Origin of the sequence: Pseudomonas sp. LRP2-20, assembly GCF_024349685.1 — a bacterium.
Classification (GTDB): Bacteria; Pseudomonadota; Gammaproteobacteria; order Pseudomonadales; family Pseudomonadaceae; genus Aquipseudomonas.
This window is the reverse complement of sequence record NZ_AP025944.1, coordinates 1,106,075-1,163,745: the sequence shown is the minus strand read 5'-3', so window position 1 is coordinate 1,163,745 and position 57,671 is coordinate 1,106,075. Positions and strand designations below refer to the sequence as shown.

Annotated in this window: 48 protein-coding genes (1 of these 48 cut by a window edge); 26 read left to right on the top strand and 22 right to left on the bottom strand. The window is 63.3% G+C overall.

What is annotated here, in order from left to right:
* Positions 1-5: 5 nt before the first annotated feature.
* From guaB to OCX61_RS05035, 3 genes are all read right to left on the bottom strand, one after another.
* Positions 6-1,475 (bottom strand): IMP dehydrogenase, encoded by a 1,470-nt coding sequence (gene guaB, locus OCX61_RS05045; RefSeq protein WP_016713074.1) that lies wholly within the window; start codon positions 1,473-1,475, stop codon positions 6-8.
* A gap of 86 nt (positions 1,476-1,561) precedes the next feature.
* Positions 1,562-2,119, bottom strand: coding sequence for a sugar ABC transporter ATPase (locus tag OCX61_RS05040; RefSeq protein ID WP_261942860.1), 558 nt, complete (start codon positions 2,117-2,119; stop codon positions 1,562-1,564).
* A 46-nt stretch (positions 2,120-2,165) separates the two neighbouring features.
* Positions 2,166-2,921 (bottom strand): sulfite exporter TauE/SafE family protein, encoded by a 756-nt coding sequence (locus OCX61_RS05035; protein WP_261942859.1) that lies wholly within the window; start codon positions 2,919-2,921, stop codon positions 2,166-2,168.
* A gap of 97 nt (positions 2,922-3,018) precedes the next feature.
* On the opposite strand from OCX61_RS05035, the gene OCX61_RS05030 reads away from it, so the two are divergent.
* From OCX61_RS05030 to leuA, 4 genes are all read left to right on the top strand, one after another.
* On the top strand, positions 3,019-3,897 hold the full coding sequence (locus OCX61_RS05030; protein WP_261942858.1) for a LysR family transcriptional regulator: 879 nt from the start codon (positions 3,019-3,021) through the stop codon (positions 3,895-3,897).
* Positions 3,898-3,999: 102 nt separating this feature from the next.
* Positions 4,000-5,379 (top strand): exodeoxyribonuclease VII large subunit, encoded by a 1,380-nt coding sequence (xseA, locus tag OCX61_RS05025; RefSeq protein ID WP_261942857.1) that lies wholly within the window; start codon positions 4,000-4,002, stop codon positions 5,377-5,379.
* Between the two features lie 3 nt (positions 5,380-5,382).
* Positions 5,383-6,210: a M23 family metallopeptidase gene (locus OCX61_RS05020; RefSeq protein ID WP_261942856.1), complete on the top strand. Its 828-nt coding sequence runs from the start codon at positions 5,383-5,385 to the stop codon at positions 6,208-6,210.
* Between the two features lie 415 nt (positions 6,211-6,625).
* Positions 6,626-8,299 carry a 2-isopropylmalate synthase gene (gene leuA, locus OCX61_RS05015; RefSeq protein WP_261942855.1) on the top strand — a complete coding sequence of 558 codons (1,674 nt, stop codon included), beginning with the start codon at positions 6,626-6,628 and terminating at the stop codon, positions 8,297-8,299.
* 238 nt (positions 8,300-8,537) lie between these two features.
* Here the strand turns inward: leuA and OCX61_RS05010 are convergent, their stop codons facing one another.
* Genes OCX61_RS05010 through zwf form a run of 3 tightly spaced genes read right to left on the bottom strand, consistent with a single transcriptional unit; the run spans position 8,538 to position 11,405 of the window.
* Positions 8,538-9,218 (bottom strand): bifunctional 4-hydroxy-2-oxoglutarate aldolase/2-dehydro-3-deoxy-phosphogluconate aldolase, encoded by a 681-nt coding sequence (locus tag OCX61_RS05010; protein ID WP_261942854.1) that lies wholly within the window; start codon positions 9,216-9,218, stop codon positions 8,538-8,540.
* Positions 9,219-9,235: 17 nt separating this feature from the next.
* Positions 9,236-9,949 (bottom strand): 6-phosphogluconolactonase, encoded by a 714-nt coding sequence (gene pgl, locus OCX61_RS05005; RefSeq protein ID WP_261942853.1) that lies wholly within the window; start codon positions 9,947-9,949, stop codon positions 9,236-9,238.
* On the bottom strand, positions 9,936-11,405 hold the full coding sequence (gene zwf, locus OCX61_RS05000; protein WP_261942852.1) for a glucose-6-phosphate dehydrogenase: 1,470 nt from the start codon (positions 11,403-11,405) through the stop codon (positions 9,936-9,938). The genes pgl and zwf overlap by 14 nt, the downstream gene beginning before the upstream one ends.
* 211 nt (positions 11,406-11,616) lie before the next feature.
* Here zwf and hexR point away from each other — a divergent pair, with 211 nt between their 5' ends.
* Complete coding sequence (hexR, locus tag OCX61_RS04995) at positions 11,617-12,480, top strand: DNA-binding transcriptional regulator HexR (protein WP_177326722.1); 864 nt, start codon at positions 11,617-11,619, stop codon at positions 12,478-12,480.
* On the opposite strand, the gene OCX61_RS04990 is transcribed toward hexR, so the two are convergent.
* The 11 genes from OCX61_RS04990 to edd form a co-directional block, all read right to left on the bottom strand.
* Positions 12,473-13,327, bottom strand: coding sequence for a D-hexose-6-phosphate mutarotase (locus OCX61_RS04990; RefSeq protein ID WP_261942851.1), 855 nt, complete (start codon positions 13,325-13,327; stop codon positions 12,473-12,475). The two genes, hexR and OCX61_RS04990, sit on opposite strands and share 8 nt — an antisense overlap.
* A 117-nt stretch (positions 13,328-13,444) precedes the next feature.
* Entirely contained in the window at positions 13,445-14,788 is a 1,344-nt protein-coding gene (locus tag OCX61_RS04985) for a carbohydrate porin (RefSeq protein ID WP_261942850.1), read from the bottom strand.
* A gap of 41 nt (positions 14,789-14,829) precedes the next feature.
* A complete protein-coding gene (locus tag OCX61_RS04980) occupies positions 14,830-15,984 on the bottom strand; it encodes an ABC transporter ATP-binding protein (RefSeq protein WP_261942849.1) in 1,155 nt (384 codons plus the stop codon).
* A 3-nt stretch (positions 15,985-15,987) separates the two neighbouring features.
* Positions 15,988-16,833, bottom strand: coding sequence for a carbohydrate ABC transporter permease (locus OCX61_RS04975; protein WP_261942848.1), 846 nt, complete (start codon positions 16,831-16,833; stop codon positions 15,988-15,990).
* Complete coding sequence (locus OCX61_RS04970) at positions 16,826-17,734, bottom strand: carbohydrate ABC transporter permease (protein WP_261942847.1); 909 nt, start codon at positions 17,732-17,734, stop codon at positions 16,826-16,828. The genes OCX61_RS04975 and OCX61_RS04970 overlap by 8 nt, the downstream gene beginning before the upstream one ends.
* A 141-nt stretch (positions 17,735-17,875) precedes the next feature.
* Positions 17,876-19,162, bottom strand: coding sequence for an ABC transporter substrate-binding protein (locus OCX61_RS04965; protein ID WP_261942846.1), 1,287 nt, complete (start codon positions 19,160-19,162; stop codon positions 17,876-17,878).
* A 104-nt stretch (positions 19,163-19,266) separates the two neighbouring features.
* Positions 19,267-20,517: a D-mannose isomerase gene (locus OCX61_RS04960; protein WP_261942845.1), complete on the bottom strand. Its 1,251-nt coding sequence runs from the start codon at positions 20,515-20,517 to the stop codon at positions 19,267-19,269.
* Positions 20,518-20,618: 101 nt separating this feature from the next.
* Positions 20,619-22,073, bottom strand: coding sequence for an ATP-binding protein (locus tag OCX61_RS04955; RefSeq protein WP_261942844.1), 1,455 nt, complete (start codon positions 22,071-22,073; stop codon positions 20,619-20,621).
* On the bottom strand, positions 22,054-22,779 hold the full coding sequence (gltR, locus tag OCX61_RS04950; protein WP_261942843.1) for a two-component system response regulator GltR: 726 nt from the start codon (positions 22,777-22,779) through the stop codon (positions 22,054-22,056). The genes OCX61_RS04955 and gltR overlap by 20 nt, the downstream gene beginning before the upstream one ends.
* A gap of 67 nt (positions 22,780-22,846) precedes the next feature.
* Positions 22,847-23,806 (bottom strand): glucokinase, encoded by a 960-nt coding sequence (locus OCX61_RS04945; protein ID WP_261942842.1) that lies wholly within the window; start codon positions 23,804-23,806, stop codon positions 22,847-22,849.
* Positions 23,803-25,629, bottom strand: a complete 1,827-nt coding sequence (gene edd, locus OCX61_RS04940; RefSeq protein WP_261942841.1) for a phosphogluconate dehydratase — start codon at positions 25,627-25,629, stop codon at positions 23,803-23,805. Before edd ends, OCX61_RS04945 begins: the two co-directional genes overlap by 4 nt.
* Before the next feature lie 265 nt (positions 25,630-25,894).
* On the opposite strand from edd, the gene gap reads away from it, so the two are divergent.
* The 6 genes from gap to OCX61_RS04910 all read left to right on the top strand — a co-directional run bounded on the left by gap (position 25,895) and on the right by OCX61_RS04910 (position 32,992).
* Positions 25,895-26,896, top strand: coding sequence for a type I glyceraldehyde-3-phosphate dehydrogenase (gene gap / locus OCX61_RS04935; protein WP_261942840.1), 1,002 nt, complete (start codon positions 25,895-25,897; stop codon positions 26,894-26,896).
* A 402-nt stretch (positions 26,897-27,298) separates the two neighbouring features.
* Positions 27,299-27,811 (top strand): RNA polymerase sigma factor, encoded by a 513-nt coding sequence (locus tag OCX61_RS04930; RefSeq protein ID WP_085673511.1) that lies wholly within the window; start codon positions 27,299-27,301, stop codon positions 27,809-27,811.
* 90 nt (positions 27,812-27,901) lie between these two features.
* Complete coding sequence (locus OCX61_RS04925; RefSeq protein ID WP_261942839.1) at positions 27,902-28,864, top strand: FecR family protein; 963 nt, start codon at positions 27,902-27,904, stop codon at positions 28,862-28,864.
* Positions 28,865-28,989: 125 nt separating this feature from the next.
* Positions 28,990-31,575, top strand: a complete 2,586-nt coding sequence (locus OCX61_RS04920) for a TonB-dependent receptor (RefSeq protein ID WP_261942838.1) — start codon at positions 28,990-28,992, stop codon at positions 31,573-31,575.
* A 355-nt stretch (positions 31,576-31,930) separates the two neighbouring features.
* Complete coding sequence (locus tag OCX61_RS04915) at positions 31,931-32,524, top strand: biliverdin-producing heme oxygenase (protein ID WP_261942837.1); 594 nt, start codon at positions 31,931-31,933, stop codon at positions 32,522-32,524.
* A gap of 54 nt (positions 32,525-32,578) precedes the next feature.
* Positions 32,579-32,992 (top strand): YbaN family protein, encoded by a 414-nt coding sequence (locus tag OCX61_RS04910; RefSeq protein WP_261942836.1) that lies wholly within the window; start codon positions 32,579-32,581, stop codon positions 32,990-32,992.
* Here the strand turns inward: OCX61_RS04910 and arcD (OCX61_RS04905) are convergent.
* Positions 32,972-34,399 carry an arginine-ornithine antiporter gene (gene arcD / locus OCX61_RS04905; RefSeq protein ID WP_261942835.1) on the bottom strand — a complete coding sequence of 476 codons (1,428 nt, stop codon included), beginning with the start codon at positions 34,397-34,399 and terminating at the stop codon, positions 32,972-32,974. The two genes, OCX61_RS04910 and arcD (OCX61_RS04905), sit on opposite strands and share 21 nt — an antisense overlap.
* 433 nt (positions 34,400-34,832) lie before the next feature.
* Here arcD (OCX61_RS04905) and arcD (OCX61_RS04900) point away from each other — a divergent pair, with 433 nt between their 5' ends.
* The 6 genes from arcD (OCX61_RS04900) to gcsR all read left to right on the top strand — a co-directional run bounded on the left by arcD (OCX61_RS04900) (position 34,833) and on the right by gcsR (position 41,825).
* Positions 34,833-36,260 carry an arginine-ornithine antiporter gene (arcD, locus tag OCX61_RS04900; protein WP_261942834.1) on the top strand — a complete coding sequence of 476 codons (1,428 nt, stop codon included), beginning with the start codon at positions 34,833-34,835 and terminating at the stop codon, positions 36,258-36,260.
* Positions 36,261-36,293: 33 nt separating this feature from the next.
* Complete coding sequence (gene arcA, locus OCX61_RS04895; protein ID WP_261942833.1) at positions 36,294-37,547, top strand: arginine deiminase; 1,254 nt, start codon at positions 36,294-36,296, stop codon at positions 37,545-37,547.
* A gap of 69 nt (positions 37,548-37,616) precedes the next feature.
* Complete coding sequence (locus tag OCX61_RS04890) at positions 37,617-38,627, top strand: ornithine carbamoyltransferase (protein WP_261942832.1); 1,011 nt, start codon at positions 37,617-37,619, stop codon at positions 38,625-38,627.
* Between the two features lie 176 nt (positions 38,628-38,803).
* Positions 38,804-39,733, top strand: coding sequence for a carbamate kinase (arcC, locus tag OCX61_RS04885; RefSeq protein WP_261942831.1), 930 nt, complete (start codon positions 38,804-38,806; stop codon positions 39,731-39,733).
* 54 nt (positions 39,734-39,787) lie between these two features.
* Positions 39,788-40,156, top strand: coding sequence for a DUF5064 family protein (locus tag OCX61_RS04880; RefSeq protein ID WP_261942830.1), 369 nt, complete (start codon positions 39,788-39,790; stop codon positions 40,154-40,156).
* 160 nt (positions 40,157-40,316) lie between these two features.
* Positions 40,317-41,825: a transcriptional regulator GcsR gene (gene gcsR, locus OCX61_RS04875; RefSeq protein ID WP_261942829.1), complete on the top strand. Its 1,509-nt coding sequence runs from the start codon at positions 40,317-40,319 to the stop codon at positions 41,823-41,825.
* A 108-nt stretch (positions 41,826-41,933) separates the two neighbouring features.
* Here the strand turns inward: gcsR and OCX61_RS04870 are convergent, their stop codons facing one another.
* Positions 41,934-42,200: a bacteriocin immunity protein gene (locus OCX61_RS04870; RefSeq protein ID WP_261942828.1), complete on the bottom strand. Its 267-nt coding sequence runs from the start codon at positions 42,198-42,200 to the stop codon at positions 41,934-41,936.
* Entirely contained in the window at positions 42,197-43,963 is a 1,767-nt protein-coding gene (locus tag OCX61_RS04865) for a pyocin-S2/colicin E7-DNase domain-containing protein (RefSeq protein WP_261942827.1), read from the bottom strand. Before OCX61_RS04865 ends, OCX61_RS04870 begins: the two co-directional genes overlap by 4 nt.
* Positions 43,964-44,766: 803 nt before the next feature.
* On the opposite strand from OCX61_RS04865, the gene gltS reads away from it, so the two are divergent.
* The 7 genes from gltS to OCX61_RS04830 all read left to right on the top strand — a co-directional run bounded on the left by gltS (position 44,767) and on the right by OCX61_RS04830 (position 53,327).
* The gene (gene gltS / locus OCX61_RS04860) at positions 44,767-45,972 is read left to right on the top strand and encodes a sodium/glutamate symporter (RefSeq protein ID WP_261944271.1); all 1,206 of its coding nucleotides are present in this window, start codon (positions 44,767-44,769) and stop codon (positions 45,970-45,972) included.
* Positions 45,973-46,249: 277 nt separating this feature from the next.
* Positions 46,250-46,633 (top strand): glycine cleavage system protein GcvH, encoded by a 384-nt coding sequence (gene gcvH, locus OCX61_RS04855; protein WP_261942826.1) that lies wholly within the window; start codon positions 46,250-46,252, stop codon positions 46,631-46,633.
* Positions 46,634-46,644: 11 nt separating this feature from the next.
* Positions 46,645-49,500 (top strand): aminomethyl-transferring glycine dehydrogenase, encoded by a 2,856-nt coding sequence (gene gcvP / locus OCX61_RS04850; protein WP_261942825.1) that lies wholly within the window; start codon positions 46,645-46,647, stop codon positions 49,498-49,500.
* 151 nt (positions 49,501-49,651) lie between these two features.
* Positions 49,652-51,028, top strand: a complete 1,377-nt coding sequence (locus tag OCX61_RS04845) for an L-serine ammonia-lyase (RefSeq protein WP_261942824.1) — start codon at positions 49,652-49,654, stop codon at positions 51,026-51,028.
* A gap of 26 nt (positions 51,029-51,054) precedes the next feature.
* On the top strand, positions 51,055-52,176 hold the full coding sequence (gene gcvT, locus OCX61_RS04840) for a glycine cleavage system aminomethyltransferase GcvT (protein ID WP_261942823.1): 1,122 nt from the start codon (positions 51,055-51,057) through the stop codon (positions 52,174-52,176).
* A 357-nt stretch (positions 52,177-52,533) separates the two neighbouring features.
* Positions 52,534-52,746: a cold-shock protein gene (locus OCX61_RS04835; RefSeq protein ID WP_003257941.1), complete on the top strand. Its 213-nt coding sequence runs from the start codon at positions 52,534-52,536 to the stop codon at positions 52,744-52,746.
* 92 nt (positions 52,747-52,838) lie between these two features.
* Positions 52,839-53,327, top strand: coding sequence for an RDD family protein (locus tag OCX61_RS04830; protein WP_261942822.1), 489 nt, complete (start codon positions 52,839-52,841; stop codon positions 53,325-53,327).
* Between the two features lie 143 nt (positions 53,328-53,470).
* Here OCX61_RS04830 and lptG read toward each other — a convergent pair whose 3' ends face one another.
* Entirely contained in the window at positions 53,471-54,532 is a 1,062-nt protein-coding gene (gene lptG / locus OCX61_RS04825) for an LPS export ABC transporter permease LptG (RefSeq protein ID WP_261942821.1), read from the bottom strand.
* Positions 54,525-55,640 carry an LPS export ABC transporter permease LptF gene (lptF, locus tag OCX61_RS04820; protein WP_261942820.1) on the bottom strand — a complete coding sequence of 372 codons (1,116 nt, stop codon included), beginning with the start codon at positions 55,638-55,640 and terminating at the stop codon, positions 54,525-54,527. The genes lptG and lptF overlap by 8 nt, the downstream gene beginning before the upstream one ends.
* A gap of 288 nt (positions 55,641-55,928) precedes the next feature.
* Between lptF and OCX61_RS04815 the strand changes: the two genes are divergently transcribed.
* Together OCX61_RS04815 and OCX61_RS04810 are read left to right on the top strand one after the other, a co-directional pair.
* Complete coding sequence (locus OCX61_RS04815) at positions 55,929-57,422, top strand: leucyl aminopeptidase (protein WP_261942819.1); 1,494 nt, start codon at positions 55,929-55,931, stop codon at positions 57,420-57,422.
* Positions 57,423-57,472: 50 nt separating this feature from the next.
* Positions 57,473-57,671, top strand: the 5' end (the start) of a protein-coding gene (locus OCX61_RS04810; protein ID WP_261942818.1) for a DNA polymerase III subunit chi. 230 nt of this gene lie beyond the right edge of the window; the window shows 199 of its 429 coding nt (coding positions 1-199); its start codon is at positions 57,473-57,475; its stop codon lies beyond the right edge, outside the window.

Sequence of the window (57,671 nt, the reverse complement as noted above, 5' to 3'; positions counted from 1 at the left end):
AAGCCTCAGCCTACGCGGTAGTTAGGGGCTTCTTTGGTGATCTGCACGTCATGCACGTGGGACTCGGCCATGCCGGCACCGGTGATGCGCACGAATTCCGGCTTGGTGCGCATCTCTTCGATGGTTGCGCTACCGGTGTAGCCCATGGACGAACGCAGGCCGCCCATCAGCTGGTGGATGATCGCGGCCAGGGCGCCCTTGTAAGGAACACGGCCTTCGATGCCTTCCGGTACCAGCTTCTCGGCGCCGGCCGAGGAGTCCTGGAAGTAGCGGTCGGACGAGCCTTGCGCCTGCGCCATGGCACCCAGCGAGCCCATGCCGCGGTAGGCCTTGTAGGAACGGCCCTGGAACAGCTCGACTTCGCCCGGTGCTTCTTCGGTACCGGCGAACATCGAACCCATCATCACGCAGGAAGCACCGGCAACGATGGCCTTGGACAGGTCACCGGAGAAGCGGATACCGCCGTCGGCGATCAGCGGCACGCCAGTGCCTTCCAGTGCAGCGGCGACGTTGGCGATGGCGCTGATCTGCGGTACGCCGACACCGGCTACGATACGGGTGGTGCAGATCGAGCCTGGGCCGATACCGACCTTGACGGCGTCAGCGCCGGCTTCAGCCAGAGCCTTGGCAGCAGCGCCGGTGGCGATGTTGCCGCCGATCACCTGCACTTGCGGGTAGGTTTCCTTGACCCAGCGAACGCGGTCGATAACACCTTTGGAGTGACCGTGGGCGGTGTCGACGACAACCACGTCAACGCCAGCGGCAACCAGGGCGGCAACGCGCTCGCCGGTGTCCTTGCCGGTGCCGACCGCAGCGCCGACGCGCAGGCGACCCTGGTCGTCCTTGCTGGCCAGCGGGTAGGCCTTGGCCTTTTCGATGTCCTTGACGGTCATCATGCCCTTGAGGTTGAACTTGTCGTCAACGATCAGGACCTTTTCCAGGCGGTGCTTGTGCAGCAGCTCGCGCACTTCGTTCTTGTCGGCGCCTTCACGGACGGTGACCAGACGCTCTTTCGGCGTCATCACGTCGCGGACCTTGGCATCCAGACGGGTTTCGAAGCGCACGTCACGGGAGGTGACGATGCCGACCAGGTCGCCGTTCGCCAGCACTGGAACGCCGGAGATGTTGTTCAGGCGGGTCAGGTCGAACAGGTCGCGCACAGTGGCGTCGGCGTCGATGGTGATCGGGTCCTTGACCACGCCAGCCTCGAACTTCTTGACCTTGCGCACTTCGCCGGCCTGCTGTTCGATGGTCATGTTCTTGTGGATGATGCCGATACCGCCTTCCTGGGCCATGGCGATGGCCAGGCGCGCTTCGGTCACGGTATCCATGGCAGCGGAAACCAGCGGAATGTTCAGCTCGATGCCACGAGTCAAACGGGTCTTGAGACTGACTTCATTGGGCAGTACCTCGGAGTAGCCAGGTACAAGGAGGATATCGTCGAAGGTCAGGGCTTCTTGGCTGATACGCAGCATCGCGGGGGCTCCCGGGCGGGAAAAATGGAAGCGCGCCATTATACTCATGCACGGCGCGCCGCTCAATGCAAAATAAGGGCCTTCGGTCAGCCTTGTGGCAGTTTTACCTGCACCACCGCCACTGGCTGGTCGAGCCAGTCGGCAAAGCTGTCGAGAAAGGCCTGGGTAAACCCGGCCTCGCCCCAGTTGTTGAAGATGAATCCAAGGTTGGAAAAGGCACATGGCTGCAAGTAAATGAAGCCATTGATGTCGTCTTCATGGCCGCACAGCGGGCAGGTGAAGTTGTCGCTCACCGCCGGCATCCACTCTTCCAGGCTCTCGAACAGCGGCTCGCCTACCTCGCGCCGGCACTCCGGGCAGCCGGCCTCCTCGAGAAAACCCTCGGTCGGCGTGTAGATGCAGCGCTTGAGCATCACTTCCAGGCCGTTGACCTGCTCGCCGAATGGCAGTTTCTCAGGGTGCAGGGCCACCTTGCGCGCGCCCTCGGCCAAGGCGTGGCCCATGCGGTTGCCGGTGCGCCCGCAGGTGGTCAGTTGTTCTTCGACGATCTTCTCGCGCACCAGCCAGCGCAGGATGGCCCGCGAACGGGCTTCATGCGAGGGGACGGTGGACAGCTTGGGGACGATGATGCTCTGGGTGTTCATGGGCGAAGCGGGCCTGCGGACTGCGGTAATCCTGTAATTCTACAGCTCAGCCGCTCAGGTAGCGACCGATCAGCGCCAGGCCGCTGGCCAGCACCAGCCAGGTGACCAGGCGCACGAAGGCTTCGCGCGACAGCTTCAGGGTCAGCCGGCGGCCAACCCAGAGGCCGATGAACATTACCGGCAGCAGGCAACCGGCGAGCAGCAACAGGCGGGTATCGGCATATACACCGGCAAGCAGGAACAGCGACAGGCGCACGATGGTGCTGCAGCTGATAAGGGCGCTCTGGGTCGCGCGAACCTGCTCTTTCACGTCGAGGCGTGCGTTCAGGTAGATCGCATAAAGGAAACCGCCGCTGCCGAACAAGGCACCGAACAGCCCGCCAATCGTGCCCATCGGCACTGCCCAGAGGCCCGACAAGCTGGCTGGTCGCACGCTCACCGCCAGGCCGTAGATCGCGTAGGCCGTGACGAACAGGCCCATCAGCAGCAACAGCAGGTCGGACTTCAGGTGCAGCAGGAACACCACGCCCAGGGCGCAGCCCAGCGCCATGCACGGCAACAGCCGCAGCAGCTCGCCGCGTACCACGTCGCGGCGTGACGGCAACAGGTTGCCGAAGGCGGCGACGAAGTCCAGCAACACCAGCAGCGGGATGATCCGCGACAGGGGCATGAAATGGATCAGTACCGGGCCGGCCACCAGCGCGGTGCCGAAACCGGCGATGCCGAAGACGATGTAGGCAGCGCCGACACCGAGCAGGATGGGCAGCCAGTCAAGGCCGGAAAACGACAGCTGGGCGAGCATGGCAGCAGTTCCTGGGAAGACAGGCAAAGGTTAGCCAGCCATAAGCCATGCCGACTAATATGCCTTTAGCCCCATACCCATCTCGAAAAGGCATGACATGACGTCGATCCGCCAGTTGCGTTACTTCGTGGAAATCGCCGAATGCGGCAGCTTCAGCGCTGCCGCCGAACGGCTGTACATCGCCCAGTCGGCGCTGAGCCGGCAGATCAAGGAGCTGGAGCAGCAACTGGGCACACCACTGTTCGAGCGCACCGCGCGCCTGCCGCGCCTGACGCTGGCCGGCCAGGCCTTCCTGGAGCGCGCGCTGCGCTTGCTGGCCGACCTGGCCCAGGCTGAGCGGGTGACCCGCGACATTGGCGAAGGGCTACAAGGCAGCCTGCGCCTGAACCACTCCAGCACGGTACCGCTGACCGGCCCGCTGCTGGCTCGCCTGGGCGGCTATCTGCGGGGCAACCCGGGGATTGCGCTGGAGATCGCCCAGCAGTCGTCGGAGGCGCAGTTGGAGGATATCGCCGCCGGGCGGCTGGATATTGGCCTGTTGCGCTTGCCGGTGCTGCGCCAGCATGAAGGCGTGGTGCTGCACGAGCTGTTCAGCGAACCGTTGCTGCTGGCAGTCGCCGCAGGGCATCCGCTGGCCGATGCTGCGCAGGTGCGGCTGGAGCAACTTCGGGAACAGCGCTTTGTTTCCATCCCGCACCGCGACCGTGGGGGGTTGAGTTACCTGTCGGCTTCGTTGTGCATGGGGGCGGGGTTTTTCCCTCGGGCAGCGCAGGTGCTGTCGCGCAAGACCACGCAGTTGCAGCTGATCCAGGCCGGGTTCGGGGTAGCGTTGTTGCCGGCGTGCATGCGCGAAATTGCCCCGGCGTCGGTCAGCTTCGTGGCGCTGGAAGGGGCATGCGAGAGTACAGTGGCGCTGGCCTGCCGGCGCGATGCGGGACAGATGGTGCACCAGTTCGTGGCGGCGATGCAGGGTTGACGGCACCGGCCATGAATGAATGCGCTCCGGCAGTGACCGCGATATGCCCGAAGACAGGGGCAAGACAGACAATCGGGGCCGATGTCCTTTATGATGCCCGCCATGATCAGAGACCCTTTCGAACGACTCGGCCTGGACCGCGAGGTCCTCACCGTCAGCCAGCTCAACGGCCGCGCCCGCGTGCTGCTGGAAGACGTGTTCCGCAGCGTCTGGGTGGAAGGCGAGATTTCCAACCTCGCCCGCCCGGCCTCCGGCCACATGTACTTCACCCTCAAGGACAGCGGCGCCCAGGTGCGTTGCGCGCTGTTCCGGCAGAACGCCACCCGCGTGCGCCAGGCCCTGCGTGACGGCCTGGCGGTGCGCGTGCGCGGCAAGGTCTCGCTGTTCGAAGGGCGTGGTGACTACCAGCTGATCCTCGACACGGTCGAGCCGGCCGGTGATGGCGCCCTGCGCCTGGCCTTCGAGGCGCTGAAGGAAAAGCTCGGCGCCGAGGGGCTGTTCAGCGCCGAGCGCAAGAAGCCGCTGCCGGCGCATCCGCAACGCATCGGCATCATCACCTCGCCCACTGGCGCGGTGATCCGTGACATCATCAGCGTGTTCCGCCGCCGCGCGCCACAGGTCGAGCTGAACCTGATTCCCACCGCCGTGCAGGGCCGCGAGGCGATCAACCAGATCGTCCGCGCCTTGCAGCAGGCTGACCGGCTGGGCTTCGACGCGCTGATCCTGGCTCGTGGTGGTGGCTCGCTGGAAGACCTCTGGTGCTTCAACGAAGAAGCCGTGGTACGTGCCGTGGCTGCCTGCGTGACGCCGATCGTCAGCGCCGTGGGCCACGAGACCGATGTGTCGATCAGTGACTTCGTCGCCGACGTGCGCGCACCTACACCCTCGGCTGCCGCCGAACTGCTGGCTCCCGACAACAGCGGCCTGCAGCAGCGCCTGGACGGCCTGCAGCGGCGCCTGCTGCTGCGCATGCAGAACCGCCTGAGCCACGACCGCCTGCGCCTGGAGTCGCTGACCCGCCGCCTGCGCCACCCCGGCGAGCGCCTGCGCCAGCAGGCGCAACGCCTGGACGACCTGGACATGCGCCTGCGCCGGGCGTTCATGCTCAACCTCAACCAGCGCCGTGAGCGCCTGGCGCGCCTCGATACACGCCTGGCCGCGCAGCACCCGGGGCGCACGTTGAAACTGCTGGGCCAGCGCCTGGACAGCCTCGCCGAGCGCCTGCCACGGGCCATGCACGAGGTGCTCAAGGACCGCCGCCAGCGCTTCCAGGCACAACTGCAAACGCTGCAAGTGGTCAGCCCCCTGGCGACCCTGGCGCGTGGCTACAGCATCCTCCTCGACGAGCATGGCCAGGCCATCCGCAGTGCCGAACAGACCCGCAATGGCCAACGCCTGACCGCCCGCCTGAACCAGGGTGAGCTGCAGGTACGTGTCGAAGACAATCACCTGACCCCGGTCACCCTCTCTTTACTGGACTGACACATGCCCCGCCTGTTCGCGCACCTGCTCGCCCTTTCCCTCATGCTGCTGGCCGCAGGCGCCCAGGCCAGCTACATCACCCGCACCCTGAACAAGCCCGTGCCAGGTGGCGTGGCGGTGGTCGACCTCGGCCCGGCAGCCACGGCGCCTAGCGCGCGCTTCGATGGCAAGCCGGTGCTGGTGGTCAAGGAACAGGACAACTGGCTGGCCATCGTCGGCATCCCGCTGACCCAGAAGCCCGGCACCGCCGTACTGACCCAAGGCGGCCGCAGCCTTCCCTTCAACGTCGGCAGCAAGAAATACCCGGAACAGCACATCACCCTGAAGAACACCCGCCAGGTCAACCCCAACCCGGACGACCTCAAGCGCATCGACCGTGAACTGGCCGAGCAGATCAAGGCGTATCGCAGTTTCAGCCCGGTGCTGCCGAGCAACCTGGTCCTCGACAAACCCGTCAGCGGGCCGCTGTCGAGCAAGTTCGGCGTGCGTCGCTTCTTCAATGGCGAGGAGCGCAACCCGCATTCCGGGCTGGACTTCGCGGTGCCGGCCGGGACCCCGATCAAGACGCCGGCCAACGGCAAGGTGATCCTGGTAGGTGATTACTTCTTCAACGGCCGCACGGTGTTCGTCGACCATGGGCAGGGCTTCATCAGCATGTTCTGCCATATGTCGAAGATCGACGTGCAGGTGGGCCAGCAACTGCGCCGCGGCGATGTGGTCGGGCGCGTGGGCTCGACCGGTCGGGCGACCGGGCCGCACATGCACTGGAACGTCAGCCTGAACGATGCCCGGGTCGATCCCGCTATCTTCATCGGCGCGTTCCAGCCCTGAGATCGGCGCCGCCAGCTTCGCGGGCAAGCCCGCTCCCACAGGGGCCGCGAAGACCCTGTGGGAGCGGGTTTACCCGCGAAGAGGTCGGCACACGAGACAGCGGTTTTATTCTGTTGCGCCATCGAAAAATACTGCGCAACAATTCAAAAACCCAGCTTGCTTTTTAGCGATAAAATCTCGCCATTCAGCTTTTTTTAAGCATTTCTCTCAATTTTTTCCGAACACTTGCCATCCCCCAACCCACTGGTTAGGGTTGAGGGCATGAAAACCTTCAACACCCTCATCCTGCTCCGACAACATCGCAGCCTCTGCCTGGTCAGCGCCCGACTACCAGGTTGAATCGCGTCGCCTCGCCCCTTCATCTCGTTATTGCTCGGCAGGCCCGATCTCGGCCGCACACAAAAGGATTGCTTCCATGACCATGCTCAAAGACCCATCGAAGAAATACCGCGCTTTCCCGACTATCGACCTGCCTGACCGTACCTGGCCGTCGAAGACCATCACGGCGGCACCGATCTGGTGCAGCTCCGACCTGCGTGATGGCAACCAGTCGCTGATCGAGCCGATGGATTCGGAGAAGAAGCTGCGTTTCTGGAAGACCCTGGTGCAGGTTGGCGTGAAAGAAATCGAAGCCTCGTTCCCCTCGGCCTCGCAGACCGACTTCGATTTCGTGCGCATGCTGATCGAAGAGGGCCACATCCCGGACGACACCACCATCCAGGTGCTCACCCAGGCCCGCGAAGACCTGATCGCCCGTACCTTCGAGTCGCTGCGCGGCGCGAAGAAGGCCATTGTCCACCTGTACAACGCCACCAGCCCGTCGTTCCGCCGCATCGTCTTCAACCAGGACAAGCAAGGCGTGAAGGACATCGCGGTGAACGCGGCCAAGCTGTTCGTCAAATACGCCGCCCAGCAGCCAGAAACCCAGTGGACCTTCCAGTACTCGCCAGAAACCTTCAGCGCCACCGAACTGGAGTTCGCCAAGGAAGTCTGTGACGCGGTCATCGAAGTATGGAACCCGACCCCCGAGCACAAGATCATCCTCAACCTGCCAGCCACCGTGGAAGTGTCGACACCGAACATCTACGCCGACCAGATCGAGTGGTTCTGCCGCAACGTCAGCCGCCGCGACAGCGTGATCATCAGCCTGCACTGCCACAACGACCGCGGCACCGGCATCGCCGCCACCGAGCTGGGCCTGATGGCCGGCGCCGACCGTGCCGAAGGCTGCCTGTTCGGCAACGGCGAACGCACCGGCAACGTCGACCTGGTGACCTTGGCGCTGAACCTCTACACCCAGGGCATCGACCCGCTGCTGGACTTCTCCGACATCGATGGTGTGCGCAAGGTGGTCGAAGAGTGCAACCAGCTGCCGGTGCACCCACGTCACCCGTACGTCGGCGACCTGGTCCACACTGCCTTCTCTGGCTCGCACCAGGACGCCATCCGCAAAGGCTTCGCCAAGCAGCAGGAAGGCGAGCTGTGGGAAGTGCCGTACCTGCCGATCGACCCGGCCGACATCGGCCGCAGCTATGAGGCGGTGATCCGCGTCAACAGCCAGTCGGGCAAAGGCGGCATCACCTACCTGCTCGAGCAGGAATACGGCATCAGCCTGCCACGCCGCATGCAGATCGAATTCAGCCAGGTGGTACAGGGTGAAACCGACCGCCTGGGCCTGGAAATGACCGCCCAGCAGATCTACAGCCTGCTGCACAAGGAATACCTCCAGGCCAACGCCCCGTATGCGCTGGTCAGCCACCGCCTGCAGGAAGAAAACGGCCACAGCGCCGTGGAAGTGGAAGTCGCCGGTGAAGGCGAAACCACCCTGCACTGGCGCGGCAAGGGCAACGGCGCCCTGGAAGCCCTGGTCGCCGGCCTGCCGGTATCGGTCGAGATCATGGACTACAACGAGCACGCCATCGGTGCGGGCACCAACGCCAAGGCGGCGGCCTACATCGAACTGCGCGTGGCCGGCGGTCGCCCGGTACACGGTGTGGGCATCGATGAAAACATCACCACGGCCAGCTTCAAGGCACTGTTCAGCGCGCTGAACCGCTCGCTGAGCCCGCAGGAAGCCAAAGCGGCTTAAGCATCACCGCGATGAATGAAAAGCCCGCATCCTTGGATGCGGGCTTTTTTGTTTTTCTGTGCCGGCCCTTTCGCGGGTGAACCCGCTCCCACAGGGACCACACAGCTTTTGAATACTGTGCAGTACCTGTGGGAGCGGGTTTACCCGCGAAAGGGCCGGCACAGGCAATATACAAATCCAAGGCAAAAAAAAAGGGCGCCGACCAAGCGCCCCATAAGCCGTAAAGCACACAACAAATTCAGTTGGCGTCCAGCAACGCCATCGCCTCGGCGCTGCACGCCTCGATCCGCGCCCAATCGCCGTTCTTGATCCAGCTGCTGTCGAGCATCCAGGTGCCACCCACGCACATCACGTTAGGCAGCGCCATGTAATTGCGCACGTTGGCCGGGTTCACGCCACCAGTCGGGCAGAAGCGGATATCGCCGAAAGGGCCGGCGAACGCCTTGATCGCTGCCACGCCGCCACTGATTTCCGCCGGGAACAGCTTGAAGCGGCGGTAGCCCAGGGCATAACCCATCATGATCTCGGACGGCGTGCTGATGCCCGGCAGCAACGGGATCTCGCTGTCCACACCCGCTTCCAGGATGTCCTGGGTAATGCCCGGGGTGACGACGAACTGCGCGCCGGCGGCTTGCACCGCAGCGAACATGCCGCGGTCGAGCACGGTACCGGCACCCACGCACAACTCCGGGCGCTGCTCACGCAGCACCTGGATGGCCTTCAGGCCATGCTGCGAACGCAAGGTCACTTCCAGGGTGCGGATACCGCCAGCGGCCAGGGCGTCAGCCAATGGCAGGATGTCTTCCTCACGGGCGATGGTGATTACCGGCAGGATGCGCGCCTGTTTGCAGATGGCATCGATCCGGGCGGCTTTATCCGCCATCGAAAGCTTGGGCTGTGGGCGTTCAAGGGTGGTCATGACAGTGGATCCTTGGCTCATGGGCACCAGTAGATGTCCAGGGGGTCGTGAAGAAAGGCGCGAATCGGCATTTCGGAAAGGTCGTTGCCCGCCAGCGCGGCGCGCAGGGTAGCGAGTTTGCCCGGGCCTTGCACGGACAGCGCGATGAACGCTGCACTGGCCAGCAGTGGGCGGGTCATCGACAGGCGCTGGTGCGGCACACTCGGGGCCAGCATCGGCAGGCATCGGCGCTTGCTGCTCGGGTCCAGCCCTTCGACGAGGTTGGGGCTATTGGGGAACAGCGAGGCGGTATGGCCATCGTCGCCCATGCCCAGCACCAGTACGTCGATTGGCGGTAGCTCTGCCAACGCTTGATCGGCAATGGCTGCAGCCGCATCGAGGTTTTCGGCCTGCTGATAGAGCCCGACGAAGCGGGCCTTGGCGGCAGGCCCCTTGAACAAGTGGCGAGCCAGCAACCCGGCATTGCTGTCGGCGTGCTCCACCGGCACCCAGCGCTCGTCGGCCAGGCTGACGGTAATCTTGGTCCAGTCCAACTGTTCGCTGGCCAGCTGCTCGAGGAACGGCACCGGGCTGCGGCCGCCAGACAGCACCACGCTGGCCTGGCCCTTGGCAGCAATGGCTGCACGCAGGCGCTCGGCCACGTCGCGGGCCAGAGTTGCGGCCAGTGTCCTGGCATCCGCCAGGTCGTGCACCTGCACGGCCGCCGGCAGCTTCAAATCAGATATCGCCATACCACGCCCTCCCATCGCGCGTGATCAATGCAATCGAGCTCATCGGCCCCCAGGAGCCCGCCGCGTAAGGCTTGGGCGCATCGCCCGCGTTACGCCAGCCGGCGATCAACTGGTCACACCATTTCCAGGCGTACTCGATCTCGTCCTTGCGCACGAACAGGTTCTGGTTGCCGCGCATCACCTCAAGCAGCAAGCGCTCGTAGGCATCCGGAATCCGCGCACTGCGCCAGGTGTCGGAAAAATTCAGCTGCAGCGGGCCACTGCGCAGCTGCATGCCCTTGTCCAGGCCCTGCTCCTTGGTCATCACCCGCAAGGATATGCCTTCGTCCGGTTGCAGGCGGATGATCAGCTTGTTACCGATCTGCAAACGCTGTTCCGGGGCGAAGATGTAGTGCGGCGTTTCCTTGAAGTGGATGACGATCTGCGACAGCTTCTGCGGCATGCGTTTACCGGTACGCAGGTAGAACGGCACGCCCGACCAGCGCCAGTTGCGAATATCGGCGCGCAGGGCAACGAAGGTTTCGGTGTCGCTCTGGGCGTTGGAATTGTCTTCTTCCAGGTAACCGGGCACTGGCTTGCCGTCGCTGTAGCCGGCGATGTACTGGCCACGCACCACACGGGTGCTCAAGCCTTCGCCGGTGATCGGTGCCAGTGCCTTGAGCACCTTGACCTTCTCGTCACGGATGCTGTCGGCCGACAGATCGCTGGGCGGGTCCATGGCGATCAGGCAGAGCAGCTGCAGCAGGTGGTTCTGGATCATGTCACGCAGCTGGCCGGCCTTGTCGAAGTAGCCCCAGCGGCCCTCGATGCCGACCTTCTCTGCCACGGTGATCTCCACGTGGGAGATGGAATTCTGGTTCCATTGGGTTTCGAACAGGCTGTTGGCAAAGCGCAGGGCGATCAGGTTCTGCACCGTTTCCTTGCCCAGGTAATGGTCGATGCGATAGACCCGGCTCTCCGGGAAGAAGCGCGCCACGGCATCGTTGACCCGCCGCGACGACTCCAGATCATGGCCGATGGGCTTTTCCAGCACCACCCGGGTGCGCGCAGCCAGGCCAGCCTTGTCGAGGTTTTCGCAGATAGCGCCGTAGACGGCCGCCGCCGTGGCAAAGTAGGCGATCAGCGGCTGGTCGCCAGTCAGTTGTTCGGCCAGGGCCTGGTAGCCCTCGGGCTGCAGGAAATCCAGGTGCTGGTAGCGCAGGCGGCCGAGGAAACGCCCCAGCGCGGCGGGCTCGATGTCAGCCTCGGCCACATGCCGGCGCAGGTGCGCTTCGATGGTGTTCAGGTGATCCTCGGCGCTGCCGGCCTCGCGGGCCAGCGCCAGCAGGCGGGTGTCGGCGTGCAGTAGGTTGGCACGGTCGAGCTGGTAGAGCGCAGGAAACAACTTGCGCAATGCCAGGTCGCCAAGGGCGCCAAACAGGGCAAAGGTGCAAGGTTCGACACTGATCGCAGCCATGATGTTGGTTCTTTCCTAAAGTTGGTCTAGGAATACCGCTTTCACACACGGTTTTCAAGGGATAATGTAGTAAAAACCACAACATTACACACAAGCGTTACAGACAAGTGGTACGTCAACCGCACCGACAGTACGATAGACGACCGTGCAAAAAGCCTGCTGCTCCCACAGCCGGCTGTCTTCCCGACCCAAGGACACACCCATGGACCGCGTGCGAAACCTCCTGGAACAGATCCAGGGACGCCTCGACGAGCTGAACAAGGCCGAACGCAAAGTCGCCGAAGTCATCCTGCTCAACCCGCAACAAGCCACCCGCTTCAGCATCGCCGCGTTGGCCCAGGCAGCCAAGGTCAGCGAACCGACCGTCAACCGCTTCTGCCGTTCGTTCGGCGTCAGCGGCTACCCGGAACTCAAGCTGCAGCTGGCGCAGAGCCTGGCCAGCGGCGCCGCTTACGTCAGCCGCGCGGTGGAAGCCGACGACGACCCGGCAGCCTACACCCAGAAAATCTTCGGCAGCGCCATCGCCTCGCTCGACAGCGCCTGCCAGCAACTCGACCCGCAACAGGTCAGCCGCGCCGTGGACATGATGATCCAGGCCCGGCAGATCCACTTCTTCGGCCTCGGCGCCTCGGCCCCGGTAGCCCTTGATGCCCAGCACAAGTTCTTCCGCTTCAACCTCGCGGTGTCGGCCCATGCCGACGTGCTGATGCAGCGCATGCTGGCCTCGGTGGCACACACCGGTGACCTGTTCGTGATCATTTCCTACACCGGCCGCACCCGCGAACTGGTCGAAGTGGCGCGCCTGGCCCGGGAAAACGGTGCCTCGGTGCTCGGCCTGACCGCAGCCGGTTCGCCGTTGGCCCAGGCCTGCAGCCTGAGCCTGCACATCCCGCTGCCGGAAGACACCGACATCTACATGCCGATGACTTCGCGGATCATCCAGCTGACCGTGCTCGACGTACTGGCCACCGGCATGACCCTGCGCCGTGGCGTGGACTTCCAGCCGCACCTGCGCAAGATCAAGGAAAGCCTCAACGCCAGTCGCTACCCGATCGAGGACGACGAGCTCAACTGAGCCGGTGCGCCTGCAGCCGCAGGTGCGCACGCTGCCCCGGCGCCAGGCTCAGGCCCTGGCCACTGCCACTGGCCGCCTCGACGCAGACGAAACCCTGGCATTCACGGCCGCTGACGCCCATCAGCGGCCGATTGCCCGGATGCCAGACGACGGTGTCGTCGCTGTCGCCAGTGTCGATGCACAATTCCCGCTCCCAGGCCGGGTCCTGCAACTGCACCCGTGGCGTGCCCGGGTAGACCTTCTGGCAGCCACCCTTGAGCTTGAGCGCACCGTCTTCACGGCAGGCCTGACGGCTCAGGCGGTCATAGCCTTCGATATCCTCAAGCCCGGACAGCGCTATCTCGGACACGTCACTGATACGCCAGTAAGCCAGCAGCGCATGGCTCAGCTGGCAGGGCTCGCTGTCCTGGTGCTCGGTGCTCAGGCTCAATTCCATGCGGCTGCCTAGCCTGGCGTGCAGGTCAACCTGCCAGTCGCACAGGTCCAGCCGCCACTTCAGGCTCACACCCTCCTCGTCTTCGCGGCTGTCCACCAGCTTCCAGTCCAGCAAGCGCGCCCAACCATGGGCGGGCCACAGGTCTTCACTGGGATGGCGACCATACCAGGGCCAGCACACCGGCACACCTCCGCGAATGGCGCCCACTTGCGGCCATTGCTCGGCGCACCACAGCCAAGGCCGTTCCCCCGCCGGCTGAAAGTGCAGCAGTTGCGCGCCCTGGCGGCTGAACACCGCCTGGCAACGGGGATGGTCAATGATCAGCACATCGCGCTGCTGGTAACGCTCCCACTCGAATGTCGGCCGGGGCCGCTGCGAGGAAAAGAAGCGATGTAGCGGATGTTCAGGCATGGTTCCAAGCTCTTGTTGTTTGAGATAGCGCTGTCTCGGCCCAGCCCCGACAGCCACTGCAAGCCAGTGGGTGCCGGGAGCCGAATTTGGATTGGCGTAAATTTACAACAAGTAGGCTCAGAAAGACGACTGAATCTTCAAACCTGCGACCAGCGCGTTGTCCACTTCATCCACACCGCCCGGGCTCTTGATGTACTGCAGGTTGGGCCGCACGGTCAGCCAGTTGGTGACGTGGAAGCCGTAGTAGAGCTCGGCGTTGTACTCGGTGCGTTGCAGCGGCACGAAGCCCGGGTTGTCGTAGTCGTCGATGCCGCTCTGGGCATTGAGCAACTCGGCGCGCTTCTTCACGTCATCGTTCACGTGGATGCGGGCTACGCCAAAGCCGATGTCGTCCTTGGGCCGGGCATCGAAGGCGCCTTTGTAGACCAGGCCGACCTGCTGGTAGTTGTCGACCACGTTGGTGGCTTTGTCGTGCACGGTGAAGTTGGCGAACAGGCTCAGGCCGCGATTGATGTCGCCGCCATGGGCGGTAACCTGCTGCTGCGCCACCACCCACCAGCCGTGCTTGCTCGAGTGCGACTTGAAGGCCTCGCCGGTGAGCGCCTGCGGGTTGCCGTTGAGGTCTTCGAACACATCATCGGCCTTGGCCGTGCTGTAGTAATAACCCAGGCGGTACTCACCCGGCAGGTCATTGACCTTGGGCGACCAGACCATCTCCACCGGCAGGATCGCGCCCTTGGTGCCGCTGCCGCTGAGCTTGAAGCCATTGCCGGTCTCCAGGTTCGACGGGTTCTGCTCGTAGGCTCCGACCTGGACGAAGAACTCCGGGGTGATGTTGTACTTGACCCGCAGCGCCCACTGGCTGACCGGCCAGTTATACCAGATGCCGCCGACCCAGTTGCCCACCTGCGAGCCGCAGAAAGCCAGGTTCTGGAAGTCGCAGGGGAAGCTGTTGAAGTCCTCGCCCTCACCGAAACGGCCGACTTTCACGTCCAGCGCACCGTCGAAGTACTTCTGCTTGACCCACATCTGCGTCAGGCGCCAGGTCTGGCCGCGGCCCCACACTTCCTGCACCGAACTGAACTGCCCGGCGCGCGGGTCACTGATGCGGTCGTTGGACAGGTTGCGGCCACTGCGCTCGGTAATCGCCAGCTTGAACTCGGCATCGTGCCAACCGAGGATCTTCTGCAGGTCCAGGTGCGCACCGAGGGCGAACTGGTCACTGTAGCGTGCAGTCTTGTCGTCGTTGTAGCCGCCATGCAGGTTACCGGCGACCTCGCCGACGTAGTCGAGGGTGAAGTCATAGCCTTTGTCCAGCAGCTCGGTGCGGGTGCCGCCCCAGTCGCCGGTCATCCATTTCGATTCGCTGGAAAATGCCTCGGCAGCCTGCACGCCGCTGCTGCCAACCACGGCGAGCAGGGCCAGTGAACCCAAGGTCCTGATGCGATTGCGCTGTTCCATCCCTTTGCGTCCTCTTTTTTCTTATTGGTGGTGTAGACGAATCAGCGGCCCTTGAAGTGAGCCACATTGTCCTTTACCGCGGTAATGCTGCTGGCCAGGTGCAGACGTTCGCCGCTGTCGGCGTCGAACAGCAGCACCCGCGCCGGGTCGAACTGCAGGTTCAGGCTATCGCCCACCCGACAGGCGACATCTGGCGCCAGGCGGCAGCAGACCTTGGTCTGGTTGAGGGTGACGAACACCAGCAAGTCTGGCCCGGTGGGCTCGGTCACCTGCACTTCGGCGCGGATACCCGGCAGGCCGTTGCCCTCGCCTGCGCCCAGGGCGATCTGTTCGGGGCGGATGCCGAGGATGATCTCGCGGCCTTCGAGGTCATCGTTGGCCGGCCCCAACGGCAATTCGCAGCGCGCCTGGCCACTGTCGAGCAGCGCCAGCAGGCGCCCGTCCTGCTTAGCCAGGCGCACCGGAATGAAATTCATCGGCGGCGAGCCGATGAAGCTGGCGACGAACTGGTTGGCCGGGTCGTTGTAGATCTGTTGCGGGGTGCCGAACTGCTGGATGATGCCATCCTTCATCACCGCCACCTTGTCGCCCAGGGTCATGGCCTCGATCTGGTCGTGGGTGACATACACCGTGGTGGTCTTCAGGCGCTGGTGCATCAGTTTCATTTCGGTGCGCATCTCGACCCGCAGCTTGGCGTCGAGGTTGGACAGCGGCTCGTCGAACAGGTAGATCTTCGGCCGCCGCGCCAGCGCCCGGCCCATGGCCACACGCTGTTGCTGGCCACCGGACAGCTGCGCCGGCTTGCGCGCGAGCAAGTGCTCGATCTGCAGCAACTTGGCCACCCGCGCCACTTCTTCATCGATGGCCGCCTGCGGCATCTTGCGGATCTTCAGGCCGAACTCGATGTTCTCGCGCACGCTCATGGTCGGGTACAGCGCATAGGACTGGAACACCATGGCGATGTCGCGGTCCTTGGGGCTCATGCCGCTGACGTCCTGGTCGTCGATGAGGATCGCGCCGCCGGTGATGTTCTCAAGCCCGGCGATGCAGTTCATCAGGGTCGACTTGCCGCAGCCCGAGGGGCCGACCAGGATCAGGAACTCGCCGTCCCTGATCGACAGCTGGATGTCCTTGAGGGTGTCCGGCAGGCCGCTGCCGTAGGTCTTGTTCACATTGCGAAGTTCGAGCGTTGCCATGACTTACCCCTTGACCGCACCGGCCGTGAGCCCGCGGACGAAATATTTGCCTGCCACCACGTAGACCAGCAGGGTTGGCAGGCCGGCGATCATCGCCGCCGCCATGTCGACGTTGTATTCCTTGGCCCCGGTGCTGGTGTTGACCAGGTTGTTCAGGGCCACGGTGATCGGTTGCGAGTCGCCGCTGGAGAACACCACGCCAAACAGGAAGTCGTTCCAGATCTGGGTGAACTGCCAGATCAGGCAGACCATGATGATCGGTGTCGACATCGGCAGGATGATGCGGCGGAAGATGGTGAAGAAGCCGGCGCCATCCAGGCGCGCGGCCTTGACCAGGGCATCGGGAATGCTCACGTAGAAGTTGCGGAAGAACAGCGTGGTGAAGGCCAGGCCGTAGACCACGTGCACCAGCACCAGGCCGCTGGTGGTGCTGGCCAGGCCCAGCTTGCCGAGGGTGAACGACGCCGGCAGCAGCACGGTCTGGAACGGCAGGAAGCAACCGAACAGCAGCAGGCCGAAGAACAGTTGCGAGCCGCGGAAGCGCCACATCGACAGCACGTAGCCGTTAAGCGCACCGATGGCGGTGGAGATCAGCACCGCAGGCACGGTGATCATGATCGAGTTCCAGAAGTAGCCGCTGACCGTGCCCCAGGCCTTGACCCAGCCGATGCCGGTGACCACGGTTGGCCAGCTCAGCAGGTTGCCGGTGCTGATGTCTTCCGGGGACTTGAAGCTGGTCAGCAGCATCACCACCAGGGGCACCAGATACAGCAGGACGGCGAACAGCAGCACGGCATGGATGGCGACCCGGCTGAGGCTCAGTGCCGGTCTGTCAGTTGGACTATGCATGGCGCTTGCTCCGCAGCTCCGAGTACAGGTACGGCACGAGGATCGCCAGGATCGCCCCGAGCATGAGGATGGCGCTGGCCGAGCCCATGCCCATCTGGCCGCGGCTGAAGGTGAAGGAGTACATGAACATCGCCGGCAGGTCGGAGGAGTAGCCCGGGCCGCCGGCAGTCATCGCCGCCACCAGGTCAAAGCTCTTGATGGCAATGTGCGCCAGGATCATCAGCGAGCTGAAGAACACCGGCCGCAGGCTGGGCAGCACCACGGTCCAGTAGATGCGCGGCAGGCTGGCACCGTCGATTTGCGCGGCACGGATGATCGATTGGTCGACACCACGCAAGCCGGCGAGGAACATCGCCATGATGAAGCCCGAGGCCTGCCACACGGCGGCGATCACCAGGCAGTACACCACCCGGTCAGGGTCGATCAGCCAGTCCAGGCGAAAGCCCTCCCAGCCCCAGTCGCGCAGCAGCTTGTCCAGACCCATGCCGGGGTTGAGCAGCCATTTCCAGGCGGTGCCGGTGACGATCATCGACAGCGCCATGGGGTACAGGTAAATGGTGCGGATGAAGCCTTCGCGGCGGATGCGCTGGTCCAGCAGCACCGCCAGCAGCACACCAATGGCCAGGCTGATGGCGATGAACAGGCCGCCGAACAGCATCAGGTTCTTGCTCGCCACCCACCAGCGGTCGTTGTCGAACAGCCGGGCGTATTGCGCCAGGCCGGCCCACTTGTAGGTCGGCAGGAAGGTCGAGGTGGTGAAGGACAGGACGAAGGTCCAGAGGATGTAGCCATAGAAGCCCACCAGGACGATGAACATGCTTGGCGCCAGTACCAGCTTCGGAAGCCAGCGCTGCAGCGCGTCCAGGGGGGAGACCCGCAATTGGGCGGTCAGTGTAGTCATGTTAGCCACCAGGTTAGAGTCAACACATCACCTGTGGGAGCGGGTTTACCCGCGAACACCGGCATAGCCGGTGCCCGGCACCGCGATGTGCTCTTCGCGGGTAGACCCGCTCCCACAGGGATTTCGCCAGCCTCGAGATGGCTACTTGGCAGCCTTGATCGCCGCCGCCAGCTTCTTCGCCGCATCGGCCGGGTCGGCCTTGGGGTCGTTGATGTAGTTGGTCACCACATCGAAGAATGCGCCTTGCACGGCCAGCGTGGTGGCCATGTTGTGCGCCATGCTCGGCTGCAGGCCGCCGCTCTTGGCGTCGGCGAGGAAGTCCTTGGCGGAGGTCTGGGCGCAGGCATCGAAACCGTACTTGCCCATGTCGGCGAGCATGTCGTTGCGCACCGGGATCGAGCCCTTGTTGATGCTGAAGACCTTCTGGAAGTTATCGCCAAGCACCTTGCGAGCGATGTCCTGCTGGCCGGCAGCTGTGCCCTTGTCGTTCTGCTTGAACACCACCAGCGAGTCGATGTTGTAGAGGAACGCCTTTTCAGTGCCGGGGAACGGCACGCACTGGTAGTCCTTGCCGGCGGTCTTCTTGGCCAGCGTCCACTCGCTCTTGGCCCAGTCACCCATGATCTGCATGCCGGCCTTGCCGTTGATGACCTTGGCCGCCTCCAGGTTCCAGTCCTGGCCCTTGCCGTCCGGGTCCATGTAGGTGGCGACCTTCTTCAGCTCGGTGAGCGCCTTGACCATCTCGGGCCCGGTCAGCGCCGATTCGTCCAGGTCGACCATGGCTTTCTTGTAGCCCTCTGACCCCATCACAGCCAGCACCACGCTTTCGAACACCGTGCTGTCCTGCCAGGGCTGGCCGCCGTGGGCGAGCGGGATGAAACCGGCGGCCTTGAGCTTGTCGGCCGCGGCGTAGAATTCGTCGAGGGTGGTCGGCGCCTTGTCGATGCCAGCCTTCTTGAAGACCTCCGGATTGATCCACAGCCAGTTGATGCGGTGGATGTTGACCGGTACGGCGACATAGTCACCGTCGTACTTAACGGTGTCGGCGACCTTCTTGTCGAGCAGCGAGTCCCACTTTTCGTCCTTGGCAACGTCCTTGAGCACATTGGTATCGAGCAGGCCGGTGGCAGCCCAGTCCTGGATGTCCGGCCCCTTGATCTGCGCGACGCCCGGCGGATTGCCCGCCACTGCGCGGCTCTTGAGCACGGTCATGGCCGTAGCACCACCGCCACCGGCGACAGCGCCGTCCTTCCAGGTGAAGCCATCCTTCTCGACCTGATCCTTGAGCACATCCACAGCAGCTTTTTCACCACCGGAGGTCCACCAGTGCACCACTTCGACGCTGCCTTTGGATTCGGCGGCGCAGACACTGAGCGGCAAGAGCGAGGCGAGGGAGATCGCGGCGGCGAGGCGGAGAGTCGAAGTCATCGGAATACCTTTCTTGTTGTTATGCCGGGCAAGTCGGTCGCTTGCATTGCATGGAGTCTAATCAGCGTGCCCGCTTCGCCAGGTAACGAAGCGATGCGCGAATGTCATCGTTTGGTTACATGACCTGAAACGGCAGTTGCCAGGCTCGGCGCCAACGGCAACCCCGGCAACAGTACCGCCTGATAGGCGTGATAGAGGTCCGGCTTGCCCGCCCAGATGGTCGCGGCAGGCCGGTTGCCCGGGTCAAGTTCGTGATGCCAGCTGCCGGCCGCTCGGTCGATGAAATGGCAGTCGATGAAATCCCAGAAGCAGCGGTACCAGCGCTCATACTGCGCCTCGCCGGTACGGCGCAGCAGGGCTGCCGCACTGGCGCAGGCTTCGGCATGCACCCAGTGCAGGCGCTCGCGCACCACCGGGCGGTTGTCCCAGTCCAGGGTGTAGACGATGCCCTTGCTGCCATCGACGTTCCAGGCATCACGGCAGGCGCTGTCGAACAGGCCACGGGCACAGCCCAGCAACCAGTCCGGTGCATGCAGCCCGGCCAGATCGCGAGCCGCTTCCAGATGCAGCAGCAGCCGCGCCCATTCGAATGCATGGCCAGGCGTGGTGCCATAAGGCCGAAAGTGGTTGGCGGGATCCTCGCGGTTGTAGTGCGGCAGCGGCTGCCAGTGCGCGTCGAAATGCTCGACCACCCGAAAGCCGTTGGCGGCGGCATGGGTGTGGATGATGCGCTGGGCGATACGCAGGGCGCGATCGAGCCACAGCGTATCGCCGGTGACATCGGCCAGCGCCAGGAATGCCTCGGTGGCGTGCATGTTGCTGTTGGCCCCGCGATAGGCCTGCGCCTGCTGCCAGTCGCTGGAAAACGACTCGCGCAGGGCGCCCTGCTCCTCGCTCCAGAACCGCGCTTCGAGGGTATGGATGGCATCCACCAGCAAGCCCTGAGCACCCATGGCACCCGCGACCACCGCAGAGCTTGCGGCCAACGCGACGAAGGCATGCAGGTAGGCAGCCTTGGCGCTGTCGCCCTGCCCTGGCGGGTGAGCGAACCAGCCGCCGTGGCGAGCATCGTGCAAGGCACCGCGCAGGGCGCTGACGCCATGCTCGACCAATGGCAGGCAGCCGGGCACACCCTGAAGATGAGCCAGGGCGAAGCTGTGGGTCATGCGCGTGGTCTGCAGGGTTTCGCTGCCAGCAGCGGACGGCAGGCAACCTTGTGCATCGAGGCAGCCGAAGCCCTCAGGCAACTGCGAAGCCCTGGCAAACGCCAGCAGGCGTTGCCCTTCAGCCTGCAGCCAGGCGGCATGTACGGTTGAACCCAGCCAACTGCCGGGGGCCAGATCAGGAGTATTCATGGGCCAGCGCGTTCCTTGCGTGTCGTCGGTGAAGTCTAGCCAGCCGTCCTGACTGGTATGTCACGAAGGGGGACGGATGTGTCACCAATCTGTGACACGGATCAATCCACGCCTCTTGGTAGATAGAGCGTCACCCGCAAGCCACCTTCGCGCAGGTTGAGCAGGCTCACTTCGCCGCCATGGCTATGGGCGATGTTGCGCGCGATACCCAGGCCCAGGCCATAGCCCTGCTGCTTGCCGGCCAGGCGAAAATGCGGCTCGAACACCTGCTCCATCTGCTGTTGCGGCACGCCGGGGCCCTGGTCATCCACCTGCAGGACAAAGCCCTCGGCATTGTCGATGATCCGCAGGTGTGCCCGCTCGCCATACTTGATGGCATTGTCGATCAGGTTGCCGATGCAGCGGCGCAGGGCCAGCGGCTTGCCCGGGTACGGCGACAGGGCTCGCCCTTCGACGGTAATACGGCCGTCACCCAGATAGGGCTCGGCGAGAATCTCCAGCACCTGGTTGAGGTCGATCGGCTCGATGTTCTCGTGGATGTCGGTGTCCTTGACGCATTGCAGTGCCCCTTTGACCAGCAGCTCCAGCTCGTCGAGGTCCTGGCTGAACTTGGCCTGCAGGCGCTCGTCCTCGAGCAGTTCCACGCGCAGGCGCAAGCGCGTGATCGGTGTGCGCAGGTCGTGGGAAATGGCGCTGAACAACTGGGAACGCTCGGTCAGGTAACGGCTGATGCGCTCGCGCATGCTGTTGAACGCCCGCCCCACTTCGACCACCTCGCTGCCGCCGCCCTCGGCCACCGGCGCCACATCCGCGCCCAATGACAGCTCACGCGCGGCGCGGGCCAGGCGCTTGAGCGGCCAGCTCTGCCAGTGCACCAGCAAGCCGATGAACAACAGCAGCAAGGCCGTGGTGAGGACAATGAAGCCGATCTGCTGGCGCGGCAGGCGTTCGCTTTCGAGGCTGGTGTAAGGCTCGGGCAGCAAGGATGCGATGTACAGCCACTCGCCCTGGTCCAGGCGGATCTGGGTCACCAGCACTGGCGGGTTGAGCGGCTCCAGGGTCAGCGAGTAATGCGCCCACGAGCGCGGCAGCTCATCGAGCTTCAGGCCGCTGTTGAAGATGCGCAGGTCATCGGGGGCGACGAATTCGACGGAGATTTCCATCTGCTCCCCCAGGCGTTCGTGCAGCACCTGCTGGAACACGTCGATCACCGCCTGCTTGCGTGGCGTGATGGGCAACACCGGCATGTCCAGCGGCTTGTCGTTGAGCGACACGAAGAAGCGCGTGCCACCCATGCTGCGCAATTGATCGAGCACCATCGGCCGATAGGCCACCGGCAACGAGCGGAAGTAGCTGACGCTGGCGCTCATGGAATGGGCCAGGCTCCCGGCACTGGCGCGCAGCCCCTGCAACTGGCTGGCACGCAACTGGGCAACCCAGATCAGGCTCGACAGGCCCTGGGCCAGCAGCACCACGAACAGGGTCAGCAGCAGCATGCGCCCCAGCAGCGAGCGCGGCAGCAGGCGCCAGCGTCGCTCAGGAAGCGCAGCAGACATGGGCAGCCAGCAGGTAACCACTGCCACGCACGGTGCGGATCAGCCGCGGCGGCTTGTCGGTGTCGCGCAGGCGCTGGCGCAGGCGGCTGACCGCCATGTCGACGATGCGGTCCAGCGGCATCGGCTCGCGGCCACGGGTGGCGTTGCCGATGGTGTCGCGGTCGAGAATCTGTTGAGGGTGATCGAGAAACAGCTTGAGCAGGGCGAAGTCGGCCCCGGACAGAATCACCTCTTCACCATCGCGGTGGAACAGGCGGTGGCTGACGGTATCCAGACGCCAGTCATCGAAGGCCAGCACGGCACTGGCTGGCGCGGCCTGGCCGAACTCGCTGCGGCGCAACAGGGCCTTGATGCGCGCCTGCAGCTCACGCGGGCTGAACGGCTTGCCCAGGTAATCATCGGCCCCCAGTTCCAGGCCGATGACGCGGTCGGCTTCATCGGAGCTGGCGGTCAGCATGATGATCGGTACCCGCGACTGGCGCGGGTGCTGGCGCACCCAGCGGCACAGGCTGAAGCCGTCTTCGTCGGGGAGCATGACGTCGAGGATCACCAGGTCGCAGTGGGCGTTTTCCAAGGCGCGGCGAAAACCCTGGCCGTCGGCTTCGCCGTGGACCTGGAAGCCGGCGCGGCTCAGGTAGGTTTGCAGCAGTTCACGAATTTCCTGATCGTCGTCGACCATCAGGATCGATTTTCCGGCAGTGCTCAAGGTATCCCGCCCTCTTGTTGTCGCAGGTCTTTTCGCCTGCTGTCACGGTGCAGCCTGTTCGAGAGTATCAGTGATCCAGGGTTTGCTGCAGTGCCACCCCGGCACCGAGCAGGCCAGAGAATTCGGCAGTCACCAACCACACCGGCACGCCCGCGAAGTAGCCACTCATGCAGCCCTTGTCGGCAAAGCTGGCGGCAAAACCGCTGCGCAGGAACAGCTCGGCAAAACGCGGGATCACGCCACCGACAATGTACACCCCGCCGCGTGCGCCGAGGGTCAGCACATTGTTACCAGCCACGCGCCCGAGGAAGCGGCAGAACTGCTCGATGACGGCCAGCGCCCGTGGTTCGCCGCCCAGGGCCGCATCGGTGACCTGCGCCGGGGATGTGTGTCGGGGCGTGTCGCCGTCCAGCGCGCACATGGCCTGATACAAGCGCACCAGGCCACCACCACTGAGGACGGTCTCGGCGCTGACGTGGCCGATCTGGTCGTGCATCTGCTGATGGAGCGCCGCCTCGCGGGCATTGCCCACCGGCAGGTCGACATGCCCACCCTCACCCGGCAGCGCCAGCCAGTGCTGCTCGCCCAGGCGCAGCAGACTGCCAACGCCCAGGCCAGTACCCGGGCCGATCACCAGCGCGGGCCGCGTCGGGTCCGCCTGGCCTGCGCAGACCTCACGGTACTCGCCGGGTTGCAGCCGGGTCATGCCCAGGGCCTGGGCAGAAAAGTCGTTGATCAGCAGCAGCCGCTCGACCTGCAAGGTCTGGCAAAACGCCTTGTGGCTCAGCCGCCAGTGGTTGTTGGTGAAGCGGAACTCATCACCATTCACCGGCCCGGCCACCGCCAGGCACACAGCGGCAAGGCCGCCACGGGCGATACCCTGGCCTTGCAGGTAAGCCTCGATGGCCTGTTCCGGGCTGGTGTAATCCGCCGTGGCGAAGACCTGCACCTGGCACAGCTGGTTGTCACGCCACAACGCAAAACGGGCATTGGTGCCACCGATGTCGCCAACCAGCAGGTCCTTCATTTGAGGTTCTCCAGGGCCGAGGTGAAGGCGCTCGCACCCTGCTCTGCCGGGCTGAACGCCATGCGCATGAAGCCGAACAGTTCACGGCCGCAGCCCAGGTCGTTGCCCTGGGGCGCGGGCGGCAGCTCACGGCTGGCCAGCTCTTCTGCCGACACCATGACCCGCAGCGTGCCTTCGACGCCATCGACCCGCACGATATCACCATCACGCACGCGTGCCAGCGGCCCACCATCGAACGCTTCGGGGCAGACGTGGATGGCCGCCGGGATCTTGCCCGAAGCGCCTGACATGCGCCCGTCGGTCACCAGCGCCACCTTGTAGCCGCGGTCCTGCAGCACGCCGAGGAACGGCGTCAGCTTGTGCAGCTCGGGCATGCCGTTGCAGCGCGGGCCCTGGAAGCGCACCACGGCAACGAAATCGCACTCCAGCTCACCGGCCTTGAAGGCATCGGCCAGCGACTGCTGGTCATGGAACACCCGTGCCGGCGCCTCGACCACCTGGTGCTCAGGCGCTACCGCCGAGACCTTCATCACGCCACGGCCCAGGTTGCCTTCCATCACCCGCAGGCCGCCTTCGGCCGAGAATGGCCGCGCCACCGGGCGCAGGATGCTCTCGTCCAGGCTCTGCTGCGGCCCTTCGCGCCACACCAGCTTGCCGTTGTCGAGGAACGGCTCCTGGGTATAGCGGCGCAGGCCGTGGCCAGCCACGGTGTTGACGTCTTCGTGCAACAGCCCGGCATCGAGCAGTTCACGGATCAGGAAGGCCATGCCGCCAGCGGCCTGGAAGTGGTTGATGTCGGCCTTGCCATTGGGGTAGACGTGGGACAGGGTCGGCACCACTTCGGACAGGTCGGCCATGTCCTGCCAGGTCAGCTGGATGCCGGCCGCCTGGGCGATTGCCGGGATGTGCAGGGTGTGGTTGGTCGAGCCGCCGGTAGCGTGCAACGCCACGATGGAGTTGACCAGCGCCTTCTCGTCGACGATCTCGCCCAGCGGCATGAAGCTGCCACTGGCCTTGGTCATGCGCGTGACCTGCTGTGCTGCCTCGGCGGTCAGGGCATCGCGCAGCGGGGTGTAAGGGTTGACGAACGAGGCACCTGGCAGGTGCAGGCCCATGACTTCCATCACCAGCTGGTTGGTGTTGGCAGTGCCGTAGAACGTGCAGGTGCCGGGGCTGTGGTAGGACTTCATTTCCGACTCGAGCAGTTCCTCGCGGCTGGCCTTGCCTTCGGCATAGCGCTGGCGCACGTCGGCCTTCTGCTTGTTGGAAATGCCGGAAACCATCGGCCCGCCCGGAACGAAGATGGTCGGCAGATGGCCGAAGCGCAGCGCCCCCATCATCAGCCCGGGGACGATCTTGTCGCAGATGCCGAGCATCAACGCTGCGTCGAACATGTTGTGCGACAGCGCTACCGCCGTGGACATGGCGATCACTTCGCGGCTGGCGATAGCCAGTTCCATACCCGGCTCGCCTTGAGTCACGCCGTCGCACATGGCCGGCACGCCACCGGCGAACTGGCCGACCGAGCCGACCTCGCGCAGGGCCTGCTTGATCTGGTCAGGGAAATGCAGATACGGCTGGTGCGCCGAGAGCATGTCGTTGTAGGCCGAGACGATGGCGACGTTGGCCGCGTTCATCAAGCGCAGGGTCTGCTTGTCCTCGGCGCCGCAACCGGCCACACCGTGGGCGAAGTTGGCGCATTGCAGGCTGGCACGCATGGGGCCGTCACTGGCCGCGCCACGAATCAGCTGCAGGTAGCGTTCGCGGGTGGCACGGCTACGTTCGATCAGCCGTTGGGTGACCTCAAGGATGCGCGGATGCATGTACTGGACTCCAGGCTAATTGTAAGGGCGGTTTACCGGGCATTTCCCCTCCAAACGATTGCGGCCTAGGCTCATGGTAGAGGGGATCGCAACATCGGGGGAGGCATTGCGCCCAACCACTCGTTGTATGTTTAAACAAAATACTGCCATCAAAAAGGCTTGTTTTCTATCGGCCAGTGAATAATCTTGTAATTCCAACAACAAAACCGTTTCAGTGAAGCGTCTTTTTGCCACAGGTTTCACTCGGACCGCCAGAGGTACTGCCATGACCCTACGTATCGCCATCAATGGATTCGGCCGCATCGGGCGCAATGTATTGCGCGCACTTTATACCCAAGGCTACCGCCAGGACCTGCAGGTCGTCGCCATCAACGACCTGGGTGACAGCGCGATGAACGCCCACCTGCTCAAATATGACAGCGTGCACGGCACCTTCGATGCAGTGGTCGAGGCCGACCATGAAAGCCTCACGGTCAATGGTGACCGTATCGCGGTCAGTGCCATCCGCAACCCGGCCGAACTGCCCTGGAAGGCCGAAGCGATCGACGTGGTGTTCGAATGCACCGGGCTGTTCACCGACCGCGCCAAGGCCGCCGCACACCTGGCTGCTGGCGCCGGCAAGGTGATCGTCTCGGCACCGGGCAAGGGCGTCGATGCCACCGTGGTGTACGGGGTCAACCACGATATCCTGCGGGCTTCGCACCAGGTCATCTCCAACGCCTCGTGCACCACCAACTGCCTGGCGCCGATCGCTCAGGTGCTGCACCGCGAGTTCGGCATCGAACAGGGGCTGATGACCACCATCCACGCCTACACCAACGACCAGGTGCTGACCGACGTCTACCACAGCGACCCGTACCGCGCCCGCTCGGCCACCCAGTCGATGATCCCGAGCAAGACCGGCGCCGCCGAGGCCGTGGGCCTGGTGCTGCCGGAGCTGGCCGGCAAGCTCACCGGCATGGCCGTGCGCGTACCGGTGATCAACGTGTCACTGGTCGACCTTACCGTCAACCTCAAGCGCGAGGCCACCGCCGAGCAGGTCAACCAGCTGTTCCTCGAAGCCAGCCGGCACTCCAAGGTGCTCGGCTACAACGCCCTGCCGCTGGTGTCTTGCGATTTCAACCACAACCCGCTGTCGTCGATCTTCGATGCCAACCATACCCGCGCCAACGGGCGGATGCTCAAGGTGCTGGCCTGGTATGACAACGAGTGGGGGTTCTCCAACCGCATGCTGGACAACTGCCTGGCGTTGGCCAGCGCGCGCTGAGGGGCTCTTCCTGGCTGTAGGTTTTTGGCGCCTGTGAGATCGAGCGCCGCCCGCGCGGCGCATCGCGAGCTGCGCTCGCTCCTACGTTTGTTTCGGGCCAGTAACGCCTGTGACAGGCGCGCGCGAGCGCCTTGTTGGTACAACGCGATATCGCGCCATACCCCAAAGCGTCCGCGCGCAAATCCCCCAGGAATAACTGGCCCGAAACAAACGTAGGAGCGAGCGCAGCTCGCGATGCGCCGCGCGGGCGGCGCTCGGTCTCACAGGCGCTGAATATCTCCAGACATACCCATCCAAGCCCCCAAACACTCACAATCTTTACCTTTCCCTAACAATTCCCAGCTTGACCTGAGCGCAAGATGATAAGCATTATCATTAACCTTTCGTCGGCCAGGTCCCCCCGTGAGTCAGTCCCGGTTCAACTCCGTCTTCCTCGTCCAGCGCCTTTCCCTGCTGCGCACCCTGCAACGCATGGTGGGCAACCCCAGCACGGCCGAGGACCTGTTGCAGGAAACCTACCTGCGGGTATCCCGCGCCTTGGGTGAACGGCCCATCGAACACCTCGAGCCGTTCGTCTTCCAGACCGCCCGCAACCTCGCCCTGGACCACCTGCGTACACGGCGGGTGCAGTCGCGCATGCTGGTCGACGATGTGCCTGACGAGGTGCTGCACAATGTCGCGTCCCCGCTCGGCAGCAGCGAGGACGCCGCCCACGCCGAACAACTGCTCAAGCACCTGAGCGTCAGCCTCAACCAGCTGACCGAACGCCAGCAGCGCATCTTCATCCTCAGCCGCCTGCACGGCGCCAGCTACCTGGAAATTGCCGAGCAACTGCAAGTCTCGGCCAGCACGGTACAGAAGGAACTGAAACTGATCATGGCGATCTGCATGGGCGTGGCCGACCGCCTCAAATGAGCCGACCGCCGGCGTGCCGAATGCGCCGTTGCCCTTGCCATGCTTCGCCCCAGCCTTGATCATTCGCAAAAATACCTGCAAGGACCCACCGTGACCGACAGCCCCGTCACTCGCCCGCCAGCCACCGGGCCCGACGCCCGCGCCCGCGCGCTGGACGAGGCGCTGGACTGGCTCGTGCGCCTGCAGTGCGCCAGCGAGGCCGACACCCTGGCCTTCGAGCAATGGCTCAGCGCAGCCCCTGAAAACGCCGAAGCCTATGTCGAGGCCGAAGCCTTGTGGAACGGCACCCCGCTGCGCCAGGCCGCCCTGCACCTGCACCAGCATCAGCGCCGCTCGTTGCGCGGGCGCCTGCGTGCCCACTGGAAGCCACTGGCGACCGCCGCCGTGCTGCTGGTCGGGCTGTTCACCTTCGGCAACCTGCCAGTGCGCCTGCAGGCGGACCACCTGACCGTGGTCGGTGAGCGCCAGCGCCTGGAGCTGGATGACGGCGCCAAGGTCCTGCTCAACACCAACTCCGCTTTCGCCAGCGACCTGCAGGGCGGGCGCCAGGTCGCGCGCCTGCTGCAGGGCGAGGCGTATTTCCAGGTGCCCGGTAGCGCCCAGCTGCCGCTTGAAGTGCAGGCCGGGCCCGTGCGTGCACAGGTGCGCGACACCGATTTTGCCGTGCGCTACCTCGACGGCGAGGCGCAGGTTCGCGTGCAACGTGGCGACGTCGACCTGCAGGCCGCCAGCAACCAGCGCATCCGCCTCAGTGCCGGCGACAGCATCAGTGTCGGCCCGCAAGGCTTCGGCCAGCGCCAGCGCCCGGACATGCACAAGGACCTGGCCTGGGTCGATGGCCGCCTGGTGTTCGAGAACTGCCCCTTGAGCCAGGTATTGGCCGAAGTGCGGCGCTATTACCCCGGCTGGATCATCAACCGCAACGACCACCTCGACGACATGGCGGTGACCGGCAACTACCGCCTCGATCAGCCGCTGGAAACCCTGCGCGCCCTGGCCCACATCACCTCGGCGCAACTGCACGAGTTCCCCGCCGTGGTGATCATCAACTGACCTACAAGTTTTTTTACGCGATCGCGCAACCCCGCCCGTCTCGTTATAGCCAATGCAACTGATTCTTGTTTAAAAACAAGAACAGTCATCACCTATAACAGTTCGCGCGTCAGGGAGCGCTTTCGATGTCCACAGGTCCAACTCGCCCGTCCACCCTTCCCCGCCGTACCGGTCAGCTGTCCCTGCTGACGCTGGCGCTGCTCGCCACAGGTACCTTCAGCCTGCCGGCGCTGGCCGCCGAACCTGCCCAGGCCAGCAGCCCGCGCATGGGCGACTACCGCTTCAGCATTGCCCAGCAGCCTCTGGTCGAGGCGATCAACGCCTTCAGCAAGGTCACCGGCTGGCAGGTCGGCTTCAGCGCCGAACTGGCCGACGGCGTGGCGTCGCCTGGCGTTCAGGGTTCGCTGCCGCCAGACGCCGCCCTCAAGCGCCTGCTCCAGGGCACCGGCCTGGGGTTTCGCAAGATCAGCAACGGTAACGTAGTGCTCGAACGCCAGTCGGCGGGCAACGTCGTCGCCCTGCAGCAGATGACCGTCAGCGCCACCCGTAGCGCCCAGGACGTGAGCCAGGTGCCGAGCACCGTGACCGTGCAGACCCGCGAGCAACTGGACCGGCAGAACGTCAACAACATCCAGGAGCTGGTCCGTTACGAACCGGGTGTGTCGGTGGGGGGCACCGGCCAGCGCAGCGGCCTGAACGGCTACAACATCCGCGGCATCGACGGCGAGCGCGTCCTTACCCAGGTCGATGGCGTGTCGATCCCCGACAGCTTCTTCTATGGCCCCTACGCCCAGACCCAGCGCAACTACGTCGACCCCGAGATCGTCAAGCGTGTGGAAATCCTCCGCGGCCCGGCATCGGTGCTGTACGGCAGCAACGCCATCGGCGGCGCGGTGAGCTACTTCACCCTCGACCCGGACGACATCATCAAGCCCGGCAAGGACGTCGGTGCACGCCTGAAGACCGGCTACAGCTCAGCCGACGACAGTTGGCTGACCTCGGCTACCGTGGCTGGCCGTACCGGCGATTTCGACGGCCTGCTGCACCTGAGCCAGCGCAATGGCCACGAGACCGAGTCCTACGGCAGCCATGGCGGCACCGGCCTGGCACGCACCGAGGCCAACCCGGAAGACGTGCGCACCACCAACGTGCTGGCCAAGCTGGGCTGGAACTACGCCGACGATGCTCGCCTGGGTTTTACCTACGAGCGCTACAAGGATGACCGCGACCAGAACATCCTCAGCGCCGTCGGCGGCCCGTTCACCAACGGCACCGGCCTGGGCATGTACCGCAGCCGCAGCGGCAACGACACGGTGACCCGCGAGCGCTTCGGCATCAACCATGAGTTCGGCCTGGATTCGCTGGTCGCCGACCACGTCAAGTGGAGCCTGAACTATCAGGTCGCCAAGACCGACCAGAGCACCGAGGAAGTCTACTTCCCGTTCAGCCGCACCGTGCTGCGTACCCGCGACACCACCTACAAGGACCGCCAGTGGGTGTTCGACGCCCAGCTGGACAAGGCCTTCAGCATCGGCGCCACTGATCACCTGCTGACCTACGGCACCACCCTCAAGCACGAAAAGGTCACCGGCTCGCGCAGCGGCACCGGCACCTGCCTGGCGGTCGGTGGCACCTGCCGCGCCATCGGCCAGGTCAGCACCAGCGACGCCCAGGCGCTGGTGAGCGACTTCCCAGACCCGACCGTGAACACCTACAGCCTGTTCGTGCAGGATGAGATCCGCTGGAACAACTGGACCTTCATGCCCGGCGCGCGCTACGACTACACGCGCATGGAGCCCAAGTTCACCGAGGAGTTCCTGCGTGGCATCCAGGGTTCGGGTACCGCCCCAAGCAGCCTCGACGACTCGGACAAGAAGTGGCACCGCGTCTCGCCCAAGTTCGGCCTGACCTACGCCTTCAACGACAACTACACCTGGTACGGCCAGTACGCCGAAGGCTTCCGCACCCCGACCGCGAAGTCGATGTACGGGCGCTTCGATAACCCGACCCTGGGCTACAGCGTGCAGGGCAACCCCGGGCTCGAACCGGAAAAGAGCAAGAGCTACGAAACCGGCCTGCGTGGCAACTTCGACGCCGGCAACTTCGACGTGGCGGTGTTCTACAACAAGTACCGCGACTTCATCGACGAAGACGCCGTGCAATCGGCCAACCTGGAAACCACCTTCCAGGCCAACAACATCAAGCACGCCACCATCAAGGGCGCCGAGATCAAGGGCCGCCTGAACCTCGACCACTTCGGCGCACCGCAAGGCCTGTACACCCAGGGCTCGATCGCCTACGCCTACGGCCGCAACGATGACAATGGGCAGCCACTGAACAGCGTCAACCCGCTGACCGGCGTGTTCGGCCTGGGTTACGAGCAGCCGAACTACGGCGGCCTGCTGAGCTGGACCCTGGTCAAGCGCAAGACCCGTGTCGACGACACCACGTTCTTCGCACCGGACGGCCAGAGCTCGCAGTTCCGCACGCCCGGCTATGGCGTGCTTGACCTGAGCGGCTTCTACAAAGTGACCGACGACGTCACCGTCAACGCCGGGCTGTACAACCTGACCGACAAGAAGTACTGGCAGTGGGATTCGGTGCGCGGCTACGACGGCCAGGGTGAAGCAGGTGTGACCCAACCGGCCAACCTTGATCGCCTGACCATGCCGGGGCGCAACTTCGCCATCAATGTGGTGTGGGATATCTGATGTAGGGCTTGAGAGGTTTAGCGCCTGTGAGACCGAGCGCCGCCCGCGCGGCGCATCGCGAGCTTTGCTCGCTCCTACGTTTGTTTCGGGCCAATCAGTCCTGGGGGATTTGCGCGCGAACAACTTGGCGCATGGCGCGAGATCACGTCGTACAGACCAGGCGGTCGCGCGCGCCTGTCACAGGCTTTACTGGCCCGAAACAAACGTAGGAGCGAGCAAAGCTCGCGATGCGCCGCGCGGGCGGCGCTCGATCTCACAGGCGCCACATCAACATCGAAGAACCCACTTTTTTTACTGTCCCCCCCCCGCTGTTTCGTCTTGTCACTAGACGCCCTCATTTACCAAGGACACACCCATGACCGACCGCCCAGCCCTGCGCTCGCAACGCCTGAACCAGGCCACCCACGCTCCGCACAGCGAGCTCGACGCCCTGGTCAAATCCCACGCCCCCTTCGACAGCCGCGAAAGCTTCGCCCGCTTCGTCGTCGCCCAGTACCTGTTCCAGGCCGAACTGCAAGCGCTGTACAACGACCCGCAACTGATCGCCATCGTCCCCGACCTGGCCGAGCGCTGCCGCGCCGAACAGGCCCGCCTGGACCTCGCCGACCTCGGCAGCGAAGTGCCAGCTGCCGTGCCCGGCGCGCTGCAGAACCCAAGCCTGGGTGAGGCAATGGGCTGGATCTTCGTGTCAGAAGGCTCCAAACTTGGCGCAGCGTTCCTGATCAAGCGTGCCGTGGCCCTGGAATTGTCCGACAGTTTCGGTGCCCGCCACCTCGGCGAGCCGGCCGGTGGCCGTGCCGAAGGCTGGAAGCAGTTCACCCGTATCCTCGATGGCCTGGCGCTGTCGCCCGAGGAAGACGCCGCCGCCGAGCGCGCTGCGGTTGCCGCCTTCGAGCGCTTCACCGAACTGCTCAAGCATGCCTACGCCGCAGATGCCGCGCTGGCCTGATACGCACCAACCGGCCACCTTCCCGGTGGCCGGACGTTTTTGCGCAGTGAGAACATGACCCGACCCGCCCGCTCGAAACTGTCCCGCCTGCTGTATGGCATCCTGGCTTACGTGAGCTTGGGGATAGGCCTGGTCGCCATCGTCATCCCCGGCCTGCCGACCACCGAGTTCATCCTGCTGGCCGCCTGGGCCGCAACGCGCAGTTCACCGCGCCTGTCCGCCTGGCTGGAGAACCATCGTCTGTTCGGGCCGATCCTGTACAACTGGCGCAACGGCAAGGTGATCCAGCGCCGTGCCAAGGTCAGCGCCACCATCAGCATGCTGCTGTGCGCCGCCCTGATGCTGATATTCCTCGAACACCACTGGCCGGTGTTTCTGGCGATTGCCGGCATGACCCTGGGCAACCTGTGGATCTGGTCACGCCCGGAACAGCCCTGCCCGGCTGTGTCACAAGCTCAGCAGCCCTGAATACAGCAGGTAGGCCGCCAGTGCCGCCCCCGCCAGCACTGCCGCGAAAATCAGCTTCTCCCAGGTGGTGAACAGGGTCTGCCCTTGTTCATGCTTGGCCCGGGCAAACAGGATGACGCCTGGGGCATACAGCAGCGCCGACAGCAGCAGGTACTTGAGGCCGCCCGCGTACAGCAGCCACACCGCATACAGCAGCGCCACAGCCGCCACCAGCAGGTCCTTGCGCCGCAGCCCCGCCTGCCCTTGGTAACTCTCCCCGCGCCAGGCCAGCAACACCGCATAGGCCGCCGACCACAGGTAGGGCACCAGAATCATCGACGAGGCGAGATAGATCAGGCTGGTATAAGTGCCTTCTGAAACCAGGGTAATCAGCAAAAAGCCCTGGATCATGCAGTTGGTCAGCCACAGGGCATTGGCTGGCACATGGTTGGCGTTTTCCTTGGCCAGAAAGCGCGGCATGGTCTTGTCACGCGCCGTGGCATAAAGAATCTCCGCACACAGCAACGCCCACGACAGCAAGGCACCGAGCAGCGACACTGCCAGGCCAATGCTGATCAGCAATGCCCCCCAAGGGCCGACGATATGCTCCAGCACCGAGGCCAGCGACGGATTCTGCAACCCGGCCAGCTCCGGCTGGGTCATCACCCCGAGCGACAGCACGTTGACCAGCACCAGCAGCGCCAGCACCCCGAGAAAGCCGATCACCGTGGCCTTGCCAACGTCGGAACGGCGCTGCGCCCGCCCGGAATAGACACTGGCGCCCTCGATACCGATGAACACGAACACCGTGACCAGCATCATGTTGCGCACCTGGTTCAGCACGTTGCCGAACTGCGGATTGCTCAGACCCCAGATATCACGGGTGAAGATATCGGCGCGGAAAGCAAAGGCGGCGATGACGACGAAGATCAACAGGGGCACCACCTTGGCCACGGTGGTCACCTGGTTGATGAACGCCGCCTCCTTGATGCCACGCAGCACCAGAAAGTGCACCGCCCACAGCAGCAGCGAGGCGCAGCCGATGGCAATCGGCGTGTTGCCTTCGCCAAACACCGGGAAGTAGAAGCCCAGGGTGCTGAACAACAGCACGAAGTAGCCGACGTTGCCCAGCCAGGCACTGATCCAGTAGCCCCAGGCAGAGGAAAACCCCATGTACTCGCCGAACCCGGCCTTGGCGTAGGCGTATACCCCCGAATCCAGCTCAGGCTTGCGGTTGGCCAGGGTCTGGAACACAAAGGCCAGGGCCAGCATGCCCACGGCGGTGATCGCCCAGCCAATCAGCACGGCGCCGACGTCGGCACGCGCTGCCATGTTCTGCGGCAGCGAGAAGATCCCGCCACCAATCATCGAACCGACCACCAGTGCGATCAGTGCACCCAGACGCAGCTTTTGTCCCGGTTCGCTCATGGGGCTCCCTTTTTTCCGTGCTGTCATGCGTTTGCAACAGCGATGGTGGCCATATAGATGCTGTTACTTATATGGCCAAAACCATTAAACCTATAGCATTAATAACCACAATGTCTATCGCCATGCCTCTGTAAAAACTAGCAGCTGCCAAGCAACTAGAAAAGAAACTGATAAAACTCGAAATTCTTGTGAAAAATTTGCGAAAGCGACAAAAGCGGCTAGCTTCAGAAATCGCAGGCTAAACAGAGCGTTTGCTCTAGTAGGACATGGAGGTGCCAGCGCACAAGGCCTGCAGCATAGCTGTCGGCACTCTCCAGGAGCCGCGCGAAGGAAATTTCCTACCTTCGCGTTGCCAAGAACTGACCCAAGTCAGCTCATGGTCTAGGCGTCGGATTTATTCTGTCGTCAACTTTCTCCTGGCAGGAGTTGTTAAATGTCTGATTCTTCCGGAAAACTAAAGCTCGGCGCGTTAGTTGCACTTGTGGTCGGCTCGATGATTGGTGGCGGGATCTTCTCGCTGCCGCAAAACATGGCCGCCAGTGCCGGCGTTGGTGCGGTACTGATTGGCTGGGCGATCACCGCCGTGGGCATGCTGACCCTGGCCTTCGTGTTCCAGACCCTGGCCAACCGCAAGCCTGACCTGGATGGCGGTGTGTACGCCTACGCCAAGGCCGGCTTCGGCGACTACATGGGCTTTTCTTCGGCCTGGGGCTACTGGATCAGTGCCTGGCTGGGCAACGTCGGCTACTTCGTGCTGCTGTTCAGCACCCTCGGCTACTTCTTCCCGATCTTCGGCGAAGGCAACACCCCGGCGGCGATCATCGGCGCCTCGGTACTGCTCTGGGCCGTGCACTTCCTGGTCCTGCGCGGCATCAAGGAAGCAGCGTTCATCAACCTGGTCACCACCGTGGCCAAGGTCGTCCCGCTGGTGCTGTTTGCACTGATCTGCCTGTTCGCCTTCAAGCTCGACATCTTCACCGCCGACATCTGGGCGGTGGGCACTCCGGATCTGGGCAGCGTGATGAACCAGGTGCGCAACATGATGCTGGTCACCGTGTGGGTGTTCATCGGTATCGAAGGCGCGAGCATCTTCTCGTCACGGGCGGAAAAACGCTCCGACGTGGGCAAGGCCACGGTAATCGGCTTCATCACCGTGCTGCTGTTCCTGGTGCTGGTCAACGTGCTGTCGCTGGGCATCATGACCCAACCGGAACTGGCCAAGCTGCAGAACCCGTCGATGGCTGCCGTGCTCGAGCACGTGGTCGGCCACTGGGGCGCGGTGCTGATCAGCGTCGGCCTGATCATCTCGCTGCTCGGCGCCCTGCTCTCGTGGGTGCTGCTGTGCGCCGAGATCATGTTCGCCGCCGCCAAGGACCACACCATGCCGGAGTTCCTGCGCCGCGAGAACGCCAACCAGGTGCCGGCCAACGCCCTGTGGCTGACCAACGCCATGGTGCAGATCTTCCTGGTCATCACCCTGTTCTCCAACAGCACCTACCTGTCGCTGATCTACCTTGCTACCTCGATGATCCTGGTGCCGTACCTGTGGTCGGCGGCTTATGCCTTCCTGCTGGCACTGCGCAGCGAAACCTACGAGCAGGCCCTTGCCGAGCGGCAGAAGGACCTGATCATCGGCGCCATCGCGCTGATATACGCCATCTGGCTGCTGTATGCCGGCGGCGTGAAATACCTGCTGCTCTCGGCCCTGCTCTACGCTCCTGGCGCAATCCTGTTCGCCAAGGCCAAGCGCGAGGTGGGCCAGCCGATCTTCACCAACGTGGAAAAACTGATCTTCGCAGCCGTGGTCATCGGCGCCCTGGTGGCGGCCTTCGGCCTGTATGACGGCTTCCTGACCCTTTGACCCACGTCTTCGTTCAATTGGAGGAATGAAACCATGTCCGCTGAAAAACAGAAGTACGGTGTCCACTCCGAAGCCGGCAAGCTGCGCAAGGTAATGGTTTGCGCACCGGGCCTGGCGCACAAGCGGCTGACGCCAAGCAACTGTGACGAGCTGCTGTTCGACGACGTGATCTGGGTCGACCAGGCCAAGCGTGACCATTTCGACTTCGTCACCAAGATGCGCGAGCGTGGCGTCGATGTGCTGGAGATGCACAACCTGCTGACCGACATTGTCCAGCAACCTGAAGCCCTGAAGTGGATTCTCGACCGCAAGATCACCGATGACACCGTCGGTGTTGGCCTGAACAACGAAGTGCGCAGCTGGCTCGAAGGCCTGGAGCCGCGTCACCTCGCCGAGTTCCTGATCGGTGGCGTGGCCGGCCAGGACCTGCCACAGAGCGAAGGCGCCGATGTGGTCAAGATGTACAACGACTACCTGGGCCACTCCAGCTTCATCCTGCCGCCGCTGCCCAACACCCAGTTCACCCGCGACACCACTTGCTGGATCTACGGCGGCGTGACGCTGAACCCGATGTACTGGCCGGCGCGTCGCCAGGAAACCCTGCTGACCACCGCCATCTACAAGTTCCACAAGGAGTTCACCAACGCCGACTTCGAAGTCTGGTACGGCGACCCGGACAAGGACCACGGCCAGTCCACCCTCGAAGGCGGTGATGTGATGCCGATCGGCAAGGGCATCGTGCTGATCGGCATGGGCGAACGCACCTCGCGTCAGGCCATCGGCCAACTGGCGCGCAACCTGTTCGCCAAGGGCGCGGTCAAGGAAGTCATCGTCGCCGGCCTGCCGAAGTCCCGCGCCGCCATGCACCTGGACACCGTGTTCAGCTTCTGCGACCGCGACCTGGTCACGGTCTTCCCGGAAGTGGTCAATGAGATCGTGCCGTTCATCATCCGCCCGGACGAGAAAAAGCCATACGGCATGGACGTGCGCCGCATCAACAAATCGTTCATCGAGGTGGTGGGCGAGCAGCTGGGCGTCAAGCTGCGCGTGGTCGAGACCGGCGGCAACAGCTTCGCCGCCGAACGCGAACAGTGGGATGACGGCAACAACGTGGTGGCCATCGAGCCCGGCGTGGTCATCGGCTACGACCGCAACACCTACACCAACACCCTGTTGCGCAAGGCCGGCATCGAGGTCATCACCATCAGCGCCGGCGAGCTGGGCCGGGGCCGGGGCGGTGGCCACTGCATGACCTGCCCGATCGTGCGCGACCCAATCGACTACTAACGCCCATACACCCGGCCGCGCCCACGAAGCAGCGGCCGGGCCCCTCACCGAATTCAAGGAGTTACAGTCATGGCGTTCAACATTCACAACCGCAACCTGCTCAGCCTCGAACACCACACCACCCGTGAGCTGAAATACCTGCTGGACCTGTCCCGCGACCTCAAGCGCGCCAAGTACACCGGCACCGAGCAGCAGCACCTGAAGGGCAACAACATCGCCCTGATCTTCGAGAAGACTTCGACCCGCACCCGCTGCGCCTTCGAAGTCGCCGCCTATGACCAGGGCGCCAACGTCACCTACATCGACCCCAACTCCTCGCAGATCGGCCACAAGGAAAGCATGAAGGACACCGCCCGCGTGCTCGGGCGTATGTACGACGCCATCGAGTACCGCGGTTTCAAGCAGGAAATCGTCGAGGAGTTGGCCAAGTTCGCCGGCGTACCCGTGTTCAACGGCCTGACCGATGAATACCACCCAACCCAGATGATCGCCGACGTGCTGACCATGCGCGAGCACAGCGACAAGCCACTGCACGACATCAGCTACGCCTACCTGGGCGACGCCCGCAACAACATGGGCAACTCGCTGCTGCTGATCGGCGCCAAGCTTGGCATGGACGTGCGCATCGCCGCGCCCAAGGCGCTGTGGCCGCATGAAGACCTGGTCGAGCGTTGCCACAAGTACGCCGAAGAAAGCGGTGCACGCATCACCCTGACCGAAGACCCCAAGGCGGCGGTCAAGGGCGTGGACTTCATCCACACCGACGTCTGGGTCTCGATGGGCGAGCCGATCGAAGCCTGGGGCGAGCGCATCAAGCTGCTCAAGCCCTACCAGGTGAACAAGGAGCTGATGAAAGCCAGCGGCAACCCAAGGACCAAGTTCATGCACTGCCTGCCGGCCTTCCACAACTCCGAGACCAAGGTCGGCAAGCAGATTGCCGAGCAGTATCCGGACCTGGCCAACGGCATCGAAGTGACCGATGACGTGTTCGAATCGCCAGCGTGCATCGCCTTCGAGCAGGCGGAAAACCGCATGCACACCATCAAGGCGATTCTGGTTTCGACCCTGGCTGACCTGTAAGGCTGACTCGTCAGGCCGGGCAACCCGCCCCCCTGTGGGAGCGGGTTTATCCGCGAAAGCGTCAGCCCAGGTATTACCGTTGGGGCTGCTGACGCATTCGCGGGTGAACCCGCTCCCACAGGGGCGGTGTCCCGCCCCGAGCAGCGTTCATTTCTTTCGCTTAAAGGACATTCCCCATGCGTATCGTTGTTGCATTGGGCGGCAACGCCCTGCTGCGCCGCGGCGAGCCCATGACCGCTGACAACCAGCGCGCCAATATCCGCACGGCCACCGAACAGATCGCCAAGATTCACCCCGGCAACGAACTGGTCATCGCCCACGGCAACGGCCCGCAAGTTGGCCTGCTGGCGCTGCAAGGGCTGTCGTACAAGCCCGACGAGGCCTACCCGCTGGACGTGCTTGGTGCCGAAACCGAAGGCATGATCGGCTACATGATCGAACAGGAGCTGGGCAACCTGCTGGCGTTCGAAGTGCCGTTCGCCACCCTGCTGACCCAGGTGGAAGTGGACGCCAACGACCCGGCCTTCAAGGACCCGAGCAAGTTCATCGGCCCGGTCTACAGCAAGGACGAGGCCGAGCGCCTGGCCAAGGAAAAAGGCTGGGTGGTCAAGGCCGATGGCGACAAGTACCGCCGCGTGGTCGCCAGCCCGAAACCCAAGCGCATCTTCGAGATCCGCCCGATCAAGTGGCTGCTGGAAAAGAGCAGCATCGTGATCTGCGCCGGTGGCGGCGGCATCCCCACCATGTACGACGAAAACCGCAAGCTCAAGGGCATCGAGGCGGTGATCGACAAAGACCTGTGCTCTGCCTTGTTGGCCGAGCAACTGGAAGCCGACCTTCTGATCATCGCCACCGACGTCGATGCGGCCTACATTGATTGGGGCAAGCCGACGCAGAAGGCCATTGCCCAGGCCCACCCCGACGAGCTCGAACGCCTCGGCTTCGCAGCCGGCTCCATGGGGCCGAAAGTGCAAGCGGCCTGCGACTTTGCCCGCCACACCGGCAAGGTGGCGGTGATCAGCTCGCTGGAGAACATCGAGGGCATCGTCAAAGGCGTCGCCGGCACCCGTGTGAGCACCGAAAAGCCGGGGATCAGCTACCGTTGAATGCAGTGGGCGGGCTTACGGGCCCGCCATTTTCACCTTCCGGAGGAGTTTGCCATGGCCCAGTTTCAACCCGGCCACGTCCATATCGAGCGCACTGCGCTGACCAAGAACGACCACAGCTACGACCTCAATATCGAGTACGAGGCGGCGACAGACCCCAAGGAAGGCCGCGGTATCCAGTTCCGCATGCACGGGATCATCGAAGGCAAGAAGGTGGATGAACCGTTCTTCCTGGCCAAGGATCAGGTACTGCCCAGCTTCCTCATGATTGCCTCGCGCAAGGCCCAGTCCTACCTGGCCCCCCACCAGAAGTTCGAGAGCCTGGGCTCGCCGCACAAGCTGTACGACGCCATGTTCGAAGACATTCGCCAGAAGCTGGATGTGAAATCGGGCGACCCGATCAAGCCTGAACACCTCGAGTGACCTCATTCGCCGGCAAGCTCCCACAGGTCAATCACTGCCCTTGAGGCCTGTGCAGTACCTGTGGGAGCGGGCTTGCCCGCGAAGATGCCACCGCCGATGTTGGGCCTGGCATCCGACTCAAGGCATACTGGCGAACTCCGTCGCCTACTGTTCGAACTCCATGCGCATCCACGTCAGCTTCATCGACCGCGTCGGCATCACCCAGGAAGTCCTCGCCCTGCTCGGTGCCCGCAACCTCAACCTGGACGCCGTGGAAATGGTCCCGCCGAACGTTTACATCGACGCCCCGACCCTCAGCCCGGCGGTGCTCGAAGAACTCCATGACGCCCTGTTCGAAGTCCGCGGCGTGCAGTCGGTGGACGTGGTCGACATCCTCCCCGGCCAGCGCCGCCACCTGCAGCTCGACGCCCTGCTCGCGGCCATGAGCGACCCGGTGCTGGCGGTCGACAGCGCCGGCAAGGTGCTACTGGCCAACCCCGCGCTGATCGCCTTGTGCGGCCGCGAATCCGCCGGGCGCACGGTGGGCGAACTGTTCAACGACCCCGACCTGCTGCAGGCCTTGCTGGACAACAATTTCCACCTGCCGATGCGCGAGATGCAGCTCAACGGCCAGAGTCTGCTGCTGGACGCCTCGCCCATCACCAACGCTGGCGGCCTGCTGACGCTGTATGCGCCGAACCGCATGGGCGAGCGCCTGTCGGCCTTGCACCACGACCACGCTGAAGGCTTCGACGCGTTGCTTGGCGAATCACCGGCGATCCGCACCCTCAAGGCCCGCGCCCTGCGCGTGGCGGCCCTCGATGCGCCGCTGCTGGTGCACGGCGAAACCGGCACCGGCAAGGAACTGGTAGCCCGCGCCTGCCATGCCATCAGCAGCCGCCACACCGCGCCGTTCCTCGCCCTCAACTGCGCCGCACTGCCTGAAAGCCTAGCCGAGAGCGAGCTGTTCGGCTATGCACCCGGTGCCTTCACCGGCGCCCAACGTGGCGGCAAGCCCGGGCTGATGGAGCTGGCCAACCAGGGCACGGTGTTTCTTGACGAGATCGGCGAAATGTCGCCGTACCTGCAGGCCAAGCTGCTGCGTTTTCTCAGCGACGGCAGCTTCCGTCGCGTGGGCGGCGACCGCGAGGTGAAGGTGGACGTGCGCATCATCAGCGCCACCCACCGCGACCTGGAACGCATGGTCGCCGAAGGCACTTTCCGTGAAGACCTGTTCTACCGGCTGAATGTGCTCAACCTGCAGGTGCCGCCGCTGCGTGATCGTGGCCAGGACATCCTGATGCTGGCGCACTACTTCATGCAGCAGGCCTGCACGCAGATCCAGCGGCCACCCTGTCGCCTCACGCCGGCCACCCATTCGGCACTGCTGGCCAACCCCTGGCCTGGCAACGTACGGCAGTTACAGAACGTGATCTTCCGAGCGGCGGCGATTTGCGAGAGCAACCTGGTGGATATCGGTGATCTGGATATCGCCGGGACATCGGTGGCGCGTGGCCAGGACGGCGACGTGGCGAGCCTGGAACAGGCGGTCGGGGATTTCGAGCGAGAACTGCTGCAACGGTTGTATGCCAGTTACCCTTCGACCCGGCAGCTGGCGGGGCGACTGCAGACATCACATACGGCAATTGCCCAGCGTTTGCGCAAGTACGGAATACCCGGCAAAAGCTAGGACGCTACGTCATCAAATTTTCGAAAGGACTCACGAGCCGACCATTATTTGCTGACCGGTGAAGAGGAATTCCCCGGCCTGGGGAAGCAGGGGAACTCCGTGTGGCTGTCAAGCTTCCTTGAAGCCCGGCAAGCCTTGCTCGGCTCGCCATTTCTTTACTTCATCCACTACGCTTTGAGGAGAATCGGTAATACCCACCTTTGAAGGGTAGAAAATCAGATCAGAACCCAACGGGTGCTCTGATAGCAGCTCAAATTTAATAATACCGTCAGTATGTTTACGATCTGTGGGATAAAGCACCGGATCACCATGATATATCCCGTAAACAAGTTTAAAGAACTCTTGCTCCGTATAATCCGATATTTTTTCTTTCATGGCAATTTCTTCTCCGAATGAGCTTCAACATGAAACCTTGGCGACATTATAATCATGTTGTCCACATCATAAACAGCGCCACCCTCAGAAATACGTCTTATATGATGGATTTCGAACTTCACCCGCCGTCCCACGCGCTCATTCTTCCTCGCAGGTGCTGCCAATCCTCGACGCATAATCAAGAGTTCAGCTAGATCAAACTGACTTTCAAACAGTGGACTACGGCCAATCAACTGCCAAAGCCGCCGACGAAATGCACCAAAGCTACTGTACCTCTTGCCTCGCATCTTGCTGGCGATCTGAGCAGGAATCGGAGCCCCCTCTCTATTTCCGTCATATAAGAACTGTCCCTGTATGAGTTGACCTTTACCTGACACCACCCCTGGCATATTCCTGGGGCTTTTGAACATCACATAAAGCGGCGCCAGCCCCGAGTCCGCCGGAAAGATGATGACGTAGTCGTCAAACCCGACATCCGGCAACTCTGGATAAGTGTCGAGGCGGCCTTCGATCGGTTCGAGCATCGGCCCAACCAACGCCGTTGCAGGTGGAGGAGTCGCTGGCAAGGTTGTAGAGCTGTTCGACGGCTCGACTGTGGGTGTCCAGATCAGCGTTCTGGGTGGTACGTCATCGGTGCTGACGATGTACTGACCGTTCTTCGCGTTGAACTCGGCTGCCAGTACCGGCACCGCAGAAGAGATGACAGAGCCATCAGTGCGTGCGGCGAACAGTTCGGTCGGCCCGATCTGCTCGCGCTTGCCTGCCATCCGCACCGGCAGGTTGACCTCACCACGCTCGACGGCAGCAGCCTGGGCAGCAGCATCCAGTTCGACCTCAAGGTCGCTCAGCGGCAAGGTCAGGACATAGTTGTCGGTTAACTCCCCGTTACCCAGTTTGGGGGCGTAGAGCAGTGCGAAGGTACCCACCACAAAAGACCCAGCCACCGCTCCGATCGAAGCGACACTCAGCGATGTGACGGCGGAGCGAATGGCCGTGCCCAGTGCTACGCCAGCCTCTACCACTGGAGGCGCTGCCGTAGCCATGACGATGGCAGGCGTTACCGCTAGCTCAGATAGCGGCGCTTTATATGTGTTGGCTTGGCGGATGGCCTGCTCTGCCAACGCCCTCTCAGCCGCCTTTTGGGCTTTAACCCGCGCTTGAGCCTCTGCCTGAGCTAGGGCTGCAGCTTCTGCCTCAACCCGGGCACGAGACGCAGCTTCCGCCTCCGCCTGGGCACGAGACGCAGCCGCCTCCGCCTCCGCCTGGGCACGAGCCGCAGCTTCCGCCTCCGCTTGGGAACGAGCTTGGGCCTCTGCTTCCGCTCTCAGTTGCTCCTGCGCAGTGTGTAGAGCCTGCTGCAGCGCTGCGATTTGCGCTTGAAGCATCTGTATTTCGGCTTCTCGCAACTGCACCATGTAAGCGGCACGATACGCAGCGTTCAAAGCTTCTTGAATGTTCGCAACTCTTATACGACCAGTAGCAATATTTTGAAACGTGGTGCTGGAATAATACTCGGCACTCTTGCCAAATGGCGACGATCCGTAATAGCTATTCGCCTGTTCCTGTTGCTGCCTTAAATCATTTGTTTTACGTTCCAGCAAAACTGACCGAGCAGCGATATCTTGCTGAAGGCTCTCAATATTCGTTTCCTGAGCGCTACCCAATTCATTACGTACAGCAACGACTTCCTGCTCGAGCATACCAGCCAGTGCAGACAAGCTTTCCAGATAAACGACCCTCGCTGCATCATCAGCGATTTTCATCGCGCCAGCGGCGGATATCTTGAACCCGTCCAGAATCGGCCCTACATGATTGGCAACAGCCCCCCCGGGAGCAGAAGCCCCTGGACGTGAAGGTTGTGCCCCGACAAAGGTTGGTGGCAATATGACTTGTCTTTTTTTCGGGCCATATATATCTCCTTGAGAAATTCTCATTAGCCTCGTGCGCGCCGCTCACAACATTCGCGATTTACATTGCTAAGTTCCAGGGCGAGCGAAACCGAGAAAAGTGGCTTAGCCAACTCCCCTACCGCTTCTAAACAAAATGCAAATCACTGTTGCGCCGGAGCACTCAGCCTAATACAACAGCCCAAGAAAAAAGAGATGAGTCATTGAAAATAGACAGGTCCTACAAGCAAGGAACAAATAACTGTCACACAGATACTTGCCCGTAAACACCGCCTATTAAAAATAGGTTACTGCCCCATTGCATGGAGATGCTGCATGATCGGCTCCCCCACTCTCCATTCCGCACTTCATCAGCACATGACAGATGTGATACGTATCGATTTCGGTACGCCGTAGCATTTGATACACGATCTTTTGAGGGCGCGTTTACAAGGATTTGATCAGCCGGCCGTTTTTGATCTGCCCGGAGAATGGCGGGCCGACGGCAAGCATCGCGTACCGCGATCGCGCAACATTTGCGCAAATCATCGTATTCCAGGCAAGAATTAGAACTTTACGCTGTCAGGTTTCAGACTATTCCTACGGGCCCGGCCAATACTTCAACAAGCACTGCTGCGAAAATGACGCTCTTCTTTGTTGATGGAGAGAGAGCGCCTCTCATGCTTGAACTCGACTTCTATGGCACATTGGTCGCCGCCTCACTGGTGCTGTTGTTGGGCCACGGGCTGGTGACACGTGTCGCTGTCCTGCGAACCTACAATATCCCCGAACCTGTTGCCGGTGGCCTGGTGGTTGCCCTGATACTGCTGGGATTACGCAGTTTCGACCTGAAAGTACAATTCGATACTTCGCTGCAGGCGCCTTTGATGCTGGCGTTCTTCGCCACCATCGGCCTTAACGCAGACTTTGCCAGCTTGAAAAAAGGCGGGCGCGTGGTGGTGATCTTCCTGCTCGCAGTTACCGGCTTGCTGCTGGTACAGAACGCGATGGGCATCGGCCTGGCCACCGCACTGGGGCTGGACCCGCTGATGGGCCTGCTGACGGGCTCCATCACACTGTCCGGCGGCCATGGCACAGGCGCGGCCTGGGGCACTACGTTCAGCGAAAGATATGGCCTGGCCTCGGCCTCGGAACTGGCCCTGGCTTCGGCCACGTTTGGCCTGGTGCTGGGCGGCCTGATCGGTGGACCGGTCGCCCGCCTGCTGATCAAGCGGGTACAGACGCCAGGTGTCGAACAAGCAGTACCCCACATGCCCAAAGGGTTTGAAGAACCTCAGAAAGAGAGACTGATCACGCCGTTTTCATTCATCGAGACCCTGGCACTGATTTCGGTCAGCCTGCTCGGCGGCACGCTGTTGAATGGCCAGCTCCTTGGCACGGCGTTCGAATTGCCGACCTTCGTTTGCGTGTTGTTTGTCGGTGTGCTGTTGCGCAACGGGCTTTCAGCGCTGGGTTTGTATCAAGTCTTCGAGCGTGAAGTTTCCGTGCTGGGTAACGTCAGCCTGTCCCTGTTCCTGGCCATTGCGCTGATGTCGCTCAAGTTGTGGGACTTGGCGGCACTGGCACTGCCCTTCCTGATTATCCTGGCCGCGCAGACATTGCTGATGGCACTGTTCGCGATCTTCGTGACGTTCCGGGTCATGGGCAGCAACTACGACGCGGCAGTGCTGGCCGCAGGGCATTGCGGGTTCGGCCTGGGCGCCACACCTACCGCCATCGCCAACATGCAAGCGGTGACTCAACGCTTCGGCCCCTCGCAAATGGCGTTTCTGGTGGTGCCGATGGTGGGCGCGTTCTTCATCGACATCATCAATGTGATCATGATCAAGCTGTACCTGGCATTGCCCATTTTCACCGCCGGTTGAGCCTTCGCCCCTTTCTGTATTGATTTCAATACAACGTATTGAAATCAATACAGGCCCTCTTCGCCCCCTCAATGCAAGGGTTTGATCCCCAAACGCTTTTCCCACCCTCATCAGCTGTAGCGATTTCACTACAACCGAATGTCAAAGTGCTTACCAACAATATACAAGCCATTGTTTTATAAGCATTTTTTACTAGTGGCCGCATTATTGCTTAGGGAATCCCAACCCAAGAGCGCGGAGCCACCGCGCCCAACGCCCTGCTTCCCGAGGATTCCCCATGAGCGAGTTGCGTTTCACCGAAGATCACGAATGGCTGCGCGTCGAAGCCGATGGCAGTGTCACCGTGGGCATCACCGCCTACGCCCAGAATGCCCTTGGCGATGTGGTCTATGTGCAACTGCCTGAGCTGCAGCAGTACGACAAAGGCGCCGAAGCCTCCACCGTGGAGTCGGTGAAAGCCGCCAGCGGCGTGTACATGCCCCTGACCGGTGACGTGGTCGCAGTCAACGATGGCCTCAACGACAGCCCCGAACTGGTCAACGAAGACCCGCTGGGCGAAGGCTGGTTCTTCCGCTTCATCCCTGCCGACATGAGCGAAGTCACCGCCCTGCTCGACCAGGACGCCTACGACCGCCTGATCAAAGCCAACGACGACGCCTGAGGAATCCGACCATGACCATCAACCTCGGCACCGCCAACGAATTCATTGCCCGTCACATCGGCCCTCGCGCCGCCGACGAGCAAGCCATGCTTGCCACCCTGGGCTTCGACTCGCTGGAAGCGATGAGCGCCGCGGTCATCCCCGACAGCATCAAGGGCACCAGCGTGCTCGGTTCGCAAGACGGCCAGAGCGAGGCCGATGCCCTCGCTGCGCTGAAAGCCATCGCCGGCAAGAACGAACTGTTCAAGAGCTTCATCGGCCAGGGCTACTACAACACCCACACCCCCGCGCCGATCCTGCGCAACCTGCTGGAAAACCCGGCCTGGTACACCGCCTACACCCCGTACCAACCAGAAATTTCCCAGGGCCGCCTGGAAGCGCTGCTGAACTTCCAGACCCTGATCAGCGACCTCACCGGCCTGCCGATCGCCAACGCATCCTTGCTTGACGAAGCCACCGCCGCTGCCGAAGCCATGACCTTCTGCAAGCGCCTGTCGAAGAACAAGGCCAGCCACGCCTTCTTCGCCTCCGTGCACTGCCACCCGCAGACCCTCGACGTGCTGCGCACCCGTGCCGAGCCGCTGGGCATCGAGATCGTGGTCGGCGACGAGCGTGAACTGGGCGATGTCAGTGCCTTCTTCGGCGCCCTGCTGCAATACCCGGCCAGCAACGGCGAAGTGTTCGACTACCGCGACGTGGTCGCGCGCTTCCACGCCGCCAACGCCCTGGTCGCGGTTGCCGCCGACCTGCTGGCCCTGACCCTGCTGACCCCGCCGGGCGAGTTCGACGCCGACGTGGCCATCGGCAGCGCCCAGCGCTTCGGCGTGCCACTGGGCTTCGGTGGCCCGCACGCGGCCTACTTCGCCACCCGCGATGCCTTCAAGCGCGACATGCCGGGTCGCCTGGTCGGCGTGTCGATCGACCGCTTCGGCAAGACCGCACTGCGCCTGGCCATGCAGACCCGCGAACAGCACATCCGCCGCGAGAAAGCCACCAGCAACATCTGCACCGCCCAGGTGCTGCTGGCCAACATCGCCAGCATGTTCGCCGTGTACCACGGCCCGGCCGGCCTCAAGCGCATTGCCGAACGCACCCACGCACTCACCGCGATCCTGGCTGCCGGCCTGAAAACCCTGGGCCTGGAAGTGGTCGGCGAAACCGCCTTCGACACCCTGACCCTGGCCACCGGCAGCGCCACCGCCAGCCTGCACGAACAGGCCCGCGCACAGCGCATCAACCTGCGCCAGATCGACGCCGCTCACCTGGGCCTGTCGCTCGACGAAACCAGCACCCAGGCCGATGTCGAAGCCCTCTGGCAACTGTTCGGCGCCGACCAGGCCCAACCTGACTTCGCCGCCCTGGCCGCCAGCACCGGCTCGCGCCTGCCGGCCGCCCTGCTGCGCCAGTCGGCCATCCTCGAGCACCCGGTGTTCAACCGCTACCACAGCGAAACCGAGCTGATGCGCTACCTGCGCCGCCTGGCCGACAAGGACCTGGCGCTGGACCGCAGCATGATCCCGCTGGGCTCGTGCACCATGAAGCTCAACGCTGCCAGCGAGATGATCCCGGTGACCTGGGCCGAGTTCGGCAACCTGCACCCGTTCGCCCCGGCCGAGCAAAGCCAGGGCTACCTGCAGATGACCACCGAGCTGGAAGCCATGCTCTGCGCCGCCACCGGCTACGACGCCGTGTCGCTGCAGCCCAACGCCGGCTCCCAGGGTGAGTACGCCGGCCTGCTGGCCATCCGTGCCTACCACCGCAGCCGTGGCGAAGGCCACCGCGACATCTGCCTGATCCCGTCTTCGGCCCACGGTACCAACCCGGCGACCGCACACATGGCCGGCATGCGCGTGGTGGTCACGGCCTGTGACGCCCGCGGCAACGTCGATGTCGAGGACCTGCGCGCCAAGGCCATCGAGCACCGCGAGCGCCTGGCCGCGATCATGATCACCTATCCGTCGACCCACGGCGTGTTCGAGGAAGCGATCGGCGAGATCTGCGCGATCATCCACGACAACGGTGGCCAGGTGTACATCGACGGCGCCAACATGAACGCCATGGTCGGCCTGTGCGCCCCGGGCAAGTTCGGTGGCGACGTGTCGCACCTGAACCTGCACAAGACCTTCTGCATCCCGCACGGCGGTGGCGGCCCGGGCGTCGGCCCGATCGGCGTGAAGTCGCACCTGGCGCCGTTCCTGCCAGGCCACGCGGCGCTTGCCAACACCGAGGGCGCGGTGTGCGCCGCGCCGTTCGGCAGCGCCAGCATCCTGCCGATCACCTGGATGTACATTCGCATGATGGGCGGTGCCGGCCTCAAGCGTGCTTCGCAGATGGCGATCCTCAACGCCAACTACATCGCCCGCCGCCTGGAAGAGCACTATCCTGTTCTGTACACCGGCGGCAATGGCCTGGTCGCCCACGAATGCATCCTCGACCTGCGCCCGCTCAAGGACACCAGCGGCATCAGCGTCGATGACGTGGCCAAGCGCCTGATCGACTTCGGTTTCCATGCACCGACCATGTCGTTCCCGGTGGCCGGCACGCTGATGATCGAACCGACCGAAAGCGAGTCCAAGGAAGAACTGGATCGCTTCTGCGACGCGATGATCCAGATCCGCGAAGAAATCCGCGCGGTGGAAACCGGCAGCCTGGACAAGGATGACAACCCGCTGAAGAACGCCCCGCACACTGCGGCCGAGCTGGTTGGCGAATGGGCCCATGGCTACAGCCGCGAACAGGCGGTGTACCCGCTGCCGAGCCTGGTGGAAGGCAAGTACTGGCCACCGGTCGGCCGGGTCGACAACGTGTTCGGCGACCGCAACCTGGTCTGCGCCTGCCCGTCGATCGAGAGCTATCAGGACGCCTGATAGCCTTCGGCCCGTTCCCTGATCCGAGGTGTGGGCCTCTGTGGGAGCGGGCTTGCCCGCGAATGCGGCGGTAGAGCCAGTATCGCATTCGCGGGCAAGCCCGCTCCCACAGGGCTCACCGTCCGCTCCACGAACCTGGCAGGAGGTCACCATGTCACTGAGCGTCTTCGACCTGTTCAAGATCGGCATCGGCCCCTCCAGCTCCCACACGGTCGGCCCGATGCGCGCCGCCGCGCGCTTCGCCGAAGGGCTGCGCCGCGATGGCCTGCTGGCCAGCACCGTTTGCGTCAAGGCCGAGCTGTATGGCTCGCTCGGCGCCACCGGCAAAGGCCACGGCAGTGACAAGGCGGTATTGCTCGGCCTGGAAGGCGAACACCCTGATACCGTCGACACCGAATCCATCCCCGCCCGCCTGCAGGCCATCCGCGCCAGCGGCCAGCTCTGCCTGCTCGGTGAGCAGACCATCGCCTTCAACGAAAAGCAGCACCTGGCGATGATCCGCAAGCCCTTGGCCTATCACCCCAACGGCATGATCTTTCGTGCGTTCGATGCAGCCGGACTGCAAATCCGCAGCAGGGAGTACTACTCCGTGGGTGGCGGTTTCGTGGTGGACGAGGACGCTGCCGGCCAGGACCGTATCGTCGAGGACAGCACCGTGCTGGCCTACCCGTTCAAGACCGCCAAGGAACTGCTCGGCCACTGCACTGCACAGCAGCTGTCGATCAGCCAGGTGATGCTGGCCAACGAGGCCGCCTGGCGCCCCGAACGCGAAACACGCAGTGGGCTGCTGCACATCTGGCAGGTGATGCAGGACTGCGTCGAAGCCGGTTACCGGCACGAAGGCATCCTGCCCGGCGGGCTCAAGGTCAAGCGCCGCGCCCCGGCGCTGTACCGCCAGCTCAGCCGCCATCCAGAGGCCAGCCTGCGCGACGCACTGTCGGTGCTGGACTGGGTCAACCTCTACGCCCTGGCGGTCAACGAAGAAAACGCCTACGGCGGGCGCGTGGTCACTGCGCCCACCAACGGCGCAGCGGGCATCGTCCCGGCGGTGTTGCACTACTACATGCGTTTCGTCCCGGGTGCCAGCGACGACGGAGTGGTGCGCTTCCTGCTCACCGCTGCGGCCATCGGCATCCTGTACAAGGAAAACGCCTCGATTTCCGGGGCCGAAGTCGGCTGCCAGGGCGAGGTCGGCGTGGCCTGCTCCATGGCTGCGGGGGCCTTGTGCGAAGTGATGGGCGGTACCCCGCAGCAAGTGGAAAATGCCGCTGAAATCGGCATGGAACACAACCTCGGCCTGACCTGCGACCCGATCGGCGGCCTGGTTCAGGTGCCCTGCATCGAGCGCAACGCCATGGGCTCGGTGAAAGCCATCAACGCCGTGCGCATGGCCTTGCGCGGTGACGGGCAGCACTACGTGTCGCTCGACAAGGTGATCCGCACCATGCGCCAGACCGGCGCCGACATGAAAAGCAAATACAAGGAGACCGCCCGCGGCGGTCTGGCCGTCAACATCATCGAATGTTGACCCGATAAAAAACCAAGGAGTCATCGATGTCCGAAACATTGCAAAAGACCCCGCTGCACGCCCTGCACCTGGAGCTGGGCGCGCGCATGGTGCCGTTCGCCGGCTTCGACATGCCGGTGCAATACCCGCTGGGCGTGCTCAAGGAACACCTGCACACCCGCGAACAGGCCGGCCTGTTCGACGTCTCGCACATGGGCCAGATTGTCCTGCGTGGCGCCGGTGCCGCCAAGGCACTGGAGTCGCTGGTACCGGTGGACATCATCGACCTGCCGGTGGGGATGCAGCGCTATGCCATGTTCACCAACGAGCAAGGCGGCATCCTCGACGACCTGATGGTCGCCAACCTTGGTGACGACACCCTGTTCCTGGTGGTCAACGCGGCGTGCAAGGACCAGGACCTGGCCCACCTGCAGACGCATATCGGCAGCCGTTGTGAAGTGCAGCCATTGTTCGCCGAGCGTGCCCTGCTCGCCCTGCAAGGCCCCGCTGCGGTGAAGGTGCTGGAACGCCTGGCGCCTGAAGTGGCAGGCATGACTTTCATGCAGTTCCGCCCGGTGAAACTGCTCGGTGAAGACTGCTTCGTCAGCCGCTCGGGCTACACCGGCGAAGACGGCTACGAGATCTCGGTGCCGGTGGGTGCTGCCCAAGCCCTGGCACGTCGCCTGCTGGCCGAACCTGAAGTGCAGCCTATCGGCCTGGGCGCCCGCGACTCGCTGCGCCTGGAAGCCGGCCTGTGCCTGTACGGCCACGACATGGACACCAGCACTACGCCGGTCGAGGCCAGCCTGCTGTGGGCAGTGTCCAAGGTCCGTCGCGCCGACGGTGGCCGTGCCGGTGGTTTCCCGGGCGCCGAAGCAGTGTTCGCTCAGCAGCAACAAGGCGTAGCCCGCAAACGGGTAGGCCTGTTGCCGCAAGAACGTACGCCTGTGCGTGAAGGTGCGGAAATTGTTGATGCGTTCGATAAAAACGTAGGCAAAGTCTGCAGTGGCGGTTTTGGCCCGACACTCGGTGCCCCTGTTGCGATGGGCTATGTCGATATCGAACACAGTGCACTCGACACAGCACTGTTTGCCTTGGTGCGGGGCAAGAAGGTTGCCTTGAAAGTCAGCAAAATGCCTTTCGTCGCGCAGCGTTACTACCGTGGTTGAAGGTACGGCCTGAGGTTTGCGGGCGGGTCCTACATATTCGATTTCGAACCTGCCCAATAACTTTTGAACATGGCGCCAGGCCAGGCGCCATGCCGTTTCCGACAAATCTGTCGGTTATCGGCTAAACGCTGATTTTCCATACGACCAAGGGCTTGTTTTTTTCTTGGGAGTTGGCGTAGAGTCACTGCACTGTGTTTGCATGGGTCGCAACAGTTCGTGACCTGGGCCAGTAGCCGAGATTTGCTACAACCCGTTCGACGTCTCTTACTTTCCTGCAACCCAGCCCAGTACTCTTTCACTTTTATAGAACGTGAAAGAAACTGTCATCAATATTTAAGCTTCATAGGAAATAAGACAATGGCTGAGCGTCAGAACGGTACCGTCAAGTGGTTCAATGACGAAAAAGGTTACGGCTTCATCACCCCAGAAAGCGGTCCGGATCTGTTCGTGCACTTCCGTGCCATCGAAGGTAACGGCTTCAAGAGCCTGAAAGAAGGCCAGAAGGTCACCTTCGAAGCAGTCCAAGGCCAGAAAGGCATGCAGGCTGACAAGGTTCAGGTCGCCGGCTAAGCCGCCCCCGACTTCGAAGAAAAGCCCCTGCCATGTGCAGGGGCTTTTTTTTGCCCGTAGAATAGCGGCTTCGCCATTCGGAGCTGTTCTGCATGTCCAAGCCTCTGCTCTCCCCCCAGGGTGATTTCCCACCGGTCGGCCTGGGCCGACGCCTGGCGGCGATGTTCTACGACTTCCTGCTGTGCACGGCGCTGCTGATCGTCACGGCCGGTGCTTACAAGTTGATCCAGATGGCGATCATCGGCGAAGCGCGCATGCGTGAACTGACCGAAGCCGGCGCACTGGATGGCGACCCGCTGCTGTCGACCGTTCTGCTGTTCGCTCTGTTCGGCTTCTTTGCCAAGTTCTGGACCCACGGCGGTCAGACCCTGGGCATGCAGGTGTGGGGCGTGCGCGTGCAGAACGCCGATGGCAGCGCGATCAGCCTGTGGCAGGCACTGTTGCGCTTCGTGGTGTCGATTGCCTCCTGGCTGTGCCTGGGGCTCGGTTTTTTCTGGTCACTGATCGACAAGCGCAAGCGCGGCTGGCATGACATCTATTCGGAAAGCCAGCTGGTGCGGGTGCCCAAGCAGAAGAATTGAGCTGAGCGCTGTATTGCCTGCCCCGCCCCTTCGCGGGCAAGCCCGCTCCCACAGCGATATCACTGGGCTTGACGACGAAGAGGCCATGTAAAAGCCAGCAAAAAGCCGACCCTGGGGTCGGCTTTTTTGTACGAACCAGGCGATCATCCTGCCCGTCGCAGCAACCACAGGCCGGCCAAGGCACAGATGCCCGCCGGTATCACCACCGCCAGCAGCGGCGGGAAGCCGAACACCTGGCTCGACGGGCCCAGCAGGTCCTGGCCGATGCGGAACGCGAAGCCCACCAGCACACCGGTGAATACGCGTTGACCGAGGGTTACCGAACGCAGCGGGCCGAAGATGAAGGAAATCGCCATCAGCACCAGCGCTGCCGTCACCATCGGCTGCAACACCTTGGTCCAGAACGCCAGCCAGTAGCGGGCGTTGTTCAGGCCCTGGTCGGACAGGTAGTGGATGTAGTCCCACAGCCCGGTGATCGACAACGACTCAGGGGCCATGATCACGGTATTGAGCAACTGCGGTGTCAGCGAAACGTCCCAGAGCTCGGTCGGCGCCTTCACCACTTCAGTACGGTCACCGTGGAAGTAGGTGGTGCTGATATCGCTGAGCGTCCAGTGGTCGTCGTTGTACTGGGCACGACGGGCAAAGCTCGAGGTCTGGATCTTGCGCTCGCTGTCGAAGCGGTAACGCGTCACGCCAAGCAGCAAGCCATTGGGCTGTACGGAGTTGATGTGCACGAACTCCTCGCCCTGGCGGTGCCACATGCCATGCCGGGAGCTTTGCGCTTCTCCCCCACCCTGGGCCAGGGAGCGGTCAGCCTGGGCCTTGTTCTCGGTTACCGGGGCGACATATTCACCAATCAGCAGGCCGACCAGCATCAGCACCAGCATCGGTTTCATCACCGCCCAGACGATACGGCCGATGGACACGCCAGCGGCGCGCATGATGGTCAGTTCACTGTTGCTGGCCAGGCTGCCGAGGCCGATCAGGCAGCCGATCAGTGCCGCCATCGGCAGCATCTCGTACAGCCGCCGAGGTGCAGTCAGCAAGACGAAATTGCCTGCGTCCAGCAAGGTGTAGGTGTCGCTCAGTTCCCCCATCTCGTCGATGAAGGCGAACAGCGAGGCCAGGCCGAGGATGATCCCCAGCACGGCCAGAATGGCCAGCAGCACGCTCAGGCCGATATAACGGTCAAGTTTAGCCACGGGCCACCTCCGCACGACGGGCAGCCATTTTCAGGCGCAGCGGTTCCCAGTACATCAGCGCCAGGCCGATCAGCAGGAACAGGCCATGCACCCACCAGATGCCAAGGCCAATCGGCAATTTGCCCTTCTCCAGGGCGCCGCGTACGGAAATCAGCATTGTCAGGTAAGCCATGTACAGGAGAATCGCCGGCAGCAGCTTGAGGAAGCGCCCCTGGCGCGGGTTGACCCTGGCCAGCGGCACCGCCATCAGGGTCACGATGAACACCAGGATCGGCAGCGACAGGCGCCATTGCAGCTCGGCACGCTCGCGCAGGTCGGTCTTGCCGAACAGCTCAAGGGTCGGGATCGCTTCGCGATCAGTCACTTCCTCGGCCACTTCCGGCTTGGGCAGCAATACGCCATAGGTGTCGTACTTGATGGCACGGTAGTCGGCCTGGCCCGGGTTACCGTCGTAGCGGTAGCCGTTTTCCAGCACCAGGTAGCGGTTGCCATCGGCCTGTATTTCCTGATGGCCTTTTTCAGCGACCAGTACCGATGGTGCGCGGTCCTTGGTCTTGTCCTGGTTGAAGCGCTTCTCGGAAATGAACACCCCGGCCAGCTTGACGCGGTCATCCGACAGCTGCTCGGTGTAGGTGACCCGCGAGCCGTCGCGCAGGGTCTGGAAGCGGCCCGGCACCAGGGTGTCGAACTCGGTCATGGCATCCTGCTGGGCGATGATCTTCTGCACCTGGGCAACGCCCAGGGGCGACAGGCTCAGGCTCAGCCAGGCGACCAGCAGGGCGACCAGCGCCGCCGGGGCCATGGTCAGGCCCAGCAGGCGCTGCTGGCTCATGCCGGTCGCCGACAGGACGGTCATTTCGCTTTCCAGGTACAGCCGGCCGTAGGCCAGGAGAATCCCGAGGAACAGACCCAGCGGCAGAATCAACTGCAGGAAACCTGGCATGCGGAAGCCCATGATCAGGAACAGCACGCCCGGGTCGAGGATGCCCTGGGCCGCCTGGGCCAGGTACTTGATGAAGCGCCCGCTCATGATGATCACCAGCAGCACGGCGCTGACGGCGCTCAAGGTCACCAGGACCTCGCGGGACAGATAACGAAAGACGATCAAACCAGACACTCCTGGGTTGTCAGGGGCGGACTGCCAAACATTGGCCTGTGACAGCCAGGACCAAAGCCGGTTCGCCAACGGCGAACCTCCATATGAAGTGCGCGCATTATCCTGTGATTGGCCGCGCCTGTCACTTGGCCGCGCATGAAGCCCCACTTCGGGCTTGTCAGCACGCTTGCCAGAGGCTCAAACTGGCAGCTTTTCCACTGGCACGCGACAACGCGTCCAGGCCCGTCCAGAGCGCGAAAAGTATAGCGCCAACTGCATAGATCATTCGGGGACCCTGACATGGAACTGGTTGTAAAAAGCGTAGCTGCTGCATCCGTAAAAACCGCCACCTTGGTCGTACCGGTCGGTGAAGGGCGCAAGCTCGGGACCGTTGCCAAGGCCATCGACCAAGCCTGCGAAGGCGCCATCAGCGCGCTGCTCAAACGTGGCGACCTGGCCGGCAAACCTGGCCAGACCCTGTTGCTGCAGAGCCTGCCGGGCCTGAAGGCCGAGCGCGTACTGCTGGTCGGCAGCGGCAAGGACGAAGCCCTCGGTGACCGCGCCTGGCGCAAACTGGTCGCCAGCGTGGCCGGCGTGCTCAAGGGCCTGAATGGCAGCGATGCCGTGCTGGCCCTGGACGACATCGCCGTCAGCAACCGCGACGCTCATTACGGCAAGTACCGCCTGCTGGCCGAGACCCTGCTCGACGGCGAATACGTGTTCGACCGCTTCAAGAGCCAGAAGGCCGAACCGCGCGCCCTGAAGAAGGTCACTCTGCTGGCCGACAAGGCCGGCCTGGCCGAGGTCGAGCGCGCCGTGAAACACGCCAGCGCCATCGCCACCGGCATGGCCTTCACCCGCGACCTGGGCAACCTGCCGCCCAACCTGTGCCACCCGAGCTACCTGGCCGAGCAGGCCAAGGACCTGGGCAAGGCCCACAAGGGCCTGAAGGTCGAAGTGCTGGACGAGAAGAAGATCAAGGACCTGGGCATGGGCGCGTTCTATGCCGTTGGCCAGGGCAGCGACCAGCCGCCACGCCTGATCGTGCTCAACTACCAAGGCGGCAAGAAGGCCGACAAGCCGTTCGTGCTGGTGGGCAAGGGCATCACCTTCGATACCGGCGGCATCAGCCTCAAGCCAGGCGCCGGCATGGATGAAATGAAGTTCGACATGTGCGGCGCCGCCAGCGTGTTCGGCACCCTGCGTGCGGTCCTCGAGCTGCAACTGCCGATCAACCTGGTGTGCCTGCTGGCCTGCGCCGAGAACATGCCGAGCGGCGGCGCCACCCGCCCAGGCGATATCGTCACCACCATGAGTGGCCAGACTGTCGAAATCCTCAACACCGACGCCGAAGGCCGCCTGGTGCTGTGCGACACCCTGACCTACGCCGAGCGCTTCAAGCCGCAGGCGGTGATCGACATCGCCACCCTGACCGGCGCCTGCATCGTCGCCCTGGGCAGCCACACGTCGGGCCTGATGGGCAACAACGACGAGCTGGTCGGCCAACTGCTTGACGCCGGCAAGCGTGCCGACGACCGTGCCTGGCAGCTGCCGCTGTTCGATGAGTACCAGGAGCAACTGGACAGCCCGTTCGCCGACATGGGCAACATCGGCGGGCCGAAAGCCGGCACCATCACCGCTGGCTGCTTCCTGTCGCGCTTCGCCAAGGCTTACAACTGGGCACACCTGGACATCGCCGGCACGGCCTGGATCAGCGGTGGCAAGGACAAAGGCGCCACCGGGCGCCCGGTGCCGCTGCTGACCCAGTACCTGCTCGACCGCGCTGACGCCTGATGCCGTGAAGCTGGCGGCGCCCCAGGCGCCGCTGGCTGGCAGAGCACACCATGAGCAAAGTCGATTTCTATATCCTGCCCACCGACTCGCTCTCGGCGCGGCTGGATTTCGCCTGCAAGCTGTGCGAGAAGGCCTGGCGCCTCGGCCACCGGGTCTACCTGCACTGCCAGGACGCCGAGCAGCGCAACGAGCTGGACCAACGCCTGTGGCGCTTCAAGGGCGAAGCCTTCGTGCCCCATGACCTGGCTG

Coding starts and splice junctions, on each gene's coding strand:
- guaB (WP_016713074.1), bottom strand. CDS start 1,475: ATGCTGCGTATCAGCCAAGAAGCCCTGACCTTCGACGATATCCTCCTT.
- OCX61_RS05040 (WP_261942860.1), bottom strand. CDS start 2,119: ATGAACACCCAGAGCATCATCGTCCCCAAGCTGTCCACCGTCCCCTCG.
- OCX61_RS05035 (WP_261942859.1), bottom strand. CDS start 2,921: ATGCTCGCCCAGCTGTCGTTTTCCGGCCTTGACTGGCTGCCCATCCTG.
- OCX61_RS05030 (WP_261942858.1), top strand. CDS start 3,019: ATGACGTCGATCCGCCAGTTGCGTTACTTCGTGGAAATCGCCGAATGC.
- xseA (WP_261942857.1), top strand. CDS start 4,000: ATGATCAGAGACCCTTTCGAACGACTCGGCCTGGACCGCGAGGTCCTC.
- OCX61_RS05020 (WP_261942856.1), top strand. CDS start 5,383: ATGCCCCGCCTGTTCGCGCACCTGCTCGCCCTTTCCCTCATGCTGCTG.
- leuA (WP_261942855.1), top strand. CDS start 6,626: ATGACCATGCTCAAAGACCCATCGAAGAAATACCGCGCTTTCCCGACT.
- OCX61_RS05010 (WP_261942854.1), bottom strand. CDS start 9,218: ATGACCACCCTTGAACGCCCACAGCCCAAGCTTTCGATGGCGGATAAA.
- pgl (WP_261942853.1), bottom strand. CDS start 9,949: ATGGCGATATCTGATTTGAAGCTGCCGGCGGCCGTGCAGGTGCACGAC.
- zwf (WP_261942852.1), bottom strand. CDS start 11,405: ATGGCTGCGATCAGTGTCGAACCTTGCACCTTTGCCCTGTTTGGCGCC.
- OCX61_RS04990 (WP_261942851.1), bottom strand. CDS start 13,327: ATGCCTGAACATCCGCTACATCGCTTCTTTTCCTCGCAGCGGCCCCGG.
- OCX61_RS04985 (WP_261942850.1), bottom strand. CDS start 14,788: ATGGAACAGCGCAATCGCATCAGGACCTTGGGTTCACTGGCCCTGCTC.
- OCX61_RS04980 (WP_261942849.1), bottom strand. CDS start 15,984: ATGGCAACGCTCGAACTTCGCAATGTGAACAAGACCTACGGCAGCGGC.
- OCX61_RS04975 (WP_261942848.1), bottom strand. CDS start 16,833: ATGCATAGTCCAACTGACAGACCGGCACTGAGCCTCAGCCGGGTCGCC.
- OCX61_RS04970 (WP_261942847.1), bottom strand. CDS start 17,734: ATGACTACACTGACCGCCCAATTGCGGGTCTCCCCCCTGGACGCGCTG.
- OCX61_RS04965 (WP_261942846.1), bottom strand. CDS start 19,162: ATGACTTCGACTCTCCGCCTCGCCGCCGCGATCTCCCTCGCCTCGCTC.
- OCX61_RS04960 (WP_261942845.1), bottom strand. CDS start 20,517: ATGAATACTCCTGATCTGGCCCCCGGCAGTTGGCTGGGTTCAACCGTA.
- OCX61_RS04955 (WP_261942844.1), bottom strand. CDS start 22,073: ATGTCTGCTGCGCTTCCTGAGCGACGCTGGCGCCTGCTGCCGCGCTCG.
- OCX61_RS04945 (WP_261942842.1), bottom strand. CDS start 23,806: ATGAAGGACCTGCTGGTTGGCGACATCGGTGGCACCAATGCCCGTTTT.
- edd (WP_261942841.1), bottom strand. CDS start 25,629: ATGCATCCGCGCATCCTTGAGGTCACCCAACGGCTGATCGAACGTAGC.
- gap (WP_261942840.1), top strand. CDS start 25,895: ATGACCCTACGTATCGCCATCAATGGATTCGGCCGCATCGGGCGCAAT.
- OCX61_RS04920 (WP_261942838.1), top strand. CDS start 28,990: ATGTCCACAGGTCCAACTCGCCCGTCCACCCTTCCCCGCCGTACCGGT.
- OCX61_RS04915 (WP_261942837.1), top strand. CDS start 31,931: ATGACCGACCGCCCAGCCCTGCGCTCGCAACGCCTGAACCAGGCCACC.
- OCX61_RS04910 (WP_261942836.1), top strand. CDS start 32,579: ATGACCCGACCCGCCCGCTCGAAACTGTCCCGCCTGCTGTATGGCATC.
- arcD (WP_261942835.1), bottom strand. CDS start 34,399: ATGAGCGAACCGGGACAAAAGCTGCGTCTGGGTGCACTGATCGCACTG.
- arcD (WP_261942834.1), top strand. CDS start 34,833: ATGTCTGATTCTTCCGGAAAACTAAAGCTCGGCGCGTTAGTTGCACTT.
- arcA (WP_261942833.1), top strand. CDS start 36,294: ATGTCCGCTGAAAAACAGAAGTACGGTGTCCACTCCGAAGCCGGCAAG.
- OCX61_RS04890 (WP_261942832.1), top strand. CDS start 37,617: ATGGCGTTCAACATTCACAACCGCAACCTGCTCAGCCTCGAACACCAC.
- arcC (WP_261942831.1), top strand. CDS start 38,804: ATGCGTATCGTTGTTGCATTGGGCGGCAACGCCCTGCTGCGCCGCGGC.
- OCX61_RS04880 (WP_261942830.1), top strand. CDS start 39,788: ATGGCCCAGTTTCAACCCGGCCACGTCCATATCGAGCGCACTGCGCTG.
- gcsR (WP_261942829.1), top strand. CDS start 40,317: ATGCGCATCCACGTCAGCTTCATCGACCGCGTCGGCATCACCCAGGAA.
- OCX61_RS04870 (WP_261942828.1), bottom strand. CDS start 42,200: ATGAAAGAAAAAATATCGGATTATACGGAGCAAGAGTTCTTTAAACTT.
- OCX61_RS04865 (WP_261942827.1), bottom strand. CDS start 43,963: ATGAAAATCGCTGATGATGCAGCGAGGGTCGTTTATCTGGAAAGCTTG.
- gltS (WP_261944271.1), top strand. CDS start 44,767: ATGCTTGAACTCGACTTCTATGGCACATTGGTCGCCGCCTCACTGGTG.
- gcvH (WP_261942826.1), top strand. CDS start 46,250: ATGAGCGAGTTGCGTTTCACCGAAGATCACGAATGGCTGCGCGTCGAA.
- gcvP (WP_261942825.1), top strand. CDS start 46,645: ATGACCATCAACCTCGGCACCGCCAACGAATTCATTGCCCGTCACATC.
- OCX61_RS04845 (WP_261942824.1), top strand. CDS start 49,652: ATGTCACTGAGCGTCTTCGACCTGTTCAAGATCGGCATCGGCCCCTCC.
- gcvT (WP_261942823.1), top strand. CDS start 51,055: ATGTCCGAAACATTGCAAAAGACCCCGCTGCACGCCCTGCACCTGGAG.
- OCX61_RS04835 (WP_003257941.1), top strand. CDS start 52,534: ATGGCTGAGCGTCAGAACGGTACCGTCAAGTGGTTCAATGACGAAAAA.
- OCX61_RS04830 (WP_261942822.1), top strand. CDS start 52,839: ATGTCCAAGCCTCTGCTCTCCCCCCAGGGTGATTTCCCACCGGTCGGC.
- OCX61_RS04815 (WP_261942819.1), top strand. CDS start 55,929: ATGGAACTGGTTGTAAAAAGCGTAGCTGCTGCATCCGTAAAAACCGCC.